This is a genomic window from Shinella pollutisoli, from assembly GCF_024609765.1.
Lineage (GTDB): Bacteria > Pseudomonadota > Alphaproteobacteria > Rhizobiales > Rhizobiaceae > Shinella > Shinella pollutisoli.
On the sequence record NZ_JANFDG010000002.1, the window covers coordinates 1 to 54,341 of the forward strand.

Annotated in this window: 60 protein-coding genes and 1 pseudogene (1 of these 61 running past the window's edge); 13 read left to right on the forward strand and 48 right to left on the reverse strand. The window is 61.2% G+C overall.

Features of this window, described 5'->3' with window-relative positions; all coding sequences use genetic code 11:
* Positions 1-25 precede the first annotated feature (25 nt).
* From NNZ72_RS01510 to NNZ72_RS01545, 8 genes are all read right to left on the reverse strand, one after another.
* A complete protein-coding gene (locus NNZ72_RS01510; RefSeq protein ID WP_257311656.1) occupies positions 26-283 on the reverse strand; it encodes an ATP-binding cassette domain-containing protein in 258 nt (85 codons plus the stop codon).
* Positions 283-1,302 carry a FecCD family ABC transporter permease gene (locus NNZ72_RS01515; RefSeq protein ID WP_257311659.1) on the reverse strand — a complete coding sequence of 340 codons (1,020 nt, stop codon included), beginning with the start codon at positions 1,300-1,302 and terminating at the stop codon, positions 283-285. The genes NNZ72_RS01510 and NNZ72_RS01515 overlap by 1 nt, the downstream gene beginning before the upstream one ends.
* A gap of 79 nt (positions 1,303-1,381) precedes the next feature.
* Positions 1,382-3,568 carry a TonB-dependent receptor gene (locus NNZ72_RS01520; protein WP_257311661.1) on the reverse strand — a complete coding sequence of 729 codons (2,187 nt, stop codon included), beginning with the start codon at positions 3,566-3,568 and terminating at the stop codon, positions 1,382-1,384.
* The gene (locus NNZ72_RS01525; protein ID WP_257311664.1) at positions 3,565-3,753 is read right to left on the reverse strand and encodes a hypothetical protein; all 189 of its coding nucleotides are present in this window, start codon (positions 3,751-3,753) and stop codon (positions 3,565-3,567) included. Before NNZ72_RS01525 ends, NNZ72_RS01520 begins: the two co-directional genes overlap by 4 nt.
* The gene (locus NNZ72_RS01530; RefSeq protein WP_257311667.1) at positions 3,750-5,501 is read right to left on the reverse strand and encodes an ABC transporter ATP-binding protein; all 1,752 of its coding nucleotides are present in this window, start codon (positions 5,499-5,501) and stop codon (positions 3,750-3,752) included. Before NNZ72_RS01530 ends, NNZ72_RS01525 begins: the two co-directional genes overlap by 4 nt.
* Positions 5,498-7,294, reverse strand: a complete 1,797-nt coding sequence (locus tag NNZ72_RS01535) for an ABC transporter ATP-binding protein (RefSeq protein WP_257311670.1) — start codon at positions 7,292-7,294, stop codon at positions 5,498-5,500. Before NNZ72_RS01535 ends, NNZ72_RS01530 begins: the two co-directional genes overlap by 4 nt.
* A gap of 199 nt (positions 7,295-7,493) precedes the next feature.
* Positions 7,494-7,766: a hypothetical protein gene (locus NNZ72_RS01540; protein WP_257311673.1), complete on the reverse strand. Its 273-nt coding sequence runs from the start codon at positions 7,764-7,766 to the stop codon at positions 7,494-7,496.
* Positions 7,767-7,888: 122 nt separating this feature from the next.
* Positions 7,889-8,518 (reverse strand): pyridoxamine 5'-phosphate oxidase family protein, encoded by a 630-nt coding sequence (locus NNZ72_RS01545; RefSeq protein ID WP_257311676.1) that lies wholly within the window; start codon positions 8,516-8,518, stop codon positions 7,889-7,891.
* A 289-nt stretch (positions 8,519-8,807) separates the two neighbouring features.
* On the opposite strand from NNZ72_RS01545, the gene NNZ72_RS01550 reads away from it, so the two are divergent.
* Positions 8,808-9,671: a penicillin-binding transpeptidase domain-containing protein gene (locus NNZ72_RS01550; RefSeq protein WP_257312442.1), complete on the forward strand. Its 864-nt coding sequence runs from the start codon at positions 8,808-8,810 to the stop codon at positions 9,669-9,671.
* 20 nt (positions 9,672-9,691) lie between these two features.
* Positions 9,692-10,411: a DNA alkylation repair protein gene (locus tag NNZ72_RS01555; RefSeq protein ID WP_257311678.1), complete on the forward strand. Its 720-nt coding sequence runs from the start codon at positions 9,692-9,694 to the stop codon at positions 10,409-10,411.
* 21 nt (positions 10,412-10,432) lie between these two features.
* On the opposite strand, the gene NNZ72_RS01560 is transcribed toward NNZ72_RS01555, so the two are convergent.
* Positions 10,433-11,449 (reverse strand): pyridoxal-phosphate dependent enzyme, encoded by a 1,017-nt coding sequence (locus NNZ72_RS01560; RefSeq protein ID WP_257311682.1) that lies wholly within the window; start codon positions 11,447-11,449, stop codon positions 10,433-10,435.
* Positions 11,450-11,535: 86 nt separating this feature from the next.
* A complete protein-coding gene (locus tag NNZ72_RS01565; RefSeq protein ID WP_257311685.1) occupies positions 11,536-12,009 on the reverse strand; it encodes an Lrp/AsnC family transcriptional regulator in 474 nt (157 codons plus the stop codon).
* 155 nt (positions 12,010-12,164) lie between these two features.
* Between NNZ72_RS01565 and NNZ72_RS01570 the strand changes: the two genes are divergently transcribed.
* A complete protein-coding gene (locus tag NNZ72_RS01570; RefSeq protein ID WP_257311688.1) occupies positions 12,165-12,785 on the forward strand; it encodes a glutathione S-transferase family protein in 621 nt (206 codons plus the stop codon).
* 53 nt (positions 12,786-12,838) lie between these two features.
* Here the strand turns inward: NNZ72_RS01570 and NNZ72_RS01575 are convergent, their stop codons facing one another.
* The 8 genes and pseudogenes from NNZ72_RS01575 to NNZ72_RS01605 all read right to left on the reverse strand — a co-directional run bounded on the left by NNZ72_RS01575 (position 12,839) and on the right by NNZ72_RS01605 (position 18,976).
* Entirely contained in the window at positions 12,839-14,071 is a 1,233-nt protein-coding gene (locus tag NNZ72_RS01575) for a DUF3363 domain-containing protein (RefSeq protein WP_371747680.1), read from the reverse strand.
* A gap of 165 nt (positions 14,072-14,236) precedes the next feature.
* Positions 14,237-14,701 (reverse strand): annotated as a pseudogene (locus tag NNZ72_RS25480) (relaxase/mobilization nuclease domain-containing protein); the annotation flags it as partial.
* A 505-nt stretch (positions 14,702-15,206) separates the two neighbouring features.
* Complete coding sequence (locus NNZ72_RS01580; protein WP_257311691.1) at positions 15,207-16,139, reverse strand: lytic transglycosylase domain-containing protein; 933 nt, start codon at positions 16,137-16,139, stop codon at positions 15,207-15,209.
* A complete protein-coding gene (locus NNZ72_RS01585; RefSeq protein ID WP_257311694.1) occupies positions 16,136-16,471 on the reverse strand; it encodes a DUF736 domain-containing protein in 336 nt (111 codons plus the stop codon). The genes NNZ72_RS01580 and NNZ72_RS01585 overlap by 4 nt, the downstream gene beginning before the upstream one ends.
* 36 nt (positions 16,472-16,507) lie before the next feature.
* Positions 16,508-17,053 carry a S26 family signal peptidase gene (locus NNZ72_RS01590; RefSeq protein WP_257311697.1) on the reverse strand — a complete coding sequence of 182 codons (546 nt, stop codon included), beginning with the start codon at positions 17,051-17,053 and terminating at the stop codon, positions 16,508-16,510.
* Positions 17,050-17,568 carry a DUF2840 domain-containing protein gene (locus NNZ72_RS01595; RefSeq protein WP_257311700.1) on the reverse strand — a complete coding sequence of 173 codons (519 nt, stop codon included), beginning with the start codon at positions 17,566-17,568 and terminating at the stop codon, positions 17,050-17,052. The genes NNZ72_RS01590 and NNZ72_RS01595 overlap by 4 nt, the downstream gene beginning before the upstream one ends.
* A gap of 61 nt (positions 17,569-17,629) precedes the next feature.
* Positions 17,630-18,706 carry a replication initiator protein A gene (locus tag NNZ72_RS01600; RefSeq protein WP_257311702.1) on the reverse strand — a complete coding sequence of 359 codons (1,077 nt, stop codon included), beginning with the start codon at positions 18,704-18,706 and terminating at the stop codon, positions 17,630-17,632.
* The gene (locus NNZ72_RS01605) at positions 18,707-18,976 is read right to left on the reverse strand and encodes a helix-turn-helix transcriptional regulator (protein WP_257311704.1); all 270 of its coding nucleotides are present in this window, start codon (positions 18,974-18,976) and stop codon (positions 18,707-18,709) included.
* Between the two features lie 462 nt (positions 18,977-19,438).
* Between NNZ72_RS01605 and NNZ72_RS01610 the strand changes: the two genes are divergently transcribed.
* A complete protein-coding gene (locus tag NNZ72_RS01610; RefSeq protein WP_257312447.1) occupies positions 19,439-19,726 on the forward strand; it encodes a DNA -binding domain-containing protein in 288 nt (95 codons plus the stop codon).
* 18 nt (positions 19,727-19,744) lie between these two features.
* Here NNZ72_RS01610 and NNZ72_RS01615 read toward each other — a convergent pair whose 3' ends face one another.
* The 4 genes from NNZ72_RS01615 to NNZ72_RS01630 form a co-directional block, all read right to left on the reverse strand.
* Positions 19,745-20,374 carry a DUF2285 domain-containing protein gene (locus NNZ72_RS01615; RefSeq protein ID WP_442800901.1) on the reverse strand — a complete coding sequence of 210 codons (630 nt, stop codon included), beginning with the start codon at positions 20,372-20,374 and terminating at the stop codon, positions 19,745-19,747.
* Positions 20,313-20,528 (reverse strand): transcriptional regulator domain-containing protein, encoded by a 216-nt coding sequence (locus NNZ72_RS01620; RefSeq protein WP_257311707.1) that lies wholly within the window; start codon positions 20,526-20,528, stop codon positions 20,313-20,315. Before NNZ72_RS01620 ends, NNZ72_RS01615 begins: the two co-directional genes overlap by 62 nt.
* Before the next feature lie 195 nt (positions 20,529-20,723).
* Positions 20,724-21,251: an antirestriction protein ArdA gene (locus tag NNZ72_RS01625; RefSeq protein WP_257311710.1), complete on the reverse strand. Its 528-nt coding sequence runs from the start codon at positions 21,249-21,251 to the stop codon at positions 20,724-20,726.
* 257 nt (positions 21,252-21,508) lie between these two features.
* On the reverse strand, positions 21,509-21,772 hold the full coding sequence (locus NNZ72_RS01630; protein WP_257311713.1) for a DUF6119 family protein: 264 nt from the start codon (positions 21,770-21,772) through the stop codon (positions 21,509-21,511).
* A gap of 221 nt (positions 21,773-21,993) precedes the next feature.
* Between NNZ72_RS01630 and NNZ72_RS25485 the strand changes: the two genes are divergently transcribed.
* Complete coding sequence (locus tag NNZ72_RS25485) at positions 21,994-25,023, forward strand: TrlF family AAA-like ATPase (RefSeq protein ID WP_257311715.1); 3,030 nt, start codon at positions 21,994-21,996, stop codon at positions 25,021-25,023.
* Positions 25,024-25,050: 27 nt separating this feature from the next.
* Here the strand turns inward: NNZ72_RS25485 and NNZ72_RS01640 are convergent, their stop codons facing one another.
* From NNZ72_RS01640 to NNZ72_RS01665, 6 genes are read right to left on the reverse strand one after another with little or no spacing between them, the layout of a single operon-like run.
* Entirely contained in the window at positions 25,051-25,767 is a 717-nt protein-coding gene (locus NNZ72_RS01640; protein ID WP_257311718.1) for a M48 family metallopeptidase, read from the reverse strand.
* The gene (locus NNZ72_RS01645) at positions 25,767-28,817 is read right to left on the reverse strand and encodes a type I restriction endonuclease subunit R (protein ID WP_257311723.1); all 3,051 of its coding nucleotides are present in this window, start codon (positions 28,815-28,817) and stop codon (positions 25,767-25,769) included. The genes NNZ72_RS01640 and NNZ72_RS01645 overlap by 1 nt, the downstream gene beginning before the upstream one ends.
* Positions 28,814-30,766 carry a GmrSD restriction endonuclease domain-containing protein gene (locus NNZ72_RS01650; RefSeq protein WP_257311726.1) on the reverse strand — a complete coding sequence of 651 codons (1,953 nt, stop codon included), beginning with the start codon at positions 30,764-30,766 and terminating at the stop codon, positions 28,814-28,816. The genes NNZ72_RS01645 and NNZ72_RS01650 overlap by 4 nt, the downstream gene beginning before the upstream one ends.
* 1 nt (position 30,767) lies before the next feature.
* Entirely contained in the window at positions 30,768-32,090 is a 1,323-nt protein-coding gene (locus NNZ72_RS01655; protein ID WP_257311729.1) for a restriction endonuclease subunit S, read from the reverse strand.
* Positions 32,090-34,495, reverse strand: a complete 2,406-nt coding sequence (locus NNZ72_RS01660) for a type I restriction-modification system subunit M (protein ID WP_257311731.1) — start codon at positions 34,493-34,495, stop codon at positions 32,090-32,092. The genes NNZ72_RS01655 and NNZ72_RS01660 overlap by 1 nt, the downstream gene beginning before the upstream one ends.
* Positions 34,496-34,497: 2 nt before the next feature.
* Complete coding sequence (locus tag NNZ72_RS01665; protein WP_306766151.1) at positions 34,498-34,683, reverse strand: type II toxin-antitoxin system Phd/YefM family antitoxin; 186 nt, start codon at positions 34,681-34,683, stop codon at positions 34,498-34,500.
* 199 nt (positions 34,684-34,882) lie between these two features.
* Between NNZ72_RS01665 and NNZ72_RS01670 the strand changes: the two genes are divergently transcribed.
* A complete protein-coding gene (locus NNZ72_RS01670; RefSeq protein ID WP_257311738.1) occupies positions 34,883-36,004 on the forward strand; it encodes an IS110 family RNA-guided transposase in 1,122 nt (373 codons plus the stop codon).
* Between the two features lie 702 nt (positions 36,005-36,706).
* Here NNZ72_RS01670 and NNZ72_RS01675 read toward each other — a convergent pair.
* Genes NNZ72_RS01675 through NNZ72_RS01705 form a run of 7 tightly spaced genes read right to left on the reverse strand, consistent with a single transcriptional unit; the run spans position 36,707 to position 39,107 of the window.
* Positions 36,707-37,519 carry a transglutaminase-like domain-containing protein gene (locus tag NNZ72_RS01675; RefSeq protein ID WP_009452372.1) on the reverse strand — a complete coding sequence of 271 codons (813 nt, stop codon included), beginning with the start codon at positions 37,517-37,519 and terminating at the stop codon, positions 36,707-36,709.
* A 12-nt stretch (positions 37,520-37,531) separates the two neighbouring features.
* Positions 37,532-37,807 (reverse strand): DUF1488 family protein, encoded by a 276-nt coding sequence (locus NNZ72_RS01680; RefSeq protein ID WP_009452373.1) that lies wholly within the window; start codon positions 37,805-37,807, stop codon positions 37,532-37,534.
* On the reverse strand, positions 37,804-38,133 hold the full coding sequence (locus NNZ72_RS01685) for a hypothetical protein (protein ID WP_009452374.1): 330 nt from the start codon (positions 38,131-38,133) through the stop codon (positions 37,804-37,806). Before NNZ72_RS01685 ends, NNZ72_RS01680 begins: the two co-directional genes overlap by 4 nt.
* Positions 38,130-38,372 carry a hypothetical protein gene (locus NNZ72_RS01690; protein ID WP_040673278.1) on the reverse strand — a complete coding sequence of 81 codons (243 nt, stop codon included), beginning with the start codon at positions 38,370-38,372 and terminating at the stop codon, positions 38,130-38,132. The genes NNZ72_RS01685 and NNZ72_RS01690 overlap by 4 nt, the downstream gene beginning before the upstream one ends.
* A 36-nt stretch (positions 38,373-38,408) precedes the next feature.
* A complete protein-coding gene (locus NNZ72_RS01695) occupies positions 38,409-38,552 on the reverse strand; it encodes a hypothetical protein (RefSeq protein WP_009452376.1) in 144 nt (47 codons plus the stop codon).
* Positions 38,545-38,847, reverse strand: coding sequence for a hypothetical protein (locus NNZ72_RS01700; RefSeq protein ID WP_193731096.1), 303 nt, complete (start codon positions 38,845-38,847; stop codon positions 38,545-38,547). Before NNZ72_RS01700 ends, NNZ72_RS01695 begins: the two co-directional genes overlap by 8 nt.
* On the reverse strand, positions 38,844-39,107 hold the full coding sequence (locus NNZ72_RS01705) for a hypothetical protein (protein WP_040673266.1): 264 nt from the start codon (positions 39,105-39,107) through the stop codon (positions 38,844-38,846). Before NNZ72_RS01705 ends, NNZ72_RS01700 begins: the two co-directional genes overlap by 4 nt.
* Here NNZ72_RS01705 and NNZ72_RS01710 point away from each other — a divergent pair.
* From NNZ72_RS01710 to NNZ72_RS01730, 5 genes are all read left to right on the forward strand, one after another.
* The gene (locus tag NNZ72_RS01710) at positions 39,106-39,405 is read left to right on the forward strand and encodes a hypothetical protein (RefSeq protein WP_257311766.1); all 300 of its coding nucleotides are present in this window, start codon (positions 39,106-39,108) and stop codon (positions 39,403-39,405) included. The two genes, NNZ72_RS01705 and NNZ72_RS01710, sit on opposite strands and share 2 nt — an antisense overlap.
* 207 nt (positions 39,406-39,612) lie before the next feature.
* Positions 39,613-39,930, forward strand: a complete 318-nt coding sequence (locus NNZ72_RS01715) for a co-chaperone GroES (RefSeq protein WP_257311769.1) — start codon at positions 39,613-39,615, stop codon at positions 39,928-39,930.
* A gap of 51 nt (positions 39,931-39,981) precedes the next feature.
* On the forward strand, positions 39,982-41,616 hold the full coding sequence (groL, locus tag NNZ72_RS01720) for a chaperonin GroEL (RefSeq protein ID WP_257311772.1): 1,635 nt from the start codon (positions 39,982-39,984) through the stop codon (positions 41,614-41,616).
* 74 nt (positions 41,617-41,690) lie between these two features.
* Complete coding sequence (locus NNZ72_RS01725) at positions 41,691-42,083, forward strand: hypothetical protein (protein ID WP_257311775.1); 393 nt, start codon at positions 41,691-41,693, stop codon at positions 42,081-42,083.
* A gap of 67 nt (positions 42,084-42,150) precedes the next feature.
* A complete protein-coding gene (locus NNZ72_RS01730; RefSeq protein WP_009452382.1) occupies positions 42,151-42,318 on the forward strand; it encodes a hypothetical protein in 168 nt (55 codons plus the stop codon).
* 149 nt (positions 42,319-42,467) lie between these two features.
* Here NNZ72_RS01730 and arsH read toward each other — a convergent pair whose 3' ends face one another.
* From arsH to NNZ72_RS01760, 6 genes are all read right to left on the reverse strand, one after another.
* Positions 42,468-43,160 carry an arsenical resistance protein ArsH gene (arsH, locus tag NNZ72_RS01735; RefSeq protein ID WP_257311780.1) on the reverse strand — a complete coding sequence of 231 codons (693 nt, stop codon included), beginning with the start codon at positions 43,158-43,160 and terminating at the stop codon, positions 42,468-42,470.
* Positions 43,160-44,215 carry an ACR3 family arsenite efflux transporter gene (gene arsB, locus NNZ72_RS01740; protein ID WP_024846004.1) on the reverse strand — a complete coding sequence of 352 codons (1,056 nt, stop codon included), beginning with the start codon at positions 44,213-44,215 and terminating at the stop codon, positions 43,160-43,162. Before arsB ends, arsH begins: the two co-directional genes overlap by 1 nt.
* Positions 44,216-44,224: 9 nt before the next feature.
* Positions 44,225-44,650, reverse strand: a complete 426-nt coding sequence (gene arsC / locus NNZ72_RS01745) for an arsenate reductase (glutaredoxin) (RefSeq protein ID WP_024846003.1) — start codon at positions 44,648-44,650, stop codon at positions 44,225-44,227.
* A gap of 8 nt (positions 44,651-44,658) precedes the next feature.
* Positions 44,659-45,198, reverse strand: coding sequence for an arsenate reductase ArsC (locus tag NNZ72_RS01750; protein WP_193731095.1), 540 nt, complete (start codon positions 45,196-45,198; stop codon positions 44,659-44,661).
* Positions 45,191-45,553, reverse strand: a complete 363-nt coding sequence (locus NNZ72_RS01755) for an ArsR/SmtB family transcription factor (RefSeq protein ID WP_183827035.1) — start codon at positions 45,551-45,553, stop codon at positions 45,191-45,193. The genes NNZ72_RS01750 and NNZ72_RS01755 overlap by 8 nt, the downstream gene beginning before the upstream one ends.
* Positions 45,554-45,846: 293 nt before the next feature.
* Positions 45,847-46,938 carry a helix-turn-helix transcriptional regulator gene (locus NNZ72_RS01760; RefSeq protein WP_257311793.1) on the reverse strand — a complete coding sequence of 364 codons (1,092 nt, stop codon included), beginning with the start codon at positions 46,936-46,938 and terminating at the stop codon, positions 45,847-45,849.
* Between the two features lie 154 nt (positions 46,939-47,092).
* Here NNZ72_RS01760 and NNZ72_RS01765 point away from each other — a divergent pair, with 154 nt between their 5' ends.
* Complete coding sequence (locus tag NNZ72_RS01765; RefSeq protein ID WP_257311798.1) at positions 47,093-47,320, forward strand: hypothetical protein; 228 nt, start codon at positions 47,093-47,095, stop codon at positions 47,318-47,320.
* Between the two features lie 73 nt (positions 47,321-47,393).
* Here the strand turns inward: NNZ72_RS01765 and NNZ72_RS01770 are convergent, their stop codons facing one another.
* The 4 genes from NNZ72_RS01770 to nirK form a co-directional block, all read right to left on the reverse strand.
* Positions 47,394-47,837 (reverse strand): pseudoazurin, encoded by a 444-nt coding sequence (locus NNZ72_RS01770; protein ID WP_257311801.1) that lies wholly within the window; start codon positions 47,835-47,837, stop codon positions 47,394-47,396.
* Between the two features lie 112 nt (positions 47,838-47,949).
* Positions 47,950-48,645 (reverse strand): Crp/Fnr family transcriptional regulator, encoded by a 696-nt coding sequence (locus tag NNZ72_RS01775; RefSeq protein WP_257311804.1) that lies wholly within the window; start codon positions 48,643-48,645, stop codon positions 47,950-47,952.
* A gap of 93 nt (positions 48,646-48,738) precedes the next feature.
* Positions 48,739-49,653 carry an SUMF1/EgtB/PvdO family nonheme iron enzyme gene (locus NNZ72_RS01780; RefSeq protein WP_257311808.1) on the reverse strand — a complete coding sequence of 305 codons (915 nt, stop codon included), beginning with the start codon at positions 49,651-49,653 and terminating at the stop codon, positions 48,739-48,741.
* Between the two features lie 115 nt (positions 49,654-49,768).
* Entirely contained in the window at positions 49,769-50,911 is a 1,143-nt protein-coding gene (nirK, locus tag NNZ72_RS01785; protein ID WP_257311812.1) for a copper-containing nitrite reductase, read from the reverse strand.
* 215 nt (positions 50,912-51,126) lie between these two features.
* On the opposite strand from nirK, the gene NNZ72_RS01790 reads away from it, so the two are divergent.
* The gene (locus NNZ72_RS01790) at positions 51,127-52,341 is read left to right on the forward strand and encodes an NnrS family protein (protein WP_257311815.1); all 1,215 of its coding nucleotides are present in this window, start codon (positions 51,127-51,129) and stop codon (positions 52,339-52,341) included.
* A 36-nt stretch (positions 52,342-52,377) separates the two neighbouring features.
* On the opposite strand, the gene NNZ72_RS01795 is transcribed toward NNZ72_RS01790, so the two are convergent.
* The 3 genes in view from NNZ72_RS01795 to NNZ72_RS01805 are tightly spaced (at most 4 nt apart) and all read right to left on the reverse strand, a layout consistent with a single transcriptional unit that may run on beyond the window.
* Positions 52,378-52,683 (reverse strand): metal-sulfur cluster assembly factor, encoded by a 306-nt coding sequence (locus NNZ72_RS01795; RefSeq protein ID WP_257311818.1) that lies wholly within the window; start codon positions 52,681-52,683, stop codon positions 52,378-52,380.
* A 4-nt stretch (positions 52,684-52,687) separates the two neighbouring features.
* Positions 52,688-53,227, reverse strand: a complete 540-nt coding sequence (locus NNZ72_RS01800; protein ID WP_371747668.1) for a DUF2249 domain-containing protein — start codon at positions 53,225-53,227, stop codon at positions 52,688-52,690.
* Between the two features lie 2 nt (positions 53,228-53,229).
* Positions 53,230-54,341, reverse strand: the 3' portion of a protein-coding gene (locus NNZ72_RS01805) for a hypothetical protein (protein ID WP_257311823.1). It continues 247 nt past the right edge of the window; only the last 1,112 of its 1,359 coding nucleotides appear in the window; its start codon lies beyond the right edge, outside the window; it ends in the stop codon at positions 53,230-53,232.

The window sequence follows — 54,341 nt, forward strand, 5'->3', positions numbered from 1 at the left end:
TCTTGCTTGTCATAGACCCTACTTCTCACGAATTGGGGTCTCCGGAAAAGCCGGGCCGGTTCAGAGTTCCGGTTAGTTGCGGGACATATCCGATTTTCGAAGGGCCTGAACGTTTGCCCTCAAACAATGTTTGAAGTCCGGCAATCGCCCGCAGCAACGTCGTCTTGCCGCGCCCGTTCGGTCCCAAAAGCGCGATGCAGGTGAGGTCATCGATTTTCAATGTCAGATTGCGGAATATCCACCTTTGGCCAAAGCGGACGCCGGCATCGCTCAGCTGCAACATTAGACAATTCCCTTGCCCATCAGGGCTTTGCGAAGCATCCAGGCTATGAATGGAGCGCCAATGAGGGCAGTCAGCACTCCTACCGGAATCTCACCGGGCGTTGCGCTGCGTGCCACCGTGTCCACGGCGCAGAGATAGCTCGCGCCCAACAGGCAGGAGGCCGGAAGCAGGATTCGATGATCGTGCCCCACTAGGAATCGTGCGGCATGGGGGATGACAATGCCAACCCAGCCGACAATTCCAGCGACGGAAACAATCGCTGCGGCGATCAATGCAACCGAGATGAAGACCAGCCAGCGGTCGCGTTCGACAGGAATGCCGAGCGTGCGGGCCTCTTCTTCGCCCAGACAAAGAGCGTTGATGCGAAACCGCATCAGCCAAAGCACGACACACCCGAGGAACACCGCGGGCGAAGCTATTCCCACCTGGTCCCAGCTTGCTGAGGCAAAGCTCCCCATAAGCCAGAACGTGATCGCGGGAAGAGAGTTGTGAGGATCGGCGAAGAGCTGTGTCACCGATACAAGCGCCATGAAGAACGCGCCGACGATCACGCCGGCGAGAATGACACTCGTCGGAGCGCTTCCACCTTCCACGCGAGCAATGGCCCCAACGATCAGGAGCGCGATCATGCCGGATGTGAATGCACCTCCGATCATCAGCAAGCCCGGAAGACTTAGCAGTATCGCTATCGCTCCACCGAAAGCCGCGCCTGCAGAAACGCCCAGCATTTCGGGAGCTGCAAGTGGGTTTCGGAAGATGCCCTGCAACGCGGCCCCGGCGACTGCCAGGCCAGCACCGCAAAGGGCAGCCAGCAGAACTCGTGGTCCACGGACAAGCGTGACTATGCGCTCGTCCATCGCGGTCCAGGATATGCTTTCATCTATGCCGGGAGGCAGCAGCCCCGCACCGACGGACTTGTCGAACACAATCCGAAGAGCCGTCGTAGGTGAGATGGAATATTGGCCAGCGCCAACGCCCGCCAACATGACGGCGAGGAGGACCACACCCAAAACAGCCAAGATGACCGCCCTCCGCTCGGCAGCGGGCGCACCGACATCAATCGAGGAGCCAACCGAAGCGAGAGGTTGCACCACGCGATCAGAACCGCACACTTGCGCCGACTCCGATCGTTCGTCCAGTTCCCACCCTTACGAAATCCGCGCCTGGTCCGTAGGACCCAGCCCCCGCGATATACCGTTCGTCAAACAGATTGTTGCCGAAGACATAGACGCTGGCGCCGTCATTTTCCCAACCCAGGCGAGCATTGACGATGCCGTAGGACGGCATGCGGACCGCGTTGCTGACGTCGGCCGAGCGCGCCCCCACGAACTGATACGAAGCATTGCCGAAGATCTCACCCTGCGCCAAACCGATAGCGGCGGCGTCCGCCCGATACTCGGCACCGATGTTTGCCGTGAGCCTGGGTACGTTCGGAACATCGTTGCCCGATATGGCCCCCACGCTGTTCCCAACTGAGATATTTTTCAGGCGGGCAATCGTGTATCCAAGGCCGCCAGATAGAGTCAGGTTTGGCGTAATTTCGGCCCGAACCTCAAGCTCACCGCCGTAGGTCTCGTAGTCGAACGCGGTCGTTACATAGGCGAACCGGGATGCGTCGAATGCAAGTAGATGGCCATCTTTTACGTCATTATAGAAGATAGATGCATTTATAGCCACTCGGTCATCGAGCAGCCTCGACTTCACGCCCGCTTCATAGCTCCAACTGGTCGACGTTGGAAACAGGGGCTCGTCGCTTCCCGTGGGAATATTGTAAGGTGTCCATGAGGTGCCGCCCGTCACCGCGCCCCGACTGACGCTTGCGTAGACAGCCGCCTGCTCTGTCCAGTCATAGCTCAGCCCCACTCGGCCGGTGAGATATGTGTCGGAAAAACGAGCGTCCTGAATATAATCCGACACCGTACCGGGCGCCCCGCTCCCAAAATATCGATATCGGGCGTCCTTGTTTTCATGGGTCAGGCGAAGCCCAGTCAGCAGATTGAGGCGATCCACGAGGGGCATTGCCGCATCTGCGAAGGCCGAATAGCTGGAAAGGCGAAACGCGTTATCCTGCCAGCCACTGTAGAAGGCGAAGGTCGGATCGATCACACTTGTTCCGTCCGTGACGGTATCGAATCGTGATTGATAAGTGTTCATCCCGACCGTCCATTGGAAAGGATCATCCTCGAAGGCGGATAGCCGGACTTCATGGAAGAAGCTGGTTTCTAGCAGGTTCGAGATGGTGACGTCTTCGTTGGGGCTATCGAGCGACTCCTCTGGGTACCCAAAGGAATCAAGGATCAGGCCGTCAGTGAGATCGAGAACCTGATCTGTTGTCGTCCTTGCGATGCTGGAAATCGATGCAAATCGGAATCGGTCGAAGTCATGATCGAAGTGCAGCGACACGCCGAGGTTCTCACGTTCAAAGCTATTGCGGGGATTGAGGCCCGAACAGGGAAAGCAATCGGCATCGCGCGATATGAACAGCGGAATAGTATCGTCGTTGCGCCCATAGTTGAAGGTCAGCAAGCCGTTGGTGCCGGCATCGGGCGCGAAGAGCAGCGAACCCCGAGCAGCGCCCACGCGAACCTCGCCATCATTTCCGCCTAGCACGACATTGGGGATGTCGCCGCTACGGCTTGAATATTGGAGCGCCAGCCTGCCGGCCAGAACCTCGTCTATCAACGGAGCATTTGCGATGATTTCGCCCAGATGCCACCCATCGTTGCCCAGTTCTCCGCGCAGCAGTAATTCCGTGTCGAATGAGGGGCGGTTGGGATGATAGTCCACCGAGCCAGCCTGCGACGCCCTGCCACCGGTGTTCCCCTGTGGGCCGCGCGTCACCGTGACCGCTTCGAGGTCCAAGATGGTAGGGGGAAGACCAAACGCTGATTGCGGCACGCCGCCGACGTTGAACGTTACCGATGTATCAAATGGCGATCGCACGAATAACGAGCCTACGCCTCGTATGACGCCCGTATTGGTGTAAGGTCCTCCGGACTCCACCAGATTGAAATTGGGTGTCCGCCTCGCCACACCCTGATTGGGATCGACCGGGGAGATTTCCTGCAACGCTTGCCCATCAATCACCGAGTTGCTCTCTGGCGCGTCAAATGCATCCGCTGCCGCGGATCTGCCTTCAATGATGATTGTATCGAGCAGATAGGGTTCTTGGTCCTCCAGCGCCTGGGCCGGTGAGGCGGTGGGCATGTACGCCAGACACAGAGCAATGGATGCGGACACGGACGATGTGCCGATGCGACGTTGGGAGCGCGTGGCGATGCTCATGCCTGTTCCGCCTCCCGGTGTTCGATACTCGCGGGACGCAGATGAACCACCACATCGACGGCGGCGATCTCATAATCCCGCGGTACAGCGGCTATGTGCATCCGCAATCTAGTGTCAGAGATGGCAAGGTTGTTGTGGTCGGACTTCATCGTGACGCGTGCACGCATTTCCTTGAAAATCGTCATTGGCTCGAGCCTTCCGCGGCTTCGATGCGCCAAGAACGGGCACGTTCATATTGGGAGAACAGCCGGGCAAACACGCCGCCTGATTGGCGCAAATGCGTCGGTGAGCCGATTTCGACGACACGTCCCTTGTCGAGCGCAATCACCTGGTCGGCCGCCGCCAGTGTGACTGGCCGGTGAGCGATCACGATCACCGTTCTACGGCCGTCGCTGGAGAGGTTAGCTATCGCCTCGGCCACGGCACGCTCGTTTTCCGGGTCCAGCGCCGAACTGGCCTCGTCTATAAGGACGATACTTGCCTGCTTGAGGAAGGCTCGAGCGATCGATACGCGTTGGCGCTCCCCGCCTGAGAGCTGGGCGCCGCCTTCACCGACGCGTGTCTGCCAACCGTGCGGAAGCCGCCCGACGACTTCGTCGAGCCGCGCAGCGCGGGCAGCAGCGGCGAACTCCTCCTCCGTCGCTTCAGGACAAGCGATGCGAAGGTTCTCCTCAATCGTCGTGTCGAACAGGTAGACGTCCTGGAAGACGATAGCGATTTCTTCCATCAGAGCTGTGCTGTCGAGTTGGCGCAGATCATGCCCGCCGATGCGGATCGTGCCGCTATCGACGTCATGGAAACGTGCGATAAGCCGCGTGACCGTCGTCTTTCCCGAACCGGAAGGTCCGACTAGAGCCGTCATCGTGCCCGGCGCGCAGTCGAACGAGACCTTTTCGAGTGCGGGAGCATCGCTATAGCCGAACGTCACATCCTCAAAGCTGATTGAAGCATCTTTGATATGACAAACAGGCTTCGGTGCTTCTGGAAGCGGCTTGGTGTCGAGTATCGACCGGACGCGCGCAACCGCATTATCCATGGCCCGAAGGGCGCCAATCAACTCGATCTGGATACCCAGCGGCTCCATGAACCGCACCGCCAGGATTAACAGGACAACTGCATCGGCTAAGCCGATCTCGCCCGAAGTCAGCAGCCAGGCACCGAGCAGCAAAATGGCGGTGAAACCCAGCGTGACGGTCCCGGTATAGGTCAGATCCGGCACCATCGATTTACGGAGACCTTCACGATAGACGTCGCGGTGCGCATCGAGGGCGCTTTGCATGCGGGCGCTGCCGCTTTCCGCTTGTCCCGCTGCGCGCAGCACGATCTGGGCCTGTCCCAGTTCGATAGCGCGTCCGGCCAACTCCGTTGATGCCGCGTCGAGTTCCTCGTCGGCCTTGGACGCAATGTCTCCCGCACGCTTCAGCGTGAGGAAGGCCAGCGGCGCGATCGCGGCAAAAATGAGCGCCATCCGCCAGTCGATGAAGAAACTGATGATAATGATTGAAAGCGGAACGATGGTCGCTGTGATTGCGGGCGAGCCGAGTTCGACGGCGAGGTGGCCGATCGCCGTCGTGTCCACGGTAACAGCTCGCGACAAGCGAGCCTTCTGATCGGGCGTGAACCATCCGAGTGGCAGGCGCGTCACATGCTCCATAACGCGATGACGCAGGGTGTCGCCCAGTTCGATGCTCGCGGCAAAGCCGACGGGCGTCGCAATCGCGCTTAACAGCCAGTAGACGATCAGGCAAACCGCACCAAAGGTCAGCCAAGACCCTGCGGCACCAAAATCCGGCTGCGGTTGCAGAAGAGCGTGAAAGATCGGAATGAGGAGGGCAAGCAACATGCCCTGCACGAGCGCGCGTAGCGCTGTAAGAATCCCGAGCCGGTAGACCAAAGCGGGATTGGAGCCGAGACGGAAAAGATTGAGGATCATTGGACTGCTCCTTTCTCCTGAGCCAGCCACATCCGGGCGTAGAGTCCTCCCTTTTCGACAAGCTGGTCATGATCGCCCTGTTCAACCAGGCGGCCACTTTCCAGAACCAGGATTTGATCGGCGCTCCTGATCGTGTGGAGACGGTGGGCGATCACCAGCACCGTTTTGCCGCGCGCAAGTTCGGCCAAGGCTTCCTGCACGGCTGTTTCACTGTCTGGATCGAGGGCGGACGTCGCTTCGTCGAGGATCACGATCGGCGCACCGGAGAGTATCGCACGCGCAATAGTCAGCCTCTGCCGTTCACCGCCAGAAAGTCCCGCACCATCGCCGAGATAGGTGTCGTATCCTTGCGCCATGCGCTCGATAACATCATGAATGCGTGCAGCCTTGGCAGCGACCATAACTTCATCCAGACTGGCTTGCGGCCGAGCGACCCGGATGTTTTCAAGGACGGTATCGCGCAGCAGGATGACGTCCTGGAACACCAGCGACATCGATGACAGCAGCTTGGAGTTCGGTATCGAGCGGATGTTGATGCCACCGATACGAATTGCGCCTTTCGTCACGTCATGGAATCGCGGGACTAAGTTGGCGAGCGTGCTCTTGCCCGCCCCCGATGGTCCGACCAGCGCCGTGACGGTCCCCGGCCGGCAGACTGCCGAGAGATCTTCGATTACGTTGTTAGAACCGTCATACGAAAAGCTTACGCCGGAGAACTCAATATCGAATGCCGAGGGGAGTTGTGGCTGCTGCGCTTCCGGCAATCCGTCACGTTGCAGGATTGCCTCGACATTTCCGCCCGCCATCCGCCCCTTCCTCAGCCCCTGAGACCCTTGAATCGCGGGAGAAACTGCGGTGGGCAGACCAATGCCCACGGCGAGAAACGGCAGCAGGTCGGCCATCGTCAGCATGTCACGCTGGACCATCCATAAACCGACAGCCGCGACTACGCCCAAAAGCGTCATTTCGGAGGAAAGGATGCGCGCGAAGGCCGAGCTGTAGCGGGTTTCGCCGAACCAGGCGCGCATGGCGGCCGAGTTTTCGCAAACGGCATCGTTGAAACGCTTGAGGATCCGCCCACCGGTTCCGAAGGTTTTCACGACCGTGATGCCGTCAGCATATTCGACACTGGCGGCGCTGACCTTCTGCTCGGTCTCGAACAGCCGCGCCATATGCGTAGTCATCGACCGCATCGCGACACGATAGGCCACGTAAAGCAGCAGCAGCGTCGCCGCGACGACCAGCGCCATTCGCCAGTCCACCCAGGCGAGGTAGGCGAGACCGACGACGATTGCCGTCGTGGCGCCGATGATCTCGCCGAGCGCATGGGCGATAATCTGGTGCATGGCCTCCAGATCATCGGTCATCACCTTCTTGATCGCGCCCGAACCCGAGGCACGGAACCACCCGATCGGCAGAACGGCGAGATGAGCAATGAGCTTGCCACGAATATCATGCAGAAGCTGTGCATCCGCGTAGTGGCCAAGGCGAGAGGACGCGAACAGCAGGATCAGCCGTGCGAACGCTCCGGCAACTCCAATCCCGACCCAGACCCAGACTGTTGTGGCGGCCTGCGACAAATCCGGCGCCGCCAGCGCAGCCCGCCCAATCTCCGCTATCGCGATGTATGGCAGCAGCCCCGCCGCAGCGCCGAAGGCAGACAATGTCGAGCAGATGGCAAGCTTTGGGATGATAGGTCGAAACAACCGACTGAGCGGTCCCGCCTGTATCAACTGCTCATACGAATGTGTCTCGTTCGAGGGGCCCGTTCTCGCAACTGCCACTTCCGTCATATTCGTTTCCTCTTCGCATTTCGCGACGAGGTGGCCGAGCACATGAATCTGACGGGTAAACCGACAGCATCGATAACCTGACCATCGTCGTCAAGTTCTGGTACTCTGAATAATGACCAAGAGTCAATGACTATTAGTCATTTAATAGTCGCAGATATCCCGTTTTCCGAGAATGGACTTCGCAAAGGGGAGGTCGTGATCAGTCGCAGCGGAATGGTAGGAACGTACCGCCAACGTCACCGTTCATCGTGCCGAGCGTCAACGCGTTGGCGACGGCGAGGTCGTGTTCTGACTTCGGGCAGACCTCGATCCGTTCAAGGCAATGGGCGGCGATGAAGCGCTCATTCTGGTGAACAAACCCGTCGCTTAGAGCACCTGGCCCAAAATGCGCGAGCATGTCGCGCCAAGTCTCTTCGTAGAAGCGACATTTCGCCAGTTGCCATGCAGTGGGCGTCTCGTTTGCGCTGGCCAATACCGGTTTCAACACTACGATCAACGCAGTGCATAGTAGCGACTGCAGGATCCATGATCTCAGTCCGATAGTTTCGCGCGCTTGTGAAGCGACGGTCTCTGACGACGTATGGTTTGATAGCATTAGTACAATGTAGATTTCAGACGGGCTGGCAACTCGATATCGTATCGCTCTCCGTCGATTTCGTTCGCGGACAGCGCACTCAGGATAGCGCCCGCACTCGGAAGAGCGGTGCGCTCCACATGCGTTTCCGAATCCCACAATTTCGAACGGAGCAGCGCTCGACTACACTGAAAAAACACGCGCTCAACGAGAATACGCAGGACAGTCCGAGGCTTCCGGCCGTCCAAGGCAAAGCGTTCCAGTAGGTCCGGATCAATCATCACCTCAGCCCGACCTTTCACACGTATAGTCTCTCTTATCCCAGGGATCAGGAACAACAGAGATATGCGAGGGTCAGAAATGATGTTCCGGAGACTGTCGATCCGGTTGTTGCCTCGCCGGTCCGGCATGAGAAGCGTATTGGGATCCAGCACCTCGACCAGATGGCCGGCGGGATCCCCCCTGGGTGAGGTTTCAAGTCCGTTCGGCCCCGACGTCGCCAGGACAGCAAAGGGCGCGCGCTCGATGAACGGTCGATAGACCTCATGGATATGATCGGCTTCCTTCACCAGCGAAGCCGGCGCAGGAACGCCATACACAGCATTCAGCTGCTCTTCCGTTTCAAGCCGGCATTCCTTCATATCCATCATTTTCTGTCTTCCAGCGATCTCAAACTTTGGTCTTGACGCAGTTATGACCTGAAGTCATTGACTGATCGTCATAGGAGTGCCTTATGAGATATGCAAGCATTGGAAACGCATGACACTGACATCCAAGAACACTCTCGTTGCGAGCGGGACTCGGGGCGCCGGCCGCGGCATCGCCGTGGAACTCGGTGCCGCCGGGCGACGCCAAGGCTACCGGCTATCGCTAAGTCCTAGCCAAACTGCCTCGCGACAAATCCACCATCAACGTACTCACTTGACGGAATACTATTCAATGACTGCTGAGACCGCCCTTTCCCTTCGTTCGCTTTCGATATCGGCAGGGGCCGCGGCTTCTCTCTTCCTGACTGCCCCAAGCTTCGCTGCCGAACCTCTGCACATCGATTTGGCGCCTTATGCTGCGGAGACGGAAGGCTTGAAATTATCATTCTTCGCTCGCGATCTGCGGACCGGAGCCGAATACATTCTGGAAGGAAGCGATCTCGAGAAACGCCACACTCCCTTCTCGACGTTCAAGATACCGAACCTCGTCATCGCACTGGAAACCGGCGTAGCGCCATCGCTGCAAGAATGGCGCGAGTGGGATGAAGCGCTGCGCCCCGCCGCAGGCCACTGGCCAGATGGCTGGCGCGAGAGCCAAGACCTCGGCACCGCCTTCGAGCGTTCCTCTGTCTGGTATTTTCAGGATCTCGCGCTCGAAATCGGTGGCCCAGCTTATCGGGAGTATCTTTCGAATTGGGGTTACGGCAATGCCGCAGCGCCCGACAAATCCGATGACTTCTGGTTGACCGGGGAGTTGTTGATTTCGCTCCGCGAGCAGGTTGACTATCTCGATGCCCTGGTTTCGGGTGAACTGGATGTGAGTCCGGCGACCTTGGAGGCGCTAGCTACCGCGAGCGGCAGCGGCGAGATCGGCGGTGTCACCCTGCACGGCAAGACAGGTTCGGGGCCGGACGATCCCGCGAACACGAGCGGTTCCTTTTCCGGCTGGTATGCAGGCTATCTGAGCCGCGATGATGCTGCCACGGTGGTCTTCGCCCTTCATGTCGCCGGCCCGTCGTTCCGCTCGATTCGCGATTTTCGTAAGGACTTCGCCATCCGCCTTCTTGGCGATGTAGCCCTGACCAGCACTGAATAAAACAGCTTGGGACTCCAGCGATGAGCATGACGGACACTGCAGAACATTTCGTACAGGAATTGAGGAAGATTGCTGATCCCGCACAGGTGGCGGAAGTAGCTAGATTCTTCGCGGACGGTCCTGAGAAGTCTGACGTGATGGGCGTCAGTATCGGAAAGATTTTCCCGATCGCGAAAAATTTCACCGCCGTTCCCGTCGCTGAAATTGAACGGCTCCTAGATGACCCTCACTATGAGGTTCGGATGGGGGCCGTCGCCATCATGGATTTCCAGGCGCGTTCAAAAAAGACAGACGAAGCGACGCGTGAAGCATTGTTCAACCTCTATCTGCGTCGGCATGACCGCATCAACAACTGGGATCTTGTTGACAGGGCTGCGGCTCACGTCGTCGGCGGCTGGCTCGTCGACAAGCCAAGGGATGTTCTTTACGAACTGGCGCGCTCCGCCGATCCATGGGAGCGGAGGACGGCGATCGTGGCGACATGGTTCTTTATCCGCGCCGGAGATACGGAAGACACGTTCCGAATCTGCGCAATACTTGTTGACGAGCAGCACGAATATGTTTGCAAGGCCATCGGATCCTGGCTGCGAACTGCTGGCGGTGTTCACAACGACCGTTTGATCAGCTTTCTGGACCAATATGCCGGCCGCTTGCCTCGCGTCAGCTTGCGAATGGCAACGGAGAAGCTACCCAAAACCACCCGGGATGCCTTTCTGGCGCGATCGTTAGCTAAAAGGTGAACGCCTCGTGTGCCAAGCTAATCAGCCACGCTCAGTTATGAACAGCAAAACGACGCTATTTGAGGTCAGCCCGCATCGTTCCCGCATTTCGATGTTCTCTGCCACTTCCAGCAATCCAGCCAACCCGCAGGCTCCGGACGGGGTTGTCATGAATCCGGACTCTGCCATGATGCGCGCGGCATCTTCGATGCGGGCCTCGCTGACCGGGACGCCCATGGCATTCTGCCGGCTCAATATGGCCAGCGCGGGAGCTGACGCTTCACCGCATGAGAGCATCTCAGCCCTCGTATGCAGGTCTCCTTTGAAACGCTCGATGCGTCCGATCTCCAGTGCTTGCGCAACGCATGCGGCCTTCGCTGGCTCCACCACCGCCGTCCTCACTGGATCGGCCAGTTTGTCGGCCAGCCCTTTTGTTATCGCTGCCGCCAGACCGCCGACCCCCGCCTGTACGAAAAGGTGGGTAGGAGCGTCTGCGACTGCGGTAAGTTGACGAACCAGTTCTTCCACCAGAATGCGGTATCCGCGCATGACATCACGAACAGCAACATCGTTCGGGTCGGCACTCGTGTCAGGCACGAGCAAACCTTCCTCGCGACTGGCCGCGGCGCGAGCAGCGCGCACTGCGTCATCATAGGTCCCCGACGTCCACGCAATATTCGCACCAAGCGCCTTAATGCGTTCGGCGCGCGCCGCCCCAACGCCTTCGTGAAGAAAGATCGTAGCCGATGCGCCCGCGGTCTGGGCTGCCGCCGCCACGGCCAAGCCGTGGTTCCCATCACTCGCGCAAATCAGCTTAGGTAGTTTCGCGAAACCGGACTGCCGATGGGCTATTTCATCGACACCCACGCCTGTTGCTCGCGCGAGGGCGAGAAGTCCAGCAGTCATCCCTTCAAGAATCTTGAAATTGCCGAAAGGCCGTTCGCCCTCGTCCTTGACCAGAACGCGGCTTACTCCTGTCAGTCGAGCCAGTCCAGGCACATCGTGAAGCGAGGTTGGGTCTAGAAGAATTCCGTGAGGAGTAAAGCCGATTGTCGTCATGAGTCGATCATGCACATTCCCTAAAAGGATTGGCCGCGTTTCTCGCCTCTATGGCGCGGGTAGAAGGCTTGTCGAGCCGGAATTTGCTAACTGACCTCGACCGGCACCGGTATAGCCGACCCCCTTTTCACGAGCCCCAGAGCCACGTTGGTTGTGAAGCGGCGGATGTTTGCATTCTCAGAAACCATCCGCGTCATCAGTACATCGTATGTCTCAGTGTCTGGTGCAGTGACAATCAGGACAAAATCCGCTTCCCCCGTCACATAGAAGGCCTGTTGAACGTGAGGTTCATCGGTAAGCCAGCGCCTGAGTTGGGTCAGCAGTTCGGGACGTTCGCGCTCCACCTGCAGTGCCACAACATAGAATGTCGATCCGCCGATTCGCTTGGGATCGACCATTGCAGTTTCACGCATGATCACGCCCGATGCGCGAAGCCGCTTCAGTCGCCTTTGAATTGCGGAAACGGAAAGGGCGACGCTATCGGAAAGTTGGTCGGCCGTGAGTGAGGCGTCTTCCTGCACCAGGTTCAAGAGCTGACGGTCGAAGTGATCGAGTTCCATGCGCTCCACAGTAAAGAGCGCATGCGGCGTTTAAAAGCGTTGGAACGCGAAGAAGTGCGGTTTCGCCGCATCAACTACCAATATGCGTTGTCATGGGCGCGGTTGGCACAACCATGCGGCCCTTCAGTTGCCGAAGTCATTACCTCGAGAACATCATGAAACTTCTCTATCAAACCCACTCACCGTACGCCCGTAAGGTGTTGGTTTTTGCCCACGAAGCCGGGTTACAACAGAGATTTGCAGTCGAGCATCATGAAACCAGTCCGACAAACGCGAATGCTGACGTCTTCGCGGAAAACCCGCTTGGCAAGGTGCCGGTACTATTGCGCACCGGCTTGCCGCCGCTCTTCGATTCCGATGTGATTTGCGCCTACCTCGACACGCTCCATGAGGGCGATCGTCTTATTCCGGAGGCCGACGAAGCGCGCTGGCGTGCCTTGCGCCTCCAGGCCGTTGCCCAAGGCATGGCGGAAGCAGGGATCGCTATCCGCTGGGAAAGTATTCGCAGGCCCGCGCATCTTCGCTACCCATCGCTTCAGTTCGGTTATGAGCGAAAGCTGGAGCAAAGCTATGCGTGGCTGGACTATGAACTCCACGACAACGAAAGCTCGCATCCGAACATTGGGCATATCGCATTGGCCACGACCCTCGACTGGCTGGTGTTTCGCGACTTGCCAAGCTTCCGCAATCATCGCCGACTGTCAGCATGGTTCGATGCTTTCAACACACGACCTTCCATGATAGCGACGCCATTAAGTGGTGACACCCACGACTGAATAGCGCGAGAAGGGTGATTGCCAGGGTGGCGGAGCACACTCGGGATAGTGGGTTATAAGTTCGGTCCTCTCCTCCGCCCCAACTGCCACGACACCGATCCGCCCTGCACGATGCCCATGACCTCGCGGCCAAGCTGGCGGTCGATGACCGGCCGCCACGGGACAAGCGTGAACTCATGGCTTTTTTCCACCACAGCGAACTTACCGCTGGATAGCTGCACGGTGCCGGTGAACTTGCCGCTGACGCTCTCGCCATCCGGGGCGGCGCGGAACGGCAACGCCTTGCGCTCGGCCATCTCTGCCCCGACGCGGGCAACCTCCCGCTCGCGCAAGGTGGCGAGAAGGCTGCGCCGGTAGAAGATACGGCCGTCCCGGCTCCGGGTGGCGTCGCCCCGCTCGATGTGATGCTCGCGGCGCTGGTCCATGGCCTCGCGCACCTGGTGGCCGAAGCCGACCGGCGCAAGGCCGGTCGTCTCGCCATGGACCAATCGCCGGTCCAGCCAGGTCGCGCCATCCGATCCGATCTGCTTGCCTAGATCGACGGGGGAAAGCACGCGAACGCTGGACTGTCTGTCGCGGCCGGCGACATAGGCGGCGGCGCGGCTGACCAGATCATCGGGGATGCGCCATTGGTCGGCGTCGATCCGCTCGACGATCCCGGCCCGGCGCAGCGCCTCCAGCCGCCGGACATGGGCATCGACATAGCCCTCATAGTCGCCGCCGGGAACGCGGCCCTCGAACTTCGCCTGCTCCAGATGACGGCTCGGCCGATAGATGCCGTCCTCGGCGATGGCGGTGATGGTTCGATCAGACGGCCGGGCTGCCGCTTCTGCCGGGCCGATCTCGATGATGCTGCCGCTGCGAGCGTCCTCCAGCCGCTCCGGCGCGATGCCGGCGATGTGGTGCGTCCAGCCGTCGATGCCGTCCAACACCACGGTCAGGTTCTCACCCAGCTCGTCGGACAGGTGCTTGTCCACGACGCGACCGACGATGGGCGTCTCGGGCGCTCCGTCATGGATTTGGAAACTCATGGGATCGCGTTCGCCGCTCTGTGGGCCGAGCGCCTTCTGCATGGTGCGGATGATGTCGCCGCGCTCGCCCAACTTGCGCAGGGCCGGTGCCATGTCCTTGCTCAACTCCCAAACGGCAGGCGCGTGTTCGGTCGCCAGCCCCATCTTCTCCAGCTTGCCGAGACGGCGCAGGCGCAGCGTCCGCTCGAACTGCCGCCTCGGCTCTGCCGGTTCATGGCGCAGGTCGAGAAAACGGGCATCGGCTTCCTCGGTCATGGCGCGGTCGATCCGCGTGAAGCGATCTTGGTCGATTTCGGCGGACAGCTTGCGGGTCTGCTCGATCTCCGTGACGGGGCCGAGTTCCAGACTGGCAAGCTCGCTGGCGCGCTCGCGCAGGCCGGCGGAAAGGTAGTCGCCATTGATGACTAGATCGCCGCCGTTATCGTCGTGGCCGTTGACGACGATATGCACATGGGGATGGCCGGTGTTGTAGTGATTGACGGCAACCCAATCGAGTTTCGTGCCGAGGTCGGCTTCCACCTGTTTCATGAAATCGCGGGTGTAGGCCGAGAGGTCCAACAGCTCCGTGCCATCCTCCGGGGAGACGATGAACCGGAACTGGTGGCGGTCGTCCTTGCCGCGATCAAGGAAGGCGTCGCCATCCGCGCGGTCCTCGCTCCCTGAATAGAGCCGGCCGCGCTCGCCGTCGCGTGACGTGCCGTCGCGCTGGACATAGCGCAGATGCGCACGGGCACGGCCGCCCTTCCAAGCGGCCCGGACGCTGCGCTGCTTGACGATCACGCGGCGGCTGCCGGGCTGGCGATGATGCCATTGGCCGGAGATATTGCGGGCGCGCACGAAGCTCGCGCCCCGGCCGCGCTTCACACCCTTGCCGCTGGCGACCACGGCACGGGAACGGCCCGGCGATGACGGGCGGGCGAATGACGGCTTGGAAGGGTCGCGGGAGGCTGCCGCCTGATGCTGGCGGGTGATCTTCTTGACCTGCGTGAAAAAGCTCTTGGTCTTGCCCGTCTTCGGCGTGTCGGATCGGATGCGGCCGGGCTTCGGGCGGAAGCGGTTTTCGTCGTCGGCGCTCAAGGGCGCGACTCCAGCCAAAACCGCCGGAAAACGGCCGATCTGCGCCCATGGTGCCGCTCGAAACCCAGCAAAGCCAAGGCTTTGCGAGAAATCGCGGCACGCGGCCCCTCAAAACCATGGTGCCGGAATCGGCCGCCTAACCAGTGTGCAGACAATGATAATTCTCGGAAGCGGCCCGACATGGTGCCGTCTTCTTTAATCTTGCCCTCCGCCCTTTCTGTCTTTTCTGCCCCTCCTGCCGGGAATCCTGCCGGGCGCAAACCTGCCCGACCGGATGCCGAAACCAGCGCCGCCGAGCGCGGGAACGCCGCCCTCATGGCGTTCCCCCGTCGCTGGCGCTCGCCACGAAAATGCTGCCGTCCTGCGACTCCGCACGGGCGGGATCGCGCGCCGGGACGGCAGCGCGGTCGTCGCCTGTTTGCACCTCGGACGGCGGCGCGGCGGCAGCTTGCGTGTCGGCCGGGCGCATGACGAATAGCGGTGCCTCGCGCCAGTCGGGCGGCGGTGCCGGTGGTTGCAACGGCGCATCCGATGGAGCCGCGCCGCCAAGGATCGGGGCGAGCGCAGCGACATAGGCGCGTGTCTCGGCGGGAAGCGGGCGGCCCGTCGCGCGGTGCTCGTCATAGCGGCCGGGGCCGGCGTTATAGGCCGCAAGCATCGCACCGACATTGCCGTAGCGGTCGAACATCTCGCGCAGGTAGGCCGTGCCTGCGAGGATGTTGTCGCGCGGGTCGTAGGGATCGCGGCCGAGGCCATGGCGGACGCGCAGGCCCGCCCATGTGTCGGGCATCACCTGCATCAATCCCATCGCGCCGGTCGACGAAACCGCGCGCACGTCGCCCGCGCTCTCGGCGCGCAGCACGGCGCGAATCCAGTGCTCGGGGATGCCGAAACGCTGCGACGCCTCGGCGATGTGCGCCGCATAAGGATGGGCAACGGCCGGGCGCTCGACCGGCACGGATTGCGCGACAGCGACGCCCGATCCGGTGCAGACGGAAAGCGCCCCCGCCAGCAGCAGGACGGCATAGTGCCATGCCGGCCTGTCTCCGCTTCGCCGCCAGCCTGCCAGCGTGCTCGCTGCGGTCAAGGGCAAGGCGCAAGCGCCGGCCGATAGCCGCCCCTGACCTTCGCTGCGCGCGCCGGCCGTCCGGTGGCCGAGCGGGACGGAGGGATGAGACGGCTTTTCCGCGAACAAAGGGATGACGATCTTGGACCGGATGGCGGGCCGGACGTGCGCGGCCGTCATTCCTCGTCCTCGACTTTCCGGGGGTGCTTCCAGCGCAGCGTCCAGACCGATGGATCGTCGTTGGATTGGAACAGCTTGGCGCGGATCGGGAACGGGAAGATCGGTCCCTCCAGTCTCATCGACACGAAGTCGCCGGCATTCTCGCTGGCGTCCTTCCATGCCGGGCCGGCGTCCGGGCCGTCCTCGCTATCGAGTCGCAGGCGATAGTCGGGTGCATTTTTCATGTCGCTCGGCTTGGCCGGGACGATGAACAGCTGTTCGTGAAGGCCGAACGAATGAAGCTCCCCGGCATAGCCGGTTTCGGTGCGGGTGAAGGTGCCTATTTCTGCCATGGGAAATCTCCTGTGGTCGGTTCTCGGGGGGTGGTTTCAGTGCGTCGGTGCGCGCCACTCGTAGCGGCCGACGCCTTCCTCATCGGTCCAGAGCGGGACCGCTCGACCGATGACGGAAGCTGCGGGGATGGGTCCGAAGTAACGACCGTCGAGGCTGTCGCGGACTTCCCAATTCATGAGGAAAAGCTGGCCGTCGCCGATGACGCGGCAGCCCTGCCAGACGGGCAGATCGCGGCCGAGGCTGTCGCGCTCCAGCGCCTCGCCCATCTCGATCCCGTTCACCGTGATCGTGCGGCCAGCGCGGCAAACCCGCTGTCGGGGCAGGCCCAAGACGCGCTTCAAGAGCGGGACGCCTCGCGCGATATAGCCGCGCTCGACCATGAAGCCGGCGAGCGGCTCGGGCGGCATGATGGCGACCAGCTCGGGCACGTCGATCCGGTCGGCCGGCTCGACGGTGTAGAACCCGACTGGCGCGCTGGCGGTGGCGTTCCATATGAGTTTCGTCGGAGTCTCGACCGCGCTTGCAGCGGCGATGCCGATGACGGCGAGCGCCGTCACCGTGAGGGCGCGGCGGCGCGTCATGGCTCGATCCTTCGACGGTGAAGCCACGCGGCATGTCGCTCGGGCGTGTAGGCGTGCGGCTCCAGATTGGCCGTCAAACGGTTGTGGACGTGCCGCCAATGCTCCGGTGCGGCGTCGGCCGGATCGAGGCCGAGCGATTCCACGGCGTCGATGGCGGCAAGCCCGCGCTGCACCTTCGGCCAGCTATCGAGGCGCAGCAGGATTTCGCCGCCGGGGCGGACGAACGGCAATGTCTGGAACGGCTCGCCGCGCCCGATTGCCCGCACAATGTCGATGCGCGAAACGACCGTGCCATGGTCGCCGCTCGCCCATCGGACGAAGGCAAAGACACTGCCCGGTGCGAAGCCGACGACGCTGCGGCGGCGGTCGATGATCTGTTCGTAGCTCTTGCGGCCGAAGCGTATCCAGTGCTCGACCTTGCGCTTGTCGAAGGTCAGCTCGACCAGTGTTGTGAAGGGCGCAGGTCCGTCCGGCAGCGGACGGCCGTGCGCGCTGCGATGGGCGCGACGGGTCATTGTGCGTCTCCGGCGATGTGCTGGTGGGGAGTGCGCGCGTGCGCTGCGTCAACGGCGTGGGTCATGGCTCGCCGCACCCGGCAGAACCGGCACCACGCTTCGCCTGCGCGCGCGTCAAAGAAAAAGAGTTAGATTCTCTGTTAGATAAGTTAGCGGTCGGATTCCGCTTTTCAGGCCAAAGCGTTAGCTGCGGTTCGTGCGCCTGATCTGCCGATAGTCGTGCGCCTGATGTGCCGATACCCCGTGCGCCTGATCTGCCGATGGCATTAACAGGGTTATCAACAGTGCCTGTTGACGAATTATCGGGGCGGATGAGCAGCAGCTCGCGGCCGTCTTCCCGCTCGATCTGGAGGCGGTAGCCGGGGAGTTGCTGACGGGCCGCGATCCGGCGTAGGTCGAGCGCGAAGTCGGACGGCCGGGCGAGGCTGCCGGACTTCTGATGAAGGTGCGCGACCTCGAAAATCCAGCCATGGCGCTGGTGTCCGGCGTGCTTTCGGGCGACGCGGTAAAGCCATCGGTCGATGCCGCCAGTTAGCCGGAAATAGGCCGGGTCGATGGTCAGGACCAGCGAGCGGTCGATGACGCTGTTGTAGAACCATTCGGGCAGGACGAACTCCATGCCCTCGACGCGGCCGGCGCGCGTGGTCATTTCCTCCCACTCGTTGATCCATGAGAATTGCCGGCGACGCCAATGCGGACCGTTGCGGATCGTGGTGGCTATGACGGTCGATTGCAGACGCGCCAGCGCGGCTTTCAGAAGCCGGTATTGGTGATTGCCGGTCGGGCGTCCGATGGCGCGCAACAGATGGTAGGGCGTGAAGCGGACAAACCGCGACGTGGCGAGGCCGTCATTCTCGGCCGCGACGATCTGCGAAGCCGCCCATATGAGCACATCGGCGTCCCATATGGTCGCCATGCCGTGCTCGGGCATCCCGAACACCTGCACCTCTATGTCGGCGGCCTTGTAGAGAATCGGCTTGGTGCGCGGGGTCTTCGCCAGCGAGAAAAACGGCCGTTCCATCAAATCGCGCTGATCGCGCGGCGGCGCATCGCCTGTGGCGACCACGAAGGGGTCCAGGCGGCTGCGCTCGCTGTCCTCGGCCGGCTGCGCGGGGTCGTGATCGTCCTCGCGCAGCATCTAGCAGTCGCCCCGTTCTTCGGGCGTGAGCGGACGGGCTGGAAAGACCCTGCCGGCGGTCTTGTCACGGGTGGATTTGCGTTCGCCCGCCGCGCTCCAGTCTTCCAGATCGCGGACGGTGTAGAGGACGCGCCCGCCGACCTTACGATAGGTCGGGCCGGTGCCGTAGGTGCGATGTTTCTCAAGGGTGCGGATGGATATGCCGAGGAAGCGCGCGGCTTCCTTGGTGCGCAACAGGCGCGGCGGCAGGCCCGCAAGCGGGTTGGGCATGGATCACCTCCAGTCGGGATTGGGCTGCCGGGGAGCGGCAGCGGACTGTGGCGAACCATGGCGAGAGACCGGCGGCGCGTAGCGTGCCGCATTTGCGCCTATGCGCTGGCGGCACCCCCACAAGGGGCATCGCGCGGCGAATTGGTGTGGGATTTCAGCGGCCCACCGCCTGCCTCGCCGATAGGCAAAGACAATCGCGAGCGGTTCGGCTAAGAATGACAGCGGAGCAGACGCGCTGCTCCGGGGCGTCGAAACCCCTCACGAATGGCTGGTGCTGGCCAGAACGGCACCAACTCCTTGACCTATGGTCGGGGAGCCTGTGGCGTATACAACAGGCTTTCCGAGCTAAAGGCCATGGGGCCGTTTCGTGACGGTTTCGAACTCCCCGATCACCAAGAGTCAGAGAGAATCGTTTGCGGGGGCGCACCGCAGACAAAGCTCTCTCGGATACGGGGAATGACTATGCGGGTTCCCGTCGAACTCGATCCCGATGTGGACGATGAAGCGCCGACCGGCGACACCATAACCGTCTATGACGAACGGCATTACGTCACCTATCTGCGTTTGCTGGATGCGAAGGCCGAGGGCGCGGACTGGAAGGAAGTCGCGCGGATCGTGCTGCACCGTGATCCGGCCGCTGAGGAACTGCTGACCCGCCGTTGCTGGCAAAGCCATCTCGAACGCGCGCAATGGCTATCGCGTGAAGGCTATCGGAAGATTCTGGAGCAGGCGGCAGCCAATAGGCCGTGAGGTCGATGGCCGTGTCCATCAACGCTTGTCGGGCTTGATCGGATAGTGGAGCAGAAGGCGATAGCCGCCGCGCATCATCTTGATGCCGTGCGCGACCAGGCGGCGGGCTTTGTTCTTGCGCGGATCGGTCTCGAAATTCTCCTTGGTGCCGCGAAAGCCGAGCAGGACTTCAGCGATGGTGCGATAGCTCTCGCCATGAAGCCGGGCATCGAGCGCACGTAGGGACAGGATATGCCATTGCCGGAGTTGGGTGGGGACCGCTCGGAAATCGGGACCGGGCGCGCGGCCGTTGAGCGACCGCCAAAGACGGCGGGCGGCGTGGGCGCGCAGCTCCAGAAAGGTATCCATCGGCAGAGTGACGGTATAGAAGGCGGCTGCGTCGGGCACTGCCTCGCGAAGCCAGAATTGATGCGCGACGCCATCCACATGCCAGATGCCGTGCCAGCCATCGACAGCGCGGCGCAGGTCGAGGCCGTCGAGATGCGCCAACGTCAATATCGGTTCGGTGTCGTCGCCCTCGTGATCGACCGGAGACAACCTCACGGCTTGCGGTTGAAATCGCGGGCTCCAGATCGGCGTTTCACGATCATGCGGCGCGTCGGGATCGCACGGGAAATCGCAAACCCCAGCGATCCTCGAAAGCGTCAAGGTCGCGGGCAGCCGCCCTTTCGGTCAATCCGATGGTCCGGCAGTCCCGACGATATTCGTCGTTCCGGCGCAAATATTCCCAAGCGAAACCAGCGGCAGGGATGTGTTTTGTGTGCCCGTATGCCGCCGGAGATCGCCAATCGATGCTGAGCATGGCGTCACCTCCCCAAGCCGGGATGCTGGGCAGCGCCCGGCAAAGAGAGGTTCAAGGATCACTGGAAATATAGAAGACGCTTAAAGCAGATACCTTGAGCGGCTAACCCGATCATTGTTCTGTTGCTTTTGGGTTGGCGACAGCCGGTGCTTTCGCGATGCCAGCCCGTATGAGCACGGACAAGCAGTCATGTTCTCATCTGCTGGAAAACACATGCACCTCGCCGTGTGCGGTTTCGATGGTGAACAGGTCGCCGCCCATTTCTGCGTCGCGCGCCATCGCGTCCCAATCGACATAGTAGCGCAGCGCCTCGGGGATCGTGACGCTCTCGGTGGTCAATTCCTCCATGTAGTCGGCTAGGCTGGCGAACTGACCATGATAGCAATCCTGCAAGGTGGTTTCGGCTTGTTCCATGTCGCCGCTGAACTGCTCCAGCAGGCCCGCGCCAAGTGCGCCATGTTCTGCGATGAAAGCGCCCATGCGTGCTACGGTGTCGATGCCCGCATATTCGCTAATCGCGGCGCCCTCGAAGCCCTCATAATCATGGATGGCATATTCCTCCGCGTGCTCGATGGGGGACCGTGCGAGCATGGCCGCAATCTCGTCCCTGATTTCGTCCACGTCCTGATCCGCGTCGATCCACGCTCCATGCAAATAGCCGTTATTATAGGCGGCAAGGCAGGCAATATAGATGCGAGGATTGCTGTCGGCTGCGCTGGTCATATCTCTGTTCCTTCGGGTTTGGGGTTCAGAGCAGCGAAGCGCCGCTCCTGAACCCTTGCCCGTCGGCGAGATCGGGGTAGTAAGGTGCCAGACAACTCTTTGGCACCGTGGAATAAATGGAAGGGCCCCGCTTGCGGGGAGCGGCCGTTTATGCCGCGAAAGGCCGGAGAGTTTTCTTGCGCCGCGCGGGGGCTGCGCCCTTAGTAAGCTGGCTCGGCGTGAGCGTCAGCGAAAGGTGAGCCAGTTTATCAGCGCGACTATTCTGCCGCCTCGACCTCGACTGGCTGCGCCTCGACAGCGGCTTCCTTCATCCTTCGCTTTTTCTTTCGACCTTCCGCTGCCGCAACTTGGTCTGCGATAAGAATCTCATTTCCCTGTACATCCATAAGCCGCAGAGCCTTCATGCTGTGCATAAAGCTGATTCGGGAGAATAAGGGTAAGTTCAGCGACCTCGCCCCTGGGTCATTACGCGTCACAATGCCGAAGACGATCCGGTAATTCCGATGCTGGATCAGCGCCATCAGGGTGTCCGCGTCGGTGCCGAGAAGCGCGTGCTCAAGCGCCCCTCGGCCTCGCCGAAAGCAGGTAAGTCCGGGGTGCGCGCTCACGGTGGAGGCGAACTGTGGATTGAAAGCCGATTATTCTGGTAAACCAGCCTGCTGCACGCCTTGTTACTGTTCGCGTATAGTACCGGAGATTCGGTTGCGGGGAACCGGCTGTGAAATACTATGGGGGAAATCGCGTGACGGAATGGACTTGGCCGCGAGGCTCCGAATGGCGCAAATGGGACCTGCATGTTCACAGCCCAGCTTCGCACGGTTTCAAAGGCGACTACAACCAGTTCGTCATCCAACTCGGCAATGCCGACTGCGATGTCATCGGCATCAACGACTATTTCTCGGTGGCGGGCTATCGGGAGATTCTGCGCCGGCTAGCCGACCTCTCCGGTACGGATGGTAACAAAGCCTATCGTGAGTCACTCGAAAAGCTGCGGGAAAAGACGCTGATTCCGGTTGTCGAATGCCGCATGACGAACGTGCTGGTCAACAAGAAGGGTGCCGGCCAGCGCATTAATTTCCATTTGATCTTTGACCCGGCCGTCGATCCTGAAAACATCGAAACTTTCCTGAAGAGCCAACAAGTCAAGGGCAGCTCCATCGGTAATCGGTATAGTGATAGCCAGTTTCTGCTCGATGACGTGGCTGTCGATTTCAATGGAGTTCTCAATGATCTCCGCAGCGATGGCAGTTTCCGGGATAGGTTCCTCGTCTGGCTTCCCTATGACGAATATGGCGGCGCCGATGGCATCAACCCGAGGGCGGACAAGCTGTTCAAGGAAAACCTGATCTACAACGCCGACATCCTCGGCTCGTCGAACAAGAAGCAGGCCGATTTCTTCCTCTGGAAGGACACCACTTATACGGAGGAAGAGTATCGCGGCTGGTTCCGCAGTCGGAAGCCCTGCGTCAAGGGCAGCGACTCTCATAACGTCAACGACGAGCTGGGGAAACTAAAGGATCAGGCTTCCCAAGCTGTAGACAAATACTGCTGGATCAAGGCGGACCCAACTTTCGGCGGTCTGCGGCAGATCATTAACGAGCCGGAAGATCGTGTCTACATCGGCAAGTTGCCGCCCAAGCTGGAGGAGGTCCGCGCCAACCCGACGCGCTATATCGACCGGCTGCGTGTAACCAGGATGGTGGACGCGGATACCACGGATACGTGGTTCGACTCCGACCTGCCGCTCAACGCCGACATGGTCGCGATCATTGGCAACAAGGGCAGCGGGAAAAGCGCGCTCGCCGATATCTTGGCGGTATCCGGGAACACACATTGCGACCCCACGCATTTTTCGTTCCTGAACAAGGCTCGGTTCTGCGAACGCAACGGCAAGCTTGCCAAACAGTTTGAAGCGCGGCCGGTATGGATTGACGGCACCGAAAGCGCGGTTCCGCTGAACGCTCGGCCGGATATAAATGGCGTCGAGCGCGTCCGCTACATTCCGCAAACGTATCTTGAGAAGGTCTGTACTGAAACGGAACCGGGCCAGCAGAGCGAGTTTCAAGCTGAACTGCGCAAGGTGATCTTTTCGCACATCAGCGATGCTGACAAGCTCGGCAAGGAAACGCTCGATGAGCTGATCCAATACAAAACCGAAGAGCTGAAGGGCCAGATAGAGAACGCGCGGCGCGAGATTTCTTGTATCAATATCGATCTAGTGCGGCTGGAAGAAAAAGCCGGTGCCGACTATGTGACCCGGCTTGCCGCCCTGCTCCGGCAAAGGCAGCAGGAACTGAAAGCGCATGTTGAAAATGAGCCGTCGAAGGTCGAGCAGCCCGGTGAAGTCAGTCCTGAACAGAAAGCGGCCTATGACGCCATCGCTGCTGACCTTGCCAAAGAGCGCGAAACTTTGAACGGGATCGAAGCGAAGACCGAAGAGCGCCAGCAACAACAAAAGACCCTGACGGAAAAAATCGCGCTCGCCCGCAAGGTCGAGGGCCGGATCGACAATTTCGAGAGCGATTTCAGCCGGCTCAAGCGTGAAACCGCGCCCGATCTCGAAAAATTGGGCCTCAGCTTCGAGACCATCATCGCCATGACGCTGAACAAAGCGACACTGAGTGATGCCCGCGACAAGCTGGTGGCGGACAAGGAAAAGGCGGACACGGATCTTGACGCGAACAATACGGAAGGTCTGCCTGCGCAAAAGATCGCGTGCCTTGAACGGATCAAGGCCCTCCAGGATAAGCTGGACGCGCCGAATAAGCGATTTCAGGAATACAACGAGGCACTGCGCGCCTGGCAGGAAAAGAAACAGGCCATTGAGGGCAGCGCGGACAAACCCGAATCCCTGAAATGGTATGACGCCCAAATCGATTACGTGAAAACCGGCCTCCCGGCTGACATCGAGCAACTGCGGAAGCAGCGCCGTGAGATCGCCGCACAAATTCACAAATGCGTCGCAGCCATCCGCGACGTGTACAAAGAACTGTTCTCCGCGGTGCAGGAGTTGATAACCGCCAGCGTGATTATTAAGGAAGGCTTCAAGCTGACCTTCGAGAGCAGCATTGTCGAACGAACGCTGCAAGCCGACCTGTTCGACCGCTACGTCTCACAGGGCAATGCCGGATCGTTCTATGGGAAAGAAAAAGGCGCTGCCGTTCTTGAGGAATTGTGCGCCGATTTCAACGTGAACGAGGCCACCGACGCCCTGGCGCTTGTCGAGAAGCTCATCCAGCATCTGGAATTCGACATGCGCACGGCTCAGAAGACTCCGACCGGCATCGCTTCGCAGCTGCGCAAGAATGTCGAGGTCAAGGACCTTTACGATTTCCTCTGGAGCTTCGGCTATCTTGAGCCTGAATATTCGCTGAAGCTGGACGGCAAGGATTTAAGCCACCTGTCGCCGGGAGAGCGCGGCACGTTGCTCCTGGTGTTCTACCTGTTGGTGGACAAGAGTAACAAACCCATCATTGTGGACCAGCCCGAAGAAAATCTCGACAGCCAGACAGTCTACCGACTGCTGATCCCAGTCATTAAGGACGTAAAGAAGCGCCGCCAGATCATCATGGTGACGCATAGCCCGAACATCGCAGTCGTGTGCGATGCCGAACAGATCATCCACGCCCATATCGACCGGTCGGCGGGCAATGCAGTGATCTACACGATGGGCGCAATTGAATCCCCGGCAATCAACCGTTACCTTGTCGATGTGCTGGAGGGCACACGCCCGGCCTTCGATAACCGCGACGCCAAGTATTATGTGCAATAAGACCGCGTGATGCAGGCTGTGGCGCAATCAATTACACGGCTCGCCGTAGGATAAGAGCGCTTCGTTGAGGGTTTGCCGGATCAGGCGCCAGTTCGACATTTTCTGGTCCATCGCATCGATGAAGCGGGCGCTGTGATCGGGAACGAGAAAATGCAGCATTTCGTGCAAGATGACATAGTCGAGACATTCGGCAGGCTTCTTCGCGAGTTCGAGATTGAGCCTGATGGTCCGCAGGCGCGGACTGCTGCTGCCCCACTTGGTTTTCATGCGTTGCACGAAAAAGCGGTCAACGCGAACATCGAGTTCCTTCTCCCATCTGGCAATGATCGGCCGTGCCGCATCCTTGAGTTCGCGCCGGTAGAAATCGTCGAGCAGCGCCTGTCTTTTCTGCGTTGGTGTATCGTCTCCGGCGTGAAGAACGATATGCCGATACTCGACCACAACCCCGGTGCCATCAACCACATCGGACAAATGCAGCAGATAGCGCTGCCCCCATAAATAGTGGCTCTCTCGCTCTAGATATTCACGCGGAGACTCCCGCTCCTGCGACAACAGTTTCGATTGATGCTTCTTGATCCATCCGAGCTTGGAAATTGCGAAAAGCCGGATGTTTTCGAGACTCATTCGATAAGGTGCCGATATACGGACGCGCCCGGTCGGCGGATAGACGCTTAGATGGACGTTCTTGATATCCTTGAGCACCACGTCCACCGAAACGCCGCCGAGATCGAGCTGCGTGATCATCAATACTCCTTCTGAGCCTTGATAATAAGGAACACGCGCTCGACCTCGGCAAAGTCCTGTAACACCCTGTAAAGGGCCGCTTTGATCTGCTGCTCGCGCGGCTGGACCCCGCGCCAGCCATCCGGACGACTGCTTCTCACCGCCTCGTCCACCTTGAGCGCCAATTCTTCGTCCTGGCCCAGATTGTTGTAAAGGGCGCGCTTGCCCGGCGTGTTCAGGCTCGGCGGCGCTTCGTGGGCTTGCCCCATCTCGATGCGCTGCGCGATTTCGGCGATACGCTTGAGATATCCTTCGTACTCGACCGCTTTTGCCTTGCGGTTGGCTATGATCTCGTCCAGCAGCGCTGACATCCTCTCGTAGAAGGCTGGATCGTTCAGATGCTCCTTGATGATCTTGCTGCGGACATTGTTTTCAATGGTCTCGGCAATGGCATCCTTGTTGCCTTTGAGCCCACCAAGCTGGGATGAAATGGCCTCGGCAATTCCTGTCTTCACGATCAGTTCAAGCAGGCTCATCCCGTCAAATGGCGAGATTTTGCGCGGCTCGTCACCCTCGATATAGGTGTCGATCAGGTGCCGCATGTCGGCCTCGTAAGCCTTCAGGTCGAGACTTTCACTGCTCGCAAGACGTACGGTGTCGCGGGCATTCAAATAGTGCTCGACCTGCGTCTTGATCCGCGCGACATCGGCGATGCTGTAACCTGCGGCGGCCATCTCATCGGCTATGTTGGCGTAGGCGCGTACGAGGCTGGCGGTAGCTTTGTAGAGAGCGGCACGTTGCGGCTCGCGCTCCTTGAGATCGGACGGGATTTCCGTGTTGCCGCAGAAGAAATGGATGTACTCCAGTTCGCCCTTCGGCGGTTCCACGGGTTCGCACAAGAGCACGATACTCTCCAGCGCCTGGTCGAACCGCTCCTTCCCTTTTTTCAGCCGATCATGCAGCAGAACATCGGGATCGGGGCCGCCAGCCGAGCGGTCGAGTTCCGACGTGTACACCGCAATGGCATTCTCGACCTTCTTGAACAGGTCTTTGTAATCGACGATGTAGCCGAAATCCTTGTCCTCACCGTCAAGCCGGTTGGTGCGGCAGATGGCCTGGAACAGCCCATGATCCTGCATCGACTTGTCGATATAGAGATAGGTGCAGGGCGGCGCGTCGAAGCCGGTGAGAAGCTTATCGACAACGATCAACAGCTTCATGTTCGCCGGTTCTTTGTTGAACAGCGCCTTTGCCGTCTCTTCGTAGGCTTCCGTCTTCGACAAGCCCGGCATGGGCTCGATATCTTTCAGCAGCTCGATATAGGTATTGTAGATGAACTGCCGGTCCGTGTCGGTGTTGGCGCCCGTCTCTTCTTTCGTAATGTCCTGCGCGTTCGGATTATAGGACGTGACCAGCGCGCATTTTCCGCGGAACGGCGTTTTCTGGAACAACGAGAAATATTTGCAGGCCTCATAGATGCTGGAGGAGACGAGGATCGCGTTGCCGCGCTCGCTGGACAGGCGCGGCTTGACGCTGAAATCGAAGACGATATCGCTGACGACGCGGTCCATGCGCGAACGTGAACTGAGCACGTTCTGCATCGTGCCCCATTTCTTTTTCAGCTCATCCTTCTGCCAGTCGTTGAGGCCCCGCGTTTTCGCCTCGAACCACTGGTCAATTTTGTCTTCCGACCCCAGGCGCTGGTCGATGTCGCGGGCTTCGTAGACAAGATCGAGGACGACCTCATCCTCGACGGCCTCGCTGAATTTGTAGGTGTGGATGTAGCCGCCGAACACCTCAAGGCTCGTCTGCTTGTCCTTTTTCAGAAGCGGCGTACCCGTAAAGCCGACGAATACCGCGTTCGGCATCATCGCCTTCATCGCCTTGTGTAACCTGCCGCTCTGTGTACGGTGGCATTCATCGACGAAAACGAATACCTCCCCGACCGTCTTGCTGGGCTGCGATTCCAGCTCGCGGATAAAGGCGTCGAAATCGTCCACATCCTTTCGGCCAAATTTATGGACGAGCGAGCACAGCAAGCGCGGCGTTGCTTGGCCGAGCTGGGTCATGAGATCGCGACCGCTGCTGGTGCGTTTGACCTGTTCGCCGGCATCCCGGAACACGCGCTCGATCTGCTTGTCGAGTTCGTCGCGATCTGTGATGACCACGACGCGGGCATGGGGATTATTCTCCAGAATCCATTTGGCGAGCAGTACCATGACGATGCTCTTGCCGCTGCCCTGCGTGTGCCAGATGATGCCGCCCTTGCGCTCACGGACATAATCCTGCGCGGCCTTGATTCCGAAATACTGATGGACACGCGGCAGCTTTTTCACGCCGCCGTCGAACAGCACGAAATCGTGCATCAACTCCAGAATCCGATCCTTCCCACACATGCGCAGCAGGTATTTGTCCAGCTTGAACCGTGTGTCGTCCTGTTCGTCCTCCTTCCATTTCAGGAAGAACTTTTCAGGTGTGCCGATCGTCCCGTACTGCAAGCCCTCGGTATCGTTGCCAGCGAACACGAACTGGACGGTGCTGAAAAAGCCCTGATTGAATTCCGGTAACTGGTTCGACAAGGACTGCCGAATGCCGTCGCTGATGCTGACGCGACTGTTTTTCAGCTCGATCATCCCGATGGCGATGCCGTTCAGGTACAGGAGAAGGTCGGGCCGCCGCTCCAGTCCGCCCTTCAGCGTGGCCTCCTCGGCAATGGCGAAATCGTTCAGTACAGGATCATCCCATTCAACGATATGGACCGTTTCCGTGACCTTGCCGGCTTCCTCCTTCACCGGAACGCCATAGCGCAGAAGATTGTAGACCGCGTGATTGTTGGCATAGAGGCTGCGGCTGTTGTTGTCGGCCTCCGTGCGCAGCCGGTAGATGGCGGCGCTGATCTGCCCCGGACTGTATCCGCGTCGGGTCAGCGACGCGGTCAGCAAATCCTCTTCGATATTGCTGTTGCCGTCCCGATCCGACCAGTCACCCAGGAAGCGATAGCCCAGCTCATCACGAAACAGCTCAATGACGCGCTTCTGCGTCGCGCGCTCCGGTTTGCCGATATCGCTCATGCGGCTTCTTCCTGTACCAGGATATCGGTCTCGACGTAGCGCTTAAGCTCGGCAGCCGTCTGGAAACAACGGAATCCCGCCTGGCTCGCAATGGCGATTACGTCGCTGCTTTCGTTAAGCAGCACGGCCACCGGCTGGCTCAACTCTTCCTGGATGCCGTTCGGCCAGGCCAGATCGAAAACGGCGCGCTGCTCGCCGGTTTCGGGATCGGAGAAGTCATAAGCGATGGTGCCGCGCGGCAGGCCTTGCTCATCCATCCAGACGTTGATGTTTTCAAGCTGCTGTTCTTCTTCCTCGCTGGTGATGCCGCCCACGACCGCGAACGACACGGGCATTGAGGCCGCAGGGCCTTCAAGCCAGTGCGTATCGCCATGCAGCAGCTCCTCCATGCGCTTGTTTACCTCGGTCGCCAGAAGCGCTTTACGGGCTTCAAGGAAGGCGCGGAAATTTTCGATCTTCCACAAGGCCGGGTCGTCCGGAATCCATTGCGATGCCAGCGCGCCGGGGTGTGCCTTCTCGATCTCCGGGAAATATTCCTCCGGCAGCCGGTCGCTGATGATCAGATTCGTATCCTTGGTCAGGAAACAGAAATTGGCGAGCGCGTTCACCTCGGCTCGCTTGAAGTCGCGCTTGTAAAGCTGCGCCTTAGGGAAGATGTGATGAACTTCCAGACGGCTCATCTTGCCGAGAAGCGAAGCTTTTAGAGCCAGACCCGTACCCCAGTCGCGTGCCGCCCCCATGCGCGTCAGCATGTACAGCACCGGATAAAAACGCGCGCCAAGGCTCCAGCCCGTGAAGTGCCCCGGCTCCACTCGCAACCCGCCGTGCCACATACGCAGTTGCGCCAGAAGTTTGTCGAGACCTCCTTCTGCACCCTCTAAGGCTTCCAAATCCTGATCGATGACCGTCTCCGTTGACCCGGAGAAGCGGCCCCACATGCCGGATTGCACAAACCAGAAAAGCAGCTTGTCGCGCTCTTTCTCATCCAGGGCGCCGTTTTTCTTGTCGAGATAGCGCACCATGACCGGCACACCGAATCGACCGAAAAAGACCTGATCGTGATCGATCCCCAGCCGCCCGCCGATCATGTTCAGACAGCTATCGATGTGCTTCGTTGCCCGCTTGAGGCCGACCTGAATATCCTCGGCCCCCTTCTCATGCAGATACGAAAATTTCGCTTCCCCCGTCAGGACCGTGTTTACGGATCGCAGGAGCCAATCGAGATTAAAATCGTAGCCGGCAGCTTTCCACTCCGCGAGTTTCGCCTTCATGGTGTCGCGGGCATCGGGCCAGTCGGCGCAGATCTTTGCGAGCGCCAGATCGCCTTTTGAGAGCTTGGTGCCGCCGCTGTTCACGCGGTTAAAGATATCGACGACGACCTCCAGCGACTTGTCCGCGCCGGTCACTTCCTCAATATGAAGATCGATGTCGGTGATGCTGAGAAGCTTGCTCAATCGGCCGACATACTCGCCGACCAGCGACGCCAATTCCGGGATCGCGCTTATGCGGGCCACGTAAGCGCCCAATCCGGCATTACCCGCCTTCATCAACTCCGTCACGTCGATCCAAAGCGGATCATCTTTCATTTTTACCGGCTGATAGAAGCCGAACGTCTCGTTATCGAGATGAAAGTGCAGACCCGTAAAGGCTTGGGCGTTTCCATCGAAGAACTTGGGAGGCTGACCACGAACAACGCCATATAGCGACGTCATGCGCTGTTGGCCATCCAGAAGCAGCTTCACGACACCGGCGGCAAGTTGACCATCGCCGCGATGCGCAGCCGTCTTCGATTCTGTCGCCCACACGAGCAGACCGCCGACGGGGTGGCGGCGATAAAGGGAGTCGAACAGGCCTTTCACCTGCTCCCGATTCCAGACATACCCGCGCTGGAATTCAGGCAAGGCCATATGCCCGTTATCGATGTGGTCGAGAATAGTCGAAATCTTCATACTAGCCACACCCCCCGGTCAGCAGTTTCTGGATCATGCCTTGTTTGATTAATCGTGCCTTGGCGAGTCGAGCCTCAAGCGCGGAAATATCCGCTTCCATGTCGCTCAATATGCTGACGATCGCCTCTTGTTCTTGCGGCTTTGGGATAGGCAGCGCAAGATCACGCAATGCTGTCTTTGAAACCCCAAACACTTTCATGCCGGTCATGACTTTCAAATACTGATCGCGGAGCGATTTCAGATTACCGAGATGACCTTTGAAACCCGAAACAAAAGTTGGCGACTTTTCCCGTAACAGGAAGGTGTGAAGACCCGATACTACCTTGTCACCCTCAGACAGGCCCAGCACTTCTACTGATTTGCAAACACCATCAAAATCCTCCGATGCGTCTGCCATTATCCAATCGCCATTACAGACATATGCTGCATTCCGGCACTTCTGACGCAAGATTCTCGGTGGCTTCTGATGCCGCAAGTTCAGATGGCTATGGAACCGCGTATGAATATCACCGTAGTGGATGTAGTAGGTATCTCCAGCCGCATTCAAATCAGCGCGTGAGTTGGTTGCAGTCGGTAAGAATTCAAAAACCTCGCCGAAACTCTGGCGGCCCCACTCGCCCACGAAACCAGGCAGCCGCCTTTGACCCGAAAGCAGTTCTTGCATCACGCCGTTTTTGATCTGGCGCTTCTTAAGGAGGACCTGTTCAAGTTCCTCTATCAACCTATCCGCATCGGCCAATGCCTCAGCGATTACCGCCTGATCATGGGTTGGCGGCAGGGGAATCATCACGGAGCCAAGCTCGGACTGGCCGATATTGGCACGGACGGCCCCTTGGCCTCTTGAGATGATTTGCCTGCGGACGGCAGGCGCGCGGAGCAGATACCCGGCGCAAGTGGCGTTAAGCCGATTTGACTTGATCCGGCCCCGGATCACGAACCCGCCAAATATGATCTGGGCGTTTCCGACATAGACTGATGCGAGACCTAACTCATCCTGCGTTTCCGATGTTCTGTTGAACAGGATGTCGCCTGGGCGAACGAGAAAGGTTTGGAGCTGAGCAGCATTGACCGTGACGCGCCCCGGAATGTCTGCTTCGGTCAAATGGTCTTTTGTTATGACCTCAAGGACGTTGGCGAAGGGAACGCCGGCTCCGTATGAGGATTTTTCAGCATTGAAGCCATTCTGAAAATCGAGAAGCTGCGATAGCGGCAGCACGTCCCAACCATCGGGAATCGTTCCGATGTCCGTTTGCTTGCCGCCAATAGGTCCCGAATTTTCTGTCAGGACGTCTACCCGGCTTTGATCTCTTGCAAGCGCTTCCATCACCAGGCGAACCCCATACGCTTCAGGTGTCCGCTAACCTTGGCATCGAGCGCCGCAACGTTGGCAACCAGATCGGGCAGCCGAACTTCATAGCGTTGCGCGAGATTTTGTATCCGTTGCGTCAGGGCCTGACTAATCCGGTCCATCTCCCCGTGTATGCGGGCGTCGATCGCCGCCAACCACTTGTCGTCCACCGCCAGCACCCTGATCTCGTCCTGTGAGAGTTTCGGGTATTTTTTGTACGCCGCAAGGTCGAGCGCGGCCTCCGCTTCCTTGATTTCCTTCTTCAGTTCGGATTCGCGGGCGGAAAGCTTTAGCCATTCATTCAGGATCGCCGCCTCTTCCTTGGCGCTCTTATCGCCCTTGATCTCCTTCAGGCGCGCGGCGACATTGGCCTTATTGACCTTATCGAGTTCGGCGAATGCGCCGTCTTCGCCGCCGTTCTCTTCCTCCAGTTCAGCGAGGGCGGCTGAGGCGGATTCGAGCTGCGCTGTCATGTCGTCGATGGCCGCCTGCTCGTTGGCGAAGTAGCGCGCGACAATCAGCGATTTCGGGACTAGGTCGCAGGCCCAGCCGCGATCCTTCTCCTTGCCCTTCTTGTCCTTCTCGACAATCCGGTAGGTCTCGGCCTTCCAGCCATCGGCGGCGATCAGGTAGCAGTCGTCCTGCATGACCTCCGCCCAGTAATCCATCAAATGCTGGTAGACATCGTATTTGTCGATCAGCGACCGGCCGGTGTAATGCGCCAACAAATCCTCGGAGAGGTCGAAAATCACATCCTTCGGGTGATGCCCGGCCTTGAGCGCCTTCAACTTGTCCGCGCTGCGCACCCGCCAGACATTGAAATGCTTGTTCATGCCCTGCATGAAGGCGGTGAATTCAGGATGCCCAAAGATGGTGGATTTGATCGTGCCCTTGTCGATCGCCAGTTCAACATAACCGGGCCTGCATTCTTTGAAGAGCGCTTTCTTCAGGCCCGGACAAACATCCCAATAGGCCTTGAGCGCGTCGATATCGGCTTGCGGAATGCCGCCGCGCAGATGACCCTCGATATCCTGCCGGTCCTGCTGTTTCTGGCTGTCGATATAACGCGGCAGGTTCAGGTTGAATTCGTTCTTCTCGATCTCATCAAAAGAGACCATGCGCGAGAAGCCGGGGATGTCGAGTCGGCGCGTGAAGGCATCGACGATTTTGTGGGTGTCTTGGGAACGGAGCCGGTTTTTCGGGCCGTCCTTCATGAAGCCCTGGCTGGCGTCGATCATGAAGATGCCCCGGCGCGCCTGCGCATCTTCCTTGTCGATGACGACGATGCAGGCCGGGATGCCGGTGCCGTAAAACAGGTTCGCCGGCAGGCCGATGACCCCCTTGATATAGCCCTTGCGGACAAGGTTGCGGCGAATTTCAGCTTCGGCGTTTCCGCGGAACAGAACACCGTGCGGTAGGATGCAGGCGCCCTTGCCGGTGCTTTTCAGGGATCGGACGATGTGCAGTAGATAGGCATAGTCGCCCTGCTTGGCGGGCGGCACGCCAAACCCTTTGAAACGGTCATGAGGGTCATGCAGCGGATCGAGGCCCGTGCTCCAGCGCTTGTCGCTGAAGGGCGGATTGGCGACGACGTAATCAAAGGTTTTGACCGTGTCGCCGTCACGGAATTTCGGGTCCGTCAGGGTGTTGCCCTGCATGATGAGCGCCGTCGGCGTGTTGTGCAGGATCATGTTCATGCGGGCGAGACCGCTTGTGGCGGAATCTTTCTCCTGCCCGTAGAGCGTGACATTGCTGCCGGCCTCGTCCGCGACCTTCAACAGCAACGAGCCGGAGCCGCAGGTAGGGTCATAGACGGTCGTGTCTGCGGAGGTTTTCGCGTGACGGATGCCGAGCATCTGCGCCATGGTACGGCTGACTTCTGCCGGGGTATAGAACTGCCCCTTGCTCTTGCCGCTCTCGGTCGCGAAATGGCGCATCAGATATTCGTAGGCATCGCCCAGAATGTCGTCGCCATCCGCCCGGTTCGACGAAAAGTCGAGGGCCGGATCCTCGAAAATGGCTATCAGGTTTGTGAGCCGTTCGACCTTTTCCTTGCCGTCGCCCAGCTTGGTCGGCTCGTTGAAGTCGGGAAAATCCGCTTGGGACAATTGCTGGTTCGCCTTCGCCAGCGGCGCGATGATCTTTTTATTGATCTGGTCGCCGATGTCGGGCGTGCCCTTGAGGGCCACCATGTCGTTAAAACTCGATCCCTTCGGCACCGTGATCGGCGCATAGGGAACGTCGGCGTATTTGTCGCTGATGTAGCGAATGAACAGAAGGGAGAGGACGTAATCCTTATACTGGCTAGCGTCCATTCCGCCGCGCAGCTCGTCGCAGCTCGACCAGAGAAAGCTGTATAACTCTGATTTCTTTAACGCCATTTTTAGTTACGCTCCTTCTCAACTACTTTGCTACTTTGAATACGGGCATCGAGCGCCTTCAATCGCTCGAACTCCTCAACAGCCATGACAACAACAACCTTTCGGCCATGCTTCTCAATCGTGACGGGCTCTGAACGCGCCAGATCAATCAACATGCCGAAGGCGTTTTTCGCGTCCTTCGCAGCCATACTTTTCACGAGAATCGCCCCAAAGTAGCCATTTTGGCTACAATGCCTAAATCATAACGACCTCGCAAGGAGCGTGAGGGACTGCCTGGCATCCCGTTCATCCAGGATAGATTTAGAGACCCTATGATGGTCACTTGCCCTGCGTGCTGGGGCTTCTGGATGTTGTGCATTGAGGAATGTGCAACGGAAGGAAGAAGTCATGACGATTTTGACGAAATACATCGGTCTTGATGTTCATCGAGACACGATATCGATTGCGGTTGCTGTTGAGGGGAACGACCGGGAGGTGCGGTTCTTCGGAACTGTTCCCAACAGCGGCGATGCCCTCGCCAAGGCTCTGGCGAGCATCGGCAAGGACGGCGCGACGCTGAAGGTCTGCTATGAATCCGGCCCGTGCGGATTCGTGATCTACCGGTTCCTGAAGCGTCTCGGGATCGACTGCGTCGTGATCTCGCCGTCCTCGATGCCGCGTCGGCCGAATGACCGGGTGAAGACCGATCGCCGCGATGCGCAGACGCTGGCCCGACTTCTGCGCGCCGGTGAACTCACTGCCGTGTGGGTGCCGGACGAGGCGCATGAGGCGATCCGCGACGTGGTGAGGGCACGCCGGCAGGCGAAGCAGGACCTCGTATCGGCGAAGAATACGCTGAAAAGCTTCCTGCTGCGGCACGACCGCCGGTATCCGGGAAAGGCCATATGGGGCCGCATGCACTGGCGCTGGCTCTCGGACCAGCACTTTGCCTTTGCGCACCAGCAGTTCGTCTATGAGGAATACAAGCGCCGCATCCATGAACTGGAGGAGCGTTGCGCGCGGCTGGAGCAGGTTCTTGAGGAAGCGGTTCTGGATTGGCCGCTGGCCCAGGTCGTCACGGCGCTTCAGGCGCTGCGCGGAATCAGGTTCATCGCGGCCGTAACGCTTGTCGCGGAGATCGGCGATCTGCACCGGTTCGACAGTCCGAAGCAGTTGATGGCCTGGTTGGGCCTCGTGCCGGCCGAGCATTCGAGCGGAACGCGGACCAGGCGCGGCGAACTCACCCGGACCGGCAACGCTGCCGCCCGAACCATGCTGATCGAATCCGCATGGCAATACCGCTATCCTGCGCGGGAGGGGCGCGCATTGCGCGAACGCAGCGCCAAACTTCCCGATCAAATCCGGGCCATCGCCTGGAAGGCGCAGGCCCGCCTGTGCGCGAAGTTCCGCCGCCTGGCCGCAACGGGCAAGCACGCGGCAAAGATCGTGGCGGCGGTCGCGCGGGAGCTGGCGGGCTTCATCTCGTACATCGCCCGCCATACGCCCGAGCCGGCCTCAAGGCCGGTCTGACACTCGCTGCAGTTAGCCGCTCACGAATGAGCGGACAAACGGGAAGGAGAAGATCGGATCGTTGACATTACGGCCTGGCTGGCGTGCTGCGCGCCCTGATTGACGCGGACAATCCTCGATATAGCCCTGGGGCAGTATTTTACGACGCCCGTTTTGGAGCCGGAGGAACGTCCACGACGGAAAAGGGTCGTGCGGTAGCCAATCCGCGGATGAGAGTTTGATCAATCGTCGTCAGAAACAGACGCGCGCAGCACACCCGCCAGGTCGTTTACTCCCCACCTTGCATCGGATTTTGTTCCGGTGTCAGAATAGCCGTGCGCTCATCCAGAGGTGACCATCATGAGAGGGCTATAGCGTAAACGTAGCTATCATCATCACCTGGTGCGGCGCGCCAAATACCGCCGATTACCCTCCACAATACGCTCCAGCCGCCGAAACTACGCCTGTAAAAGGGAAGAGAGGATAGCCTGTATATCGGAATGCGTAGAAAAGGCGGCGTTTGGCGGTAAAAAAGTTCGAATCGCTTACCGTCGATTAGTCGCCTTGATCCTTCGCAGTAGCCACTTGTGCGGCTGTGAATGGCAGCTGTGCCCCTGATGTCAGCGACCTAACGAAATTCAATAGGGGAGCGCTAAAGCGCGCATTGATAGCCTGGACTCGGTCGGGATCTTACCGAGTTTGGGAACATGCACATCGACAGCATCAGCTTGTTCCTGCGATCTCGTAGGTCCATACCCTAAACCCCTTCAGGACGTGTGGTCCGAAGGAATTGACGAGCGGTATGTCGGCTGCGTCGCGGCCGCGCGCCACCACGATTCTGCCGATCCGAGGGACGTTGTTGCGCGGATCGAAGGTGTGCCATTCGCCATCGAGGAACACTTCCATCCAGGCGCTGAAATCCATGGGATCGACAACCGGCACACCAATGTCGCCGAGATGGCCGTTGACATAGCGAGCGGGGATGTTGAGGCATCGGCAGAACGTGACCGCAAGATGCGCGAAATCGCGACAAACGCCAACGCGCTCATGGAACGCCTCGAACGCCGTCCGCGTAGATCGAGCCTGCATGTAGTCGAAGCGGATGTGGTTGTGGACGAAATCGCAGATCGCCTGCACCCGGCTCCAACCGGGCGGCATCTTGCCGAACAGGTCCCAAGCGGTCTGGCTGAGACGGTCGGTTTCGCAGTAGCGGCTGCCCATGAGGTAGACGAGGCAATCGTCCGGCAAGTCCGGCACCGGCAGTTCCCGGGCACCCGGCACAATCCCGTCCGGCCTGCCGTCGTCCTCGATCGTGGCATCACCCCACATCGTCAGGTCGCCCGCAGGCGCGACCAGCCGCCGGCATTTGTTGCCGAAGAGATCGCGGTAGGTCGATACGTGCACATCGGGTGTGGTGAACGTCGTCTCCGGCACCCGTATGTCAGCCGCGCGATCCTCGTGCACCGACAGCAGACACACCAGGGCTGTCGGCTGCTGGCAGGTCAGTGTGATCTCATACCCGTAGCGGATCAGCATTGAGTGGTGTCTTTACCGGAAATCGGCAGCGGTCAGCGTATAGGAGGTTTGGCGACGATGCGAGTAGGCCTCGCGGGCGACATCGTGGATCGAACTGCGCGTCGCATCGAAGGTCGAGAGATACATCTCTTCCGACACCTCAGTGCTGCGCAATTCAGCAGGGGACCTGGCGAGCGCTTCCACTTCGACAAAGAACGGCACTTCGAACATGCCGTCGTGCCCGATAAAGCGAATGGCGTTGCGCACTTCGTCGAAGCTGCGGCTGGGGTTCAGGAATTCAAGGGTCATCGTTGATCTGCCCTTGCCGTTTGCAGCAGCAGTGGTACACGCATAAACCCGTTCATGTGCTCCTTGCGTCGCACATCATTCCGACGATTGAGGGAAAGCATCCCGTCGGTTGCGGCCGAGTGGCTAAGGCCGATCATCTCCTGCCCTTCGCGGCTGGCTGGAACGCCGGTGAAGACATGATAGATGGTCCAGGACCGGTCGGCTTCGATCCGGCGGCCATATTGTTCGTCGCCTGGTGCGCGGGCGGATGCACCGCCTTCATTGTCCCAGACGCTGATCGCGCGGTCGTGCCGCTCCCGTTCGATTTCATCTATGTATCGGGTCATGATCGTGGCCTTTCTCTAGTGGTCACGTCGGCATCAATGATGCCGGAAAACAGCGCGTTACCGAATAAGTCGGTGATCGCGATGGCGTCGGGTCGTTGAGGCATGTCGAGCGTCTGTGAAAGCAGGTGCGCAATCTCAATGGCGTTAGCGAGATCGACGGCTTCCACCGCCTCTCGGCCCACGACGGCATGGGCGTCATCTGTCTCCCGCGTGCGGTAAAACTCGATGACAACTTTCATGGCGCCCATTGCGCTTTCAGCCGGAGCAACACTGCCTCAGTGCTTACCTTTGCCTTGAGACGCGTTGGCATTTGCAGCGACCTTGATCTGGTTGCCGAAGGTGCTTTCAGGCTTTGGCGGAGCCTTCTCCTGCTTCGGCTTTCTGATCTCGCGATTGCTTCGTTTCTGGCCTTTAGCCATGTCCGAACGTCCTTTCGATGAGAGTTGCGCCATTACCGGATTGCGACATGTCGACCGGCTCGAGGCTGTCCTGCGTCGTCACTCGCTCATGGCGTTCGTCGTCGTTGCGGATGCGATATTGCAGTGAATCTCCCCGTGCCGGCAGTCTGCCGGTTATGCGGTAGATATCGCCGGGCAAAGCTGGTCTCATGAAATCGCCCTTGAGCCGGACAGCCTGTCCGATCGCGAAGAGATGAGCAGGAGCCTCGTGGCGGGCGGGACGGATCGTGCGTCGGATTGGGTTGGTCGATATCATGATTGTTGGTGATCCTTTTCGAGAGCGGCGTCGAGATCGGCGGGATCGATCGACGCCATCTGATGTGTGTGGCCATCAATGCCGATGGCGGGCAGGTGGATGAAGGCGCCGACACGTCTCCAGGCGAGGCGGGAGGATACCTCCAGCAGTTCCTCATCCTGGTCCACGCGATATTCGCCGGCGGGCTGTGCGGCGTCGAAGCCGGGCAGCATGAAGGGTGCGGAGAACCGGACGATGGTTTGTGTGGTGCGCGTTGTCATGGTCGATACCTCCGCAGGAGCACGCAAACGCGCCTCCTGCATCATTCCCGTTCGAACCGGAACGAATTTCCGTGCTGCCAGTACATCCGTGGTCAGCGGCGCGTTCATTCCAAGGTTCGAACAGAGCGATATGCGCGCCGGGTCGGCGCTTGATGCATTCGCTATCGAGAATTCGGTGGTGAATGGCGGGTCTCTGACACCGCAAAAAGCCAAGTCGGCCAAATCAACGAGTTTTATATATGGGCTGTCCCTACCCGGTAAGCAAGGAGCGGGTCGATATTATTTTGTCTGGAATTGAATAATGTCTCTTCCATAATAATAAATCGCATTGAAAAATCAGAAAATACGTATTGAAAACAACAAATAACGCATCGATAGAAGCGATATAATTTTCCCCAGTTCCGCCTTTTCAAAGAAATATATTTAGCACTCCTATCATTCGAGTGCCAACGGGCTTATGTATCTGAGGGGGCCGCCCTATGCGCCGGCCTCAGAAAGAACCCACATGAAATTCCGGCCTCTACATGACCGCGTCGTCATTCGACGTGCGGAAGGCGATCTCAAATCCAAAGGCGGGATCATCATTCCCGACACCGCGAAAGAAAAACCTCAGGAAGGCGAGGTCATCGCCGTCGGCCCAGGTTCCCGCGACGAAAGCGGCAAGCTGATCCCGCTCGACGTCAAGCCGGGCGATCTCATCCTGTTCAGCAAATGGTCCGGGACCGAGGTCAAGATCGATCACGAAGACCTTCTGATCATGAAGGAGAGCGACATCATGGGCATCGTCGAGAAGACCGGAGCTGCGAGCAGGAAAAGTGCCTGAGCGGCCAGCTTCCGATCCTGTGATCCTCACAACCGAACTGGACCCGACACCATGTCTGCCAAGGAAATCAGATTCTCTAACGACGCCCGCGACCGCATGCTGCGCGGCGTCGAGCTGCTGAACAACGCCGTCAAGGTGACGCTCGGTCCCAAGGGCCGCAACGTCGTCATCGACAAGGCCTACGGCGCCCCGCGCATCACTAAGGACGGGGTCACCGTCGCCAGGGAGATTGAGCTTGCTGACAAGTTCGAGAACATGGGCGCGCAGATGGTGCGCGCGGTGGCCTCGAAAACCAACGACCTCGCCGGCGACGGGACCACTACCGCGACGGTTCTCGCCGCTTCCATCCTGCGCGAGGGTACCAAGCTGGTCGCTGCCGGCATGAACCCGATGGACCTGAAGCGCGGCATCGATCTCGGTGTCGCTGCCGTCGTCAGGGAAATCCAGGCTCGCGCCAGGAAGGTCAAGTCGTCGGCAGAGGTCGCCCAAGTCGGCACGATCGCGGCTAACGGCGACGCGACCGTGGGCGAGATGATCGCCAGTGCGATGGATAAGGTTGGCAATGAGGGGGTGATCACCGTCGAGGAAGCCAAGACGGCAGACACCGAACTCGATGTCGTCGAAGGCATGCAGTTCGATCGCGGCTATCTCTCGCCCTACTTTGTGACCGATCCCGAGAAGATGCGCGTGGAACTGGATGACCCTTACATCCTCATTCATGAGAAGAAGCTTGGCAATCTGCAGGCCATGCTGCCCGTACTGGAAGCAGTGGTGCAAAGCGGAAAGCCGCTGCTGATTATCTCCGAAGACGTCGAGGGCGAGGCGCTCGCCACGCTGGTCGTCAACAAGCTGCGGGGTGGCCTCAAGGTAGCGGCCGTCAAGGCTCCCGGCTTCGGAGACCGCCGCAAAGCCATGCTCGAGGACATCGCGGTGCTGGCCGCCGGCCCGATGATCTCCGAGGATCTCGGCATCAAGCTGGAGAATGTCACGCTCGACATGCTCGGCCGTGCCAAGCGCATCGTGATCGAGAAGGATACCACGACAATCATCGACGGCTCCGGCGACAAGCCAAGCATCGCGGCGCGCATCAGCCAGATCAAGGCGCAGATCGAGGAAACGACTTCCGACTACGACAAGGAGAAGCTGCAGGAGCGGCTGGCCAAACTCGCCGGCGGCGTCGCTGTCATCCGTGTTGGTGGCGTGACTGAGACCGAGGTCAAAGAGAAGAAGGACCGCATAGACGACGCGCTGAATGCCACCCGCGCGGCTGTCGAGGAAGGCATCGTGCCGGGCGGCGGCGTGGCGCTGCTGCGTGCCATAGCGGTGCTTGCCCCTCTGACAGGTGACAACGCCGATATAACCGCAGGCATTTCGATCGTGCGGCGGGCGCTTGAAGCGCCGGTCCGACAGATCGCCGAGAATGCAGGCGTCGAGGGCTCGATCGTGGTCGGCAAGCTCACGGACAGCAAGGACCCCAACCAGGGCTTTGATGCCCAGACCGAAACCTATGTCGACATGATCAAGGCCGGCATCGTCGATCCCGCCAAGGTTGTCAGAACCGCCCTGCAGGACGCCGGCTCGATCGCGGCGCTCCTGATCACCGCCGAGGCGATGATCGCCGACGTCCCAGCGAAGGATTCCACGTTAACGGCCGGCAACGGTGGCATGGGTGGAATGGGATACTGAGAGCAGTGCCTGAACCGTTCGGCCGGCACGGTCGGATGAAGCAATCCTCACCACAATCTGGAAGGAAGACCACCATGGCTACGCAGAGCACAACGAACCCGTCTCTCTCCCGCCGTTGGGAGAACTACCAACCTTCAAAGACCATGCTGGTCTGGGCATGCATCGCCGCGATCATCGCAACGATCGTCGTCGGATTCGCCTGGGGCGGCTGGGTCACCGGCGGCACATCACAGAAGATGGCCGTGACCGCTGGCGACACGGCGCGTGGCGAACTGGCGTCCGCCATATGCGTTGAACGGTTCAACGCAGCGCCGGATGCGGCCGCGAAACTTGTTGAGTTCAAGGCTATATCCGACAGCTACAAGAAACGGCAGTTCGTCGAAGCCGGTGGCTGGGCAACGATGCCGGGCCAGACGACTGCCGACCGGCTTGGAGTCCAGGGCTGTGTCACCGGACTTGGCGCATAATACCCCGCTTAAAGCGCTCAGGCAGGCGCCAGGGCGTTTCCACCCGCCCCAGGAAGGAACGTCAGCAATGATTTCGTTTGTCAAGAAGACAGATATGCAGCCGATAGCCCCGCAGGTCGAAGACAATCGTTTCGAGCAGATCCGCAAGGCGGCTGCCGAACGTCACCGGAAGGCGGACACCGACGGCACACGTCGCCGCGCCCGCCAGAAGGCCGAGGACAACCGGCTCATTTGAGTTGTCGGAATTTTCGGGCTGAGCTCCCCAGTGGCATAACCTTCAACTTCACTCGCACAGCTCCCGATAGACAGAATACTTCCGGTGAGTTCGGCGCGGCAGAGAATCGCTCCATGCACCTTAAAGCAGGTATCCGACAGTGCCGTTCGTCATCGGAGGTGAACGTCGCTGCTTTCCTTTCGCTCGGAATAGCGGTCGGTCAGGTAGGATGATACATCGCGCGTTAGCAGCGTGAACTTCACCAACTCCTCCATCACGTCGACCACTCGATCATAATATGACGATGGTATCATCCGGCCGGCTTCATCGAACTCCTGATATGCTTTGGCGACGGACGACTGGTTGGGGATCGTCACCATCCGCATCCAGCGGCCGAGCACCCGCATCTGGTTGACGGCGTTGAAGCTCTGCGAGCCGCCGGAGACTTGCATGACGGCGAGTGTCCGGCCCTGCGTCGGCCTTACCGCGCCGACCGAAAGGGGAATCCAGTCGATCTGTGCCTTCATCACCGCGCTCATCGCACCGTGACGCTCCGGGCTGGTCCAGACTTGACCTTCCGACCAGAGCGAGAGCTCGCGAAGCTCCTGCACCTTGGGATGATCGACGGGAGCGCCGTCCGGCAGCGGCAGGCCGGACGGATTGAAGATGCGTGTTTCCGCCCCGAAATGTTTCAGCAGGCGCTCGGCCTCGTATGTCAGGAAACGGCTGTAGGATCGCGCGCGGAGCGAGCCATATAGCAGCAGGATACGCGGCGAATGGGTAGAGGGTTCGGTTACGCGCAGCCGACCAAGGCTGGGAGTAGCAACGCAGCCGGCAGCAAGATTGGGAAGATCGCCCGGCATCAACGCTGCTCTTTCGCAAGTTCGGACACCTTGCCGCCGCGCTCATACCAGCCTTTGGAGCGGTTCACGATCCAGACGACCGAGAGCATCACCGGCACTTCGATCAGCACGCCGACCACGGTGGCGAGCGCCGCGCCCGAATGAAAGCCGAACAGGCTGATGGCGGCGGCAACCGCCAGTTCGAAGAAGTTCGATGCGCCGATTAGCGCCGAGGGTCCAGCCACGCAATGCTGCTCCCCGGCCAGCCGGTTGAGCAGATAGGCAAGACCGGAGTTGAAATAGACCTGAATCAGGATCGGCACGGCCAGCAGGCCGATGATTGCGGGCTGCGCGATAATCTGCTCGCCCTGAAACCCGAAGAGCAGAACCAGCGTCGCCAGCAGCGCAACGAGGGAGGCCGGGCCGAGCTTTGCAAGCAGGTGGTCGAGCGCGGCCTGCCCGCCGCTCGCCAGCATCCGGCGACGGATGATCTGCGCGATGATAACGGGAATGACGATATAGAGCACCACCGACAGGACCAGTGTGCCCCATGGCACGGTGATGGCTGACAGGCCCAGCAGCAGGCCGACGATGGGCGCGAAGGCGACGACCATGATGGCGTCGTTGAGGGCAACCTGGCTCAAGGTGAAATGCGGTTCGCCTTTCGTCAGGTTCGACCAGACGAACACCATGGCCGTGCAGGGTGCGGCGGCAAGGATGATGAGGCCGGCAATGTAGCTGTCGATCTGGTCCGCCGGCAGATAGGGGCGGAACAGCCAGCCGATGAACAGCCATCCCAGCAGCGCCATCGAGAACGGCTTCACAGCCCAGTTGATGAACAGCGTCACGCCGATGCCGCGCCAGTGGCGGCCGACCTCGCCCAGTGCTGCGAAGTCGATCTTGAGCAGCATGGGGATGACCATCAGCCAGATCAGCACGGCGACGGGCAAGTTGACGCTGGCAATTTCCATCGCGCCGATGGCCTGAAATGCGCCCGGCAGGAAGTGGCCGAGCGCGATGCCAACGACGATGCACAATGCGACCCAAAGGGTGAGATAGCGTTCGAAGGTAGACATGCAATTCCCTCAGGTCGTGGCCACGCGCCGACCGTGTTCGTCGATCACCCGCTCGCCATCTTCCTTGACGAACGCGCCGCGCTGCGGCGGCAACAGGTCGAGCACGTCCTCGGACGGCCGGCAGAGCTTGACGCCCTTCGGACTGACGACGATGGGTCGGTTGATCAGGATGGGATGCGCCATCATGGCGTCGAGCAACTGCGCGTCACTCAAAGCCGGGTCGCCAAGGCCCAGTTCCGCATAGGGCGTGCCCTTCTCGCGCAGCAGTTCCCGCACCGATATGCCCATGCGCGCAATAAGTCGGGTCAGCATCTCGCGCGACGGCGGTGTCTTCAGATATTCGATGACATGCGGCTCGACGCCCGCATTGCGGATCATCGCCAGCGTGTTGCGCGAGGTGCCGCAATCGGGATTGTGATAGATGATGACGTCCATGGCCGGCTTCACGCTGCGCTGTTGCGTGGAGACGACGCGCCATCGGACTGGCCGATCTCGGTCAGTTTAGTGCGCAGCGACGCCTTGTCGAGACTGGCGACCGGCAGGGACGTGAAAGCCGAGATACGGTTCTTCATGTAGCGGAAGGCCGCAACGAAGGCGGCTTCCTTCTGGATATCCGGTCCATCGACGGCCGCCGGATCTTCGATACCCCAATGGGCGGTCATGGGCTGGCCGGGCCAGACCGGGCAGGCTTCGCCGGCAGCGTTGTCGCAGACGGTGAACACGAAATCCATGACAGGCGCGTCAGGCCCCGCGAACTCCTCCCAACCCTTCGAGCGGAAGCCTTCAGAGGGGTAGTCGAAACTCTTCAATACCTTCAGCGCGAAGGGATTGATCGTCCCCTTCGGTTGCGAACCCGCAGAGAAGGCACGAAAGCGACCCTCGCCATCCTTGTTCAGGATGCTTTCCGCGAGGATCGAGCGTGCCGAGTTGCCGGTGCAGAGGAACAGGACGTTGAAGACGCGATGCTCTTGTCCGTCAGACATGGGAGGTTCCTTTCGTGGGTTCGCAACAGGAAGACAGCGCGGCCATTGCCGGATTGCAGACCTCCGGGTGGCCCTGACAGCAATCGCGCATGAGGAATTCGACGAGACCGGCCAGCGTGGTCAGCGCGGCGCTGTAGATGATCGACCGCCCGTCACGGCGGGACTCGACAAGCCCGGCCTGTTCGAGATGGCTCAGATGGAACGACATACGGGACGAAGATGCGCCATCCATCGCTTCGCCGATTGCTCCGGCCGACATGCCTTCCGGGCCGGCAGTCACCAGCAGCCGGACGATGCGCAATCTCGTTTCCTGCGACAGCGCGGCGAAGGCATTGAGGGCTTGCTTCTCGTGCATCATAATCTCAATAACTCAAGAATCATTGAGATAACTCATATGGCAGAATGCCGCTGAGTGCTAGCGGAAATTCGCGATGGCCTAACCGAGTGAGGCCGCGTTGGCGGCGGCAACAGCCTTAAGGAGGGCTATGGAGGGGAATAGAGTAGATATAGTTCTCATCATCACCCGGTATGGCGCGCCATTTCATGATCACGACCGCCGTTGGGGGCGCGTCGGCTTTCAGCCGGACCTGAATTCGGACCTTCGCGCGGCTCTGCACATCGAGTTGCGGAAATCCCGCAAGACATGTCTCATGCCGGATCCGTGCCACCGACCGGGGCGAGGCCTGAGAGGAGGAGGACGAGCTGGGATTGGCGGTTGACGCCGGTCTTTCGGAAGATGGCCTTGAGATGGGTGCGCACGGTCTGCACGCGCGATCCGAGGATCGCCGCGACCTCCTCGACCGAATGGCCGCGCGTCAGCTCCTGCGCCACGCGCGCCTCGATCCGCGTCAGGTCGAACAGGCCGCACAGGACGCGCATGTCAGGCGGCCCGACCGCGCCCACCGGCGTGAACACCAGGAGGGCGCTGCTGCGGGAAAAGATGTCGCGCGCGTTGCGCCGGACGGGGATGAGGTGCAGGACCAGCGGCGGAGCGTCCTCCGTGGCGGCGATCGGGAGGGACTGCACGGAGGGCGCGTGCCCGGTCGAAAGCTGCTCCAGCGCCGTGGAGAACAGCGCGTTCGCCCCCGCGTCGGCGATGTGCAGGCGGTCGCGCGTGCCGATGCGCACGCGCGGCGCCAGATCCTCCATCGGCGCGTTCGCCGCGACCACGTTGCCGCGGTCGCCGACGACGGCGCCGGGCAGGCCGACCATGGCAAGCGTCTGCACCATGGTCCGCGCCTGCTTGAAGGCGAGGCGCGCCGACAGGAAGGCGGCGCGGGCGAGGTCGGCCTTGAGCGCGTTCATCCGCGCCACGGCCTTTTCGCCGAACGGCCCCATCTCGGCGGAGGACAGCTGGCTGAAGACGAGGAGCGAGCCGGACGGTTCCAGGAACACCGCCCCCATTTCCCAGGGCAGGCCGATCGGCTCGAGCAGCTCGGCGCGGATGGGATCGACCGCCAGTTCCTCGGGCGTCATGATGTCGATGTCGCGCATGAAGTTGCCCGGCGCGATCGCCAGCCCGCGCTGCGGGCGGGGGCTCCGCGCCGCAAGGCCGCTCTCCTCGTAGACCTTCATCTGCTCGGCGATGCAGGCGCTCGAGACCCAGCGCGGCGGCGCATTGGGGACGAGGGTGATGAGCGCGGTGGAGTAGGCGCCGGTCTCTTCGCTCAGGAGGTCGCAGGCCTCCGCCCACAGCTCGGGAATCACGGCCGCTTCGTATATACGGTCGATGAGGTCCACCGGCGGGCGCTCCTTCCTGTCCTTCCCACTCCGGCCGAGTTTACAGCCGACATGCCTTTTGCGAAAGCTTTGCCCCATTTGGGGGAGGAAAATTTCCCGCCGCTGCATTAGACAATCCGGCAGGCCCTTCGGCTGCGGAAGGATCTGTTTGGACGTGGCGGATACAGTCGAACTCGAAATCTGGCATATCGCCTTTGCCGGCCTCCATCTCGCGGTGGCGGCCGTCTTCCTCGTGGAGACGGTCAGCGAGAACAGGTCCGCCCGCCGCCCGCGGGACGGCTGGTATGTCGTCGGCCTCCTGTCCTGCGCCGTCTGGCCCCTTCTTGTCGTGCTGCTCGTCGGGCGCACGCTGTACGACCGGGCGCGCCGCCAGCGCTGCTGAGGACAGGGACAGGACGCAAAAAACCCCGGAACGTCCTGGGGACCGTTCCGGGGTTTTTTCAAAAGTCGTCCGGTTATTGCGCTTCGGCGATCGCCGCGTCCATGCGCTCCCTGGCCTTCTTCGGCAGCTTGCCTTCCTTGATCGCATCGAGGTTGGCCGGATTGTCGCCGACCACGACGAGGGCGACCATGCCCATGCCGAGATGCGGCGTGCACTTGACGCCGTAGGCGCCCGGCACGTCGAAGGTCACCTTCAGCGCCTCGTTCATCTTGCCCTTGAAGTCCTGGGCGCCTTCCGGGACCATGCCCTTGATCGACGCGGCGTCATGGCCCTTGTCGGTCGGAACGAAGGTGACGGTGTCGCCGGGGCTGACCTTGATGAAGTCCGGCTCGAAGACCATCGCGCCCTTTTCACCCTTGTTCAGCATGTGGACTTCGAAGTCCGCGGCAAAAGCCGGGACAGCCATAACCGCGAAAAGCGCCGCGGCGCTCGCGATGCTCTTCATAACTGCACGCATCGTCATTCTCCTTCGTTCGGCAAACCCGCGTCGGGTTCGATGGGGGAAGGAATAGACCCGGAACCGGGTTCCCTCTTTGACGAAGATCAAATAAGGGGGTGCTCCGCCCGCGTCAATCGCGCGCACCCTCGGCCAGGGAGGAAAGCCCGGGCAGGTCGCGGATCAAGAGCTTCTGCCGCCCGCCCTCGACGAGGCCGCGCGCCTCCCAGGCGCTGAGGATGCGTGAGACGGTGTGCAGCGTCGTGCCGGTCATCTCGGCGATGTCCTGGCGCGAGATCGGAAAATCGATGCGCACGCCGTGCTCCTCCTTGCGGCCGGCCTGGCGCGACAGGCGCAGCACGGCATGCGCCACCCGGCGCTCCACCTCCTGGGTGGACATTTCCCGGATGCGCGTGTGGGCCTCCTCCAGCCGCTGGCCGATCGTCTGCATGGCGCTGACGGCGAGCCGCGGGTTCTGCTCCACGAACTGCGGCCAGAGGTCGGTCGGCCAGGCGAGGATGACGCTCTCGGCGACGGCGCGCGCGGTGCCCGGGTAGTCGGAGCGCTGCAGCGCCTTGGCGAAGCCGAAGAGGTCGCCCGGATGGACGACGCGCACGATGATCTGCTGGCCGTCCTCCGTCACCTGCGTCACCTTCAGGCGGCCGTGGAGGAGGAGGAAGAAGTTCGCCGCCTGCTCGCCCTGCTCGAAGACGGCGTCGCCCTGCACGACGCGGCGCGCCGTGGCATGGGCGAGCAACCTGTCCAGATCCTCGTCGCTCATCCTGTCGAACAGGGAAAGCGACCTGACGACGGTCCGGTCGATCTTCACTGGCAACTCCCTTCCCGCAAGCGATGCCCTCTCCTATCACGACAGAAGGCCTGCGGGAAACCGTGCCGTGCCCATCGGCCCGGATAATCGTGTTCAGACGGGGAAGCCTTTCTTCCGGAGGGTCTCCAGCATCGGCGCATACCAGCGCGTGTCCTTGACGAGGCGGAAGCCGACATTGTCCGGGGGCACGCCGACGGCGCAGCCGCCGCCTTTCGGGTTGCGGACGAACGAGCTCATCGCCGCGCGGTGCTTGCCGCTCGCCACGTAGATGCCGCACGACGAGACGTCGTTGACGACCTTTCCGGCCTTGTCGAGATTGACGCGGCGGTTGCAGGTGGTCGTCCATTCCCAGACGTTGCCGGCGAAGTCGGCAAGGCCGTACTCGTTCTCGCCGAAGCGGCCCGTGGGCTGGGGAACGGGGTCGCGCGAAGCCTGGCGCGCCGCCTCGCGGCGGTAGTCCGCGAGCCAGCGGTCGGCCGGGTTCGTGCTGTTGATGTCGACGCCGAGCGCGTCGTCGGGGAAGCGCGAGCCGGCCGCGAAGGCGAGCTGCTCGTCGGTCGGCAGCCGCCAGATCTCGCCCGTGCGGGCGCTGAGCCAGGCGGCATAGGCCGTCGCGTCGTCGTAGCTGACGCCGGTCGCGGGCGTCTCGGTGCCTTGGGCGGCGGGGAAGGTGGGTTCGGCCGGCGGGCAGGCGCCGTCTGCGACGCAGCGCGCATAGTCGGTGGCCGTGACCTGGTATTTCATGATGGTGAGCGGGCTGCGCACGGTGACGGCGCGCATCGGCCCGTCGACGGCGAAGCCGTTGCGGTAGAACTCGCCGCTTTCGCGATAGTCGAAGCTGCGCGGGGCGACCACCACCGTCTGCGGCTCGTCGAGCACGGGACCCGCGGGCGCGGCGCTGAAGAGATCCGTCTGGGTTGCGGCCGTGCCGAGAAGGGCGGCGAGCAGGAATGCCGGGACGGCGAGCGAAATCCACGAAATGCCGGGTTTGGCAACGAGCGCGGTCATGACGACCTCCTTGGTACCTTCCCGATCCTTCGTCCGGCCTGCGGGACAGGCGCCTATTGCAGGGTGGAGCGCGCGCCCCCGTGCGGCAGGGGCGCGCGTTCCCGTTCGAGGGGCGTCAGACGCCCGTCGGGGGGACGACCGACGTCATCAGGTCGTCGTTCCAGTCGCCGGTCACGGTGAAGTGCGCGGCGGCCCCCAGCTCGAAGGCCTCGATCAGGTTGTGGTTGACGTAGGCGTAGATGCCGGGCTGCTCGAAGGTATAGAAGGCCGCACCCGCCGTGCCACCCGGAATGAACCAGGTCTCCTGGTCGACGTCCGGCACGTTGTGGAACTTGCCGGTCTGCCAGACGTAGTCGCCGTGGCCGCCGATCAGGTGCGGGCGGGTGTCGCGGTTGGCCTGCGAATGGACGATCAGCACTTTCTCGCCGACTTCGGCCTTCAGCGCGTTGTCGCCCGTCAGCGCGCCGACGGCACCGTTGAAGACGATGTGGCTCGGGATCAGCCCGCGCATGACCTCCAGCGTGTCGGCATAGGCTTCGCCGGCGCTTTCGTACTTCTTGAAGTTGCCGGCCTCGTCGCGCGGGACGTAGAAGTCCTGCTCGCCGACATAGTAGACGCGGTCGTAGGTCAGCTCCTTGCCGTGGCCGTCCGTCAGGCCTTCGCGCGGCAGGACCATGATCGCGCCGTTCATGCCCGAGGTGACGTGCCACGGAACCATGCCGGGAGGTGCGCAATGGTAGACGAAGACGCCGGCCTTGGTGGCCTTGAAGCGCAGCACCGTCCGCTCACCGGGGTTGACCACGGTCAGCGCACCGCCGCCGAGGGCGCCGGTGGCCGAGTGGAAGTCGATGTTGTGCTGCAGCTCGTTGGTCTCGGGGTTGATCAGCGTCAGCTCGACGTAGTCGCCCTGGTGGACGACCAGCAGCGGGCCCGGGACCGAGCCGTTGAAGGTCATGGCGTGGACTTCGGTGCCCTTGTCGTCGAGGATCATCTTCTTTTCCTCGATCGTCATCGTGAATTCGTAGATCTTCGGTCCGCCTTCGGCCTTCTGCGTATGGGCATGGACGAAGGGCGGCTTGACGAGATCGACCTTCACGCGCTCCAGCTTGGCGATGTCGGCCGCCGTCGCGGCTGCGTTGGTCTTGATGTTCCCGCCTTCGGCGCGGGCGGCGGTTGCGGCAATGATCGGCGTCAGGACGCCGGCAAGCGCGGCACCGCCCAGGATGGTGCGGCGTGTCATCTGAAACTGCTCGGTCATCGGTCTTCTCCTTTTTCAAAAGGACGGAGCGGTGTATCGCCCGGTCCCTTCTTTTGTAGGAGCGTTCGGCCGAACCTGTTTGTGGCAAAACAAAGAGCGCAGGCCCCGATGCTGCGGCATTTTGGCAGCCGCCGGCCCGGTATTTGCCGAAACGCAAAGAAGGGCGCATACACGGAGCCTAGAGAGGGGGCGCAAACAGAGCGAGGAACCCTGTCATGAACGCCACCGATACTGCCGGGCGCGTCAGCCGCGCCGTCCCCCGAGGCCTCTCCAGGACCGGCCCCGTGCTGTTTTCCTACGGCTTCCGCCCCTTCTTCCTCGGCGCGGGCCTGTGGGCCGTCGCGGCCATGGTGCTGTGGATCGCGGCGCTAACCGGCCATGTGACGATCGCCGAGGACTACGGCACGCCGCACTGGCACGCGCACGAGATGCTGTTCGGCTTCGCCCCCGCGGTGCTCGCCGGCTTCCTTCTGACGGCGGTGCCGAACTGGACGGGCCGGCTGCCGGTCTCCGGCTGGCCGCTCGCCGGGCTCTTCGCGCTCTGGTGCGCGGGGCGGCTCGCGCTCCTCGCCTCCGACGCGACCGGCGCGGTGCCGGCGGCGGTCGTCGACGTGCTGTTCCTGCCGGCGCTCCTCTTCATCTGTGCGCGCGAGATCATCGCCGGGCGCAAGTGGAAGGACCTCAAGGTGCTCGCGGGGCTGACGGCGCTGGCGATCGCCAATATCCTCTTCCATTTCTCCGTCATCGAGCATGGCCACGACCATCTCGCGATGCGGCTCGGCGTCACCGCCTATGTCATGCTGGTGATGATCATCGGCGGGCGCATCCTGCCGAGCTTCACGCGCAACTGGCTGAACAAGGCGGGGCGCACGGATTTCCCGACACCTTACAATCGCTTCGACGCCGGGGCGATCGTCCTCGGCGTCGCCGCGCTCGCATCGTGGACGGCGGTGCCGGAGCATCCGGCGACGGCGGTCCTCGGCATCGCGGCCGCGGTCCTGCACGCCGTCCGCCTCTACCGCTGGCGCGGCTGGACGACCTGGCGGGAGCGGCTGGTCGTCGTCCTGCACGTCGCCTATCTCTTCGTGCCGCTCGGCCTGCTTGCGGCCGGTCTCGGCGCGCTGGGCCTCGTCGAGGAGCGCTCGGTGCTGCACCTGCTGTCGATCGGCGCGATGAGCTGCATGATGCTGGCGGTGATGACGCGGGCCACCCTCGGCCATACGGGCCGGGCGCTCACGGCCTCGCGCATGACGGTCGCGGCCTACGCGGCGCTGATCCTCTGCGCGCTGCTGCGCCCGCTCGGCGAGGTCCTGCCGGACCACAGCATGCACATCTATGCCGCAAGCGGCCTGCTCTGGATCGCCGCCTTCGGCCTGTTCTGCCTGGAATACGCGCCGATGCTCACGCGCACGCGCCGCGCGCCGCTCTGAACGGAAACGGCCCGGAAGATGTCTTCCGGGCCGTTCCTACATTTCGATCGTTTCCGCCATCATGTCCGGCGACCACGGCGGCTCGTAGGTGAGCCGCACTTCCGCATATTCCACGCCCGGCACGTACCAGACGCAGGTCTGCACCGCCTCCTTGAGATAGCCGGTCGCCGGGCATCCCTTCGTCGTCGTGGTCATGGTGACGTAGACGATGCCGCCGTCCTCGACCGTGACGTCGTAGATGAGGCCGAGGTCGACGACGTTGCGGCCGATCTCGGGATCGATGACCACGCGCAAGGCCTCGCGGACCGCCTCGCGCAGCGCCTCCTTCTCCGCCTCGTCCATCGTCCTAGATCTCCCGCGGGCGGCCGGCGCGCACCAGGATGCGATAGGCCGTGCCGGTGGAGTCGAAATTGCCGACCCACTGGTGGCCGCGCTTCTCGAGCTCGGGGAACAGGAAGATCGGCTCGCGCGTCAGCAGCGCGAAGAGCACCTGGCCCGGCGCCAGCGCGTCGGCGGCCGAAAGGATGCGCACCATCGGCTCGGGCGGGTCGAGGTCGGTGAGGTCGAGATGTTCGCTCGGGTCCGGCCAGGCTTCCGGATTCTCCGCGGCAGCCGAGACCTCGACCCTGCCGGCCGCACCCGCCTGCGGCGTGAACAGCACCTCCCAGTCGCCGCCGCCGATCTCGCGCGCCTCGTGGTCGAAGCCGCGGCTCGCCATCACGCGGAAGAGCGGTTGCGGGCGGAAGGTGGCCAGCAGCTTCAGGCTCTGGCCGGGCGCAAGCCCGTTCACCGCCTCCATGATGAGCTGGAAGGGCTCGCCGCCGCTCCTGAGGATGGGCCGCACGTCGACCTCTTTCGGGGCGATTTCTTCTCGGATGTCGGACATGGTCATCTCCTCGGAGCAAACGTTGGCAGGAACAGGCGCGGGTGCACCGCGCCCGCCGGCGCGCGGAGCGCCGCCGGCACGTAGGAAAGCCGCCGCGCGCGGACGAACTCGTTGACGAGCGCGACCGTCGCGGCAAGCTGCACGCAGACGCAGGCCCTGAACAGGCCCGCGCTCCCCCCGAAGAGCGACAGCGTGGCCGCGCCGACGGCGGCATAATAGAGGCAGAAAAGGACGAAAGCACGCCGTTCGGCGACGAGATCCTGCACGCGCGGCACCGGCGCGCGGCCGAGCACGGGGCCGTAGGATTCGAGCCAGGTCATGAAGGCGACGATCTTGTAGAGCTGCGACAGGCCGAGGCCGGTGAGCCAGCCGAAGACGAAGAGATAGACCAGCGCCGCCGCATTCTCGCCCGCCGCCGCGCGCACCGGCGGCAGGAGGAAGAGAAGAGTGGCCGCCGCGAGTATGGCAAGGGCGGCGAGGCTCGCGCGGATGTTCAGCTCCGCCTGCTTGCGCTTGCGCGCGCGGTAGAAGCCGATCGCATCATGGCCGTAGAGCAGCACGAGCGCGAGCGTGAGGAGGGCAGCGAGGGAAAGCAGGATGTCCGCGCCGGCGACGGCGAGGAGGAGGAGCGGCAGACAGGCCGCGACGAGGCCGAGGGCGAACGCGCCCGACCACCAGACCGCCCGGCTCGTCGCCTTCTCCGTCTCGGGGGCGAGCAGGAACATTGGAAAGAGGCGGTAGCTGACGCCGATCGCCGTGAGGCTCAGCCAGCCGCCGAGGCCGAAGGCGGCGTGAAGCCCGATACCCTCGCCGACGAGGGTGTCGAGCAGGGGGCTCTCGACCGCTCCGGAGAGGCCCAGCGAGAAGGCCGTGCCGAGAAGGGCCGTGGCGACGAGGGCGGTCACGCCGAGGGCCACGAAGCGCGCGGGCAGTCCGAGCGGCCGCGCGGCGAGGAGCGTCGCCGCCAGCACGCCGGCAAGGAGCGCGAAGCCGGAAAGCAGCACGACGCCGCCGAGCGGCAGCAGGCCGAGCGGCAGGTTGGCCGTGCCGGACAGCGCGACGAAGCCGGAAACGAGCAGGAGCAGCCCGCCGACGAGGAGGGCGAGGACGACCG

Bases quoted from the DNA above. Each gene is read 5' to 3' on its own strand.
- NNZ72_RS01510 (WP_257311656.1), bottom strand. From the start codon at position 283: ATGTTGCAGCTGAGCGATGCCGGCGTCCGCTTTGGCCAAAGGTGGATA.
- NNZ72_RS01520 (WP_257311661.1), bottom strand. From the start codon at position 3,568: ATGAGCATCGCCACGCGCTCCCAACGTCGCATCGGCACATCGTCCGTG.
- NNZ72_RS01525 (WP_257311664.1), bottom strand. From the start codon at position 3,753: ATGACGATTTTCAAGGAAATGCGTGCACGCGTCACGATGAAGTCCGAC.
- NNZ72_RS01530 (WP_257311667.1), bottom strand. From the start codon at position 5,501: ATGATCCTCAATCTTTTCCGTCTCGGCTCCAATCCCGCTTTGGTCTAC.
- NNZ72_RS01535 (WP_257311670.1), bottom strand. From the start codon at position 7,294: ATGACGGAAGTGGCAGTTGCGAGAACGGGCCCCTCGAACGAGACACAT.
- NNZ72_RS01545 (WP_257311676.1), bottom strand. From the start codon at position 8,518: ATGATGGATATGAAGGAATGCCGGCTTGAAACGGAAGAGCAGCTGAAT.
- NNZ72_RS01550 (WP_257312442.1), top strand. From the start codon at position 8,808: ATGACTGCTGAGACCGCCCTTTCCCTTCGTTCGCTTTCGATATCGGCA.
- NNZ72_RS01555 (WP_257311678.1), top strand. From the start codon at position 9,692: ATGAGCATGACGGACACTGCAGAACATTTCGTACAGGAATTGAGGAAG.
- NNZ72_RS01560 (WP_257311682.1), bottom strand. From the start codon at position 11,449: ATGACGACAATCGGCTTTACTCCTCACGGAATTCTTCTAGACCCAACC.
- NNZ72_RS01565 (WP_257311685.1), bottom strand. From the start codon at position 12,009: ATGGAACTCGATCACTTCGACCGTCAGCTCTTGAACCTGGTGCAGGAA.
- NNZ72_RS01570 (WP_257311688.1), top strand. From the start codon at position 12,165: ATGAAACTTCTCTATCAAACCCACTCACCGTACGCCCGTAAGGTGTTG.
- NNZ72_RS01575 (WP_371747680.1), bottom strand. From the start codon at position 14,071: ATGACCGAGGAAGCCGATGCCCGTTTTCTCGACCTGCGCCATGAACCG.
- NNZ72_RS01580 (WP_257311691.1), bottom strand. From the start codon at position 16,139: ATGACGGCCGCGCACGTCCGGCCCGCCATCCGGTCCAAGATCGTCATC.
- NNZ72_RS01585 (WP_257311694.1), bottom strand. From the start codon at position 16,471: ATGGCAGAAATAGGCACCTTCACCCGCACCGAAACCGGCTATGCCGGG.
- NNZ72_RS01590 (WP_257311697.1), bottom strand. From the start codon at position 17,053: ATGACGCGCCGCCGCGCCCTCACGGTGACGGCGCTCGCCGTCATCGGC.
- NNZ72_RS01595 (WP_257311700.1), bottom strand. From the start codon at position 17,568: ATGACCCGTCGCGCCCATCGCAGCGCGCACGGCCGTCCGCTGCCGGAC.
- NNZ72_RS01600 (WP_257311702.1), bottom strand. From the start codon at position 18,706: ATGCTGCGCGAGGACGATCACGACCCCGCGCAGCCGGCCGAGGACAGC.
- NNZ72_RS01605 (WP_257311704.1), bottom strand. From the start codon at position 18,976: ATGCCCAACCCGCTTGCGGGCCTGCCGCCGCGCCTGTTGCGCACCAAG.
- NNZ72_RS01610 (WP_257312447.1), top strand. From the start codon at position 19,439: ATGCGGGTTCCCGTCGAACTCGATCCCGATGTGGACGATGAAGCGCCG.
- NNZ72_RS01620 (WP_257311707.1), bottom strand. From the start codon at position 20,528: ATGCTCAGCATCGATTGGCGATCTCCGGCGGCATACGGGCACACAAAA.
- NNZ72_RS01625 (WP_257311710.1), bottom strand. From the start codon at position 21,251: ATGACCAGCGCAGCCGACAGCAATCCTCGCATCTATATTGCCTGCCTT.
- NNZ72_RS01630 (WP_257311713.1), bottom strand. From the start codon at position 21,772: ATGGCGCTGATCCAGCATCGGAATTACCGGATCGTCTTCGGCATTGTG.
- NNZ72_RS01640 (WP_257311718.1), bottom strand. From the start codon at position 25,767: ATGATCACGCAGCTCGATCTCGGCGGCGTTTCGGTGGACGTGGTGCTC.
- NNZ72_RS01645 (WP_257311723.1), bottom strand. From the start codon at position 28,817: ATGAGCGATATCGGCAAACCGGAGCGCGCGACGCAGAAGCGCGTCATT.
- NNZ72_RS01650 (WP_257311726.1), bottom strand. From the start codon at position 30,766: ATGAAGATTTCGACTATTCTCGACCACATCGATAACGGGCATATGGCC.
- NNZ72_RS01655 (WP_257311729.1), bottom strand. From the start codon at position 32,090: ATGGAAGCGCTTGCAAGAGATCAAAGCCGGGTAGACGTCCTGACAGAA.
- NNZ72_RS01660 (WP_257311731.1), bottom strand. From the start codon at position 34,495: ATGGCGTTAAAGAAATCAGAGTTATACAGCTTTCTCTGGTCGAGCTGC.
- NNZ72_RS01665 (WP_306766151.1), bottom strand. From the start codon at position 34,683: ATGGCTGCGAAGGACGCGAAAAACGCCTTCGGCATGTTGATTGATCTG.
- NNZ72_RS01670 (WP_257311738.1), top strand. From the start codon at position 34,883: ATGACGATTTTGACGAAATACATCGGTCTTGATGTTCATCGAGACACG.
- NNZ72_RS01675 (WP_009452372.1), bottom strand. From the start codon at position 37,519: ATGCTGATCCGCTACGGGTATGAGATCACACTGACCTGCCAGCAGCCG.
- NNZ72_RS01680 (WP_009452373.1), bottom strand. From the start codon at position 37,807: ATGACCCTTGAATTCCTGAACCCCAGCCGCAGCTTCGACGAAGTGCGC.
- NNZ72_RS01685 (WP_009452374.1), bottom strand. From the start codon at position 38,133: ATGACCCGATACATAGATGAAATCGAACGGGAGCGGCACGACCGCGCG.
- NNZ72_RS01690 (WP_040673278.1), bottom strand. From the start codon at position 38,372: ATGAAAGTTGTCATCGAGTTTTACCGCACGCGGGAGACAGATGACGCC.
- NNZ72_RS01695 (WP_009452376.1), bottom strand. From the start codon at position 38,552: ATGGCTAAAGGCCAGAAACGAAGCAATCGCGAGATCAGAAAGCCGAAG.
- NNZ72_RS01700 (WP_193731096.1), bottom strand. From the start codon at position 38,847: ATGATATCGACCAACCCAATCCGACGCACGATCCGTCCCGCCCGCCAC.
- NNZ72_RS01710 (WP_257311766.1), top strand. From the start codon at position 39,106: ATGGTCGATACCTCCGCAGGAGCACGCAAACGCGCCTCCTGCATCATT.
- NNZ72_RS01705 (WP_040673266.1), bottom strand. From the start codon at position 39,107: ATGACAACGCGCACCACACAAACCATCGTCCGGTTCTCCGCACCCTTC.
- NNZ72_RS01715 (WP_257311769.1), top strand. From the start codon at position 39,613: ATGAAATTCCGGCCTCTACATGACCGCGTCGTCATTCGACGTGCGGAA.
- groL (WP_257311772.1), top strand. From the start codon at position 39,982: ATGTCTGCCAAGGAAATCAGATTCTCTAACGACGCCCGCGACCGCATG.
- NNZ72_RS01725 (WP_257311775.1), top strand. From the start codon at position 41,691: ATGGCTACGCAGAGCACAACGAACCCGTCTCTCTCCCGCCGTTGGGAG.
- NNZ72_RS01730 (WP_009452382.1), top strand. From the start codon at position 42,151: ATGATTTCGTTTGTCAAGAAGACAGATATGCAGCCGATAGCCCCGCAG.
- arsH (WP_257311780.1), bottom strand. From the start codon at position 43,160: ATGCCGGGCGATCTTCCCAATCTTGCTGCCGGCTGCGTTGCTACTCCC.
- arsB (WP_024846004.1), bottom strand. From the start codon at position 44,215: ATGTCTACCTTCGAACGCTATCTCACCCTTTGGGTCGCATTGTGCATC.
- arsC (WP_024846003.1), bottom strand. From the start codon at position 44,650: ATGGACGTCATCATCTATCACAATCCCGATTGCGGCACCTCGCGCAAC.
- NNZ72_RS01750 (WP_193731095.1), bottom strand. From the start codon at position 45,198: ATGTCTGACGGACAAGAGCATCGCGTCTTCAACGTCCTGTTCCTCTGC.
- NNZ72_RS01755 (WP_183827035.1), bottom strand. From the start codon at position 45,553: ATGCACGAGAAGCAAGCCCTCAATGCCTTCGCCGCGCTGTCGCAGGAA.
- NNZ72_RS01770 (WP_257311801.1), bottom strand. From the start codon at position 47,837: ATGCGTGCAGTTATGAAGAGCATCGCGAGCGCCGCGGCGCTTTTCGCG.
- NNZ72_RS01780 (WP_257311808.1), bottom strand. From the start codon at position 49,653: ATGACCGCGCTCGTTGCCAAACCCGGCATTTCGTGGATTTCGCTCGCC.
- nirK (WP_257311812.1), bottom strand. From the start codon at position 50,911: ATGACCGAGCAGTTTCAGATGACACGCCGCACCATCCTGGGCGGTGCC.
- NNZ72_RS01790 (WP_257311815.1), top strand. From the start codon at position 51,127: ATGAACGCCACCGATACTGCCGGGCGCGTCAGCCGCGCCGTCCCCCGA.
- NNZ72_RS01795 (WP_257311818.1), bottom strand. From the start codon at position 52,683: ATGGACGAGGCGGAGAAGGAGGCGCTGCGCGAGGCGGTCCGCGAGGCC.
- NNZ72_RS01800 (WP_371747668.1), bottom strand. From the start codon at position 53,227: ATGTCCGACATCCGAGAAGAAATCGCCCCGAAAGAGGTCGACGTGCGG.